At 72.4% G+C, this 57,068-nt stretch carries 49 protein-coding genes (2 of these 49 cut by a window edge); 14 read left to right on the top strand and 35 right to left on the bottom strand.

What is annotated here, in order from left to right; translation table 11 throughout:
* The 6 genes from cobF to LO762_RS05310 all read right to left on the bottom strand — a co-directional run.
* Positions 1-551 carry the 5' portion of a precorrin-6A synthase (deacetylating) gene (cobF, locus tag LO762_RS05335; RefSeq protein WP_230613050.1) on the bottom strand. 214 nt of this gene lie to the left of the window's left edge, so the window shows 551 of its 765 coding nt (coding positions 1-551); the start codon lies at positions 549-551; the stop codon falls past the left edge of the window.
* 57 nt (positions 552-608) lie between these two features.
* Entirely contained in the window at positions 609-1,790 is a 1,182-nt protein-coding gene (locus LO762_RS05330) for a homogentisate 1,2-dioxygenase (RefSeq protein WP_230613048.1), read from the bottom strand.
* Positions 1,790-2,995: a 4-hydroxyphenylpyruvate dioxygenase gene (hppD, locus tag LO762_RS05325; protein WP_230613046.1), complete on the bottom strand. Its 1,206-nt coding sequence runs from the start codon at positions 2,993-2,995 to the stop codon at positions 1,790-1,792. The genes LO762_RS05330 and hppD overlap by 1 nt, the downstream gene beginning before the upstream one ends.
* A 140-nt stretch (positions 2,996-3,135) precedes the next feature.
* The gene (locus tag LO762_RS05320) at positions 3,136-5,574 is read right to left on the bottom strand and encodes an ATP-dependent Clp protease ATP-binding subunit (RefSeq protein WP_230613575.1); all 2,439 of its coding nucleotides are present in this window, start codon (positions 5,572-5,574) and stop codon (positions 3,136-3,138) included.
* A gap of 101 nt (positions 5,575-5,675) precedes the next feature.
* Complete coding sequence (locus LO762_RS05315) at positions 5,676-5,876, bottom strand: hypothetical protein (RefSeq protein WP_230613044.1); 201 nt, start codon at positions 5,874-5,876, stop codon at positions 5,676-5,678.
* A 68-nt stretch (positions 5,877-5,944) separates the two neighbouring features.
* Positions 5,945-6,850, bottom strand: coding sequence for a Dyp-type peroxidase (locus LO762_RS05310; RefSeq protein WP_230613042.1), 906 nt, complete (start codon positions 6,848-6,850; stop codon positions 5,945-5,947).
* Positions 6,851-7,005: 155 nt separating this feature from the next.
* Between LO762_RS05310 and LO762_RS05305 the strand changes: the two genes are divergently transcribed.
* Complete coding sequence (locus tag LO762_RS05305) at positions 7,006-7,677, top strand: zinc-binding dehydrogenase (protein WP_230613040.1); 672 nt, start codon at positions 7,006-7,008, stop codon at positions 7,675-7,677.
* A 96-nt stretch (positions 7,678-7,773) separates the two neighbouring features.
* The gene (locus LO762_RS05300) at positions 7,774-8,760 is read left to right on the top strand and encodes a cation diffusion facilitator family transporter (protein WP_230613038.1); all 987 of its coding nucleotides are present in this window, start codon (positions 7,774-7,776) and stop codon (positions 8,758-8,760) included.
* Between the two features lie 62 nt (positions 8,761-8,822).
* On the opposite strand, the gene LO762_RS05295 is transcribed toward LO762_RS05300, so the two are convergent.
* From LO762_RS05295 to LO762_RS05285, 3 genes are all read right to left on the bottom strand, one after another.
* A complete protein-coding gene (locus LO762_RS05295) occupies positions 8,823-10,265 on the bottom strand; it encodes an aldehyde dehydrogenase (RefSeq protein WP_230613036.1) in 1,443 nt (480 codons plus the stop codon).
* Positions 10,266-10,346: 81 nt separating this feature from the next.
* Positions 10,347-10,790, bottom strand: coding sequence for a deaminase (locus LO762_RS05290; RefSeq protein WP_230613034.1), 444 nt, complete (start codon positions 10,788-10,790; stop codon positions 10,347-10,349).
* Positions 10,783-11,472, bottom strand: coding sequence for a RibD family protein (locus LO762_RS05285; RefSeq protein WP_230613032.1), 690 nt, complete (start codon positions 11,470-11,472; stop codon positions 10,783-10,785). The genes LO762_RS05290 and LO762_RS05285 overlap by 8 nt, the downstream gene beginning before the upstream one ends.
* A gap of 368 nt (positions 11,473-11,840) precedes the next feature.
* Between LO762_RS05285 and LO762_RS05280 the strand changes: the two genes are divergently transcribed.
* Positions 11,841-12,035, top strand: coding sequence for a CRISPR system precrRNA processing endoribonuclease RAMP protein Cas6 (locus LO762_RS05280; protein ID WP_230613031.1), 195 nt, complete (start codon positions 11,841-11,843; stop codon positions 12,033-12,035).
* Between the two features lie 62 nt (positions 12,036-12,097).
* Here LO762_RS05280 and cmr1 read toward each other — a convergent pair whose 3' ends face one another.
* The 10 genes from cmr1 to LO762_RS05230 form a co-directional block, all read right to left on the bottom strand.
* Positions 12,098-13,339, bottom strand: a complete 1,242-nt coding sequence (gene cmr1 / locus LO762_RS05275) for a type III-B CRISPR module RAMP protein Cmr1 (protein WP_230613029.1) — start codon at positions 13,337-13,339, stop codon at positions 12,098-12,100.
* 4 nt (positions 13,340-13,343) lie between these two features.
* On the bottom strand, positions 13,344-14,798 hold the full coding sequence (locus LO762_RS05270) for a hypothetical protein (RefSeq protein ID WP_230613027.1): 1,455 nt from the start codon (positions 14,796-14,798) through the stop codon (positions 13,344-13,346).
* The gene (locus LO762_RS05265; protein ID WP_230613025.1) at positions 14,798-15,712 is read right to left on the bottom strand and encodes a hypothetical protein; all 915 of its coding nucleotides are present in this window, start codon (positions 15,710-15,712) and stop codon (positions 14,798-14,800) included. Before LO762_RS05265 ends, LO762_RS05270 begins: the two co-directional genes overlap by 1 nt.
* On the bottom strand, positions 15,709-16,635 hold the full coding sequence (gene cmr6, locus LO762_RS05260; protein WP_230613023.1) for a type III-B CRISPR module RAMP protein Cmr6: 927 nt from the start codon (positions 16,633-16,635) through the stop codon (positions 15,709-15,711). The genes LO762_RS05265 and cmr6 overlap by 4 nt, the downstream gene beginning before the upstream one ends.
* Entirely contained in the window at positions 16,632-17,072 is a 441-nt protein-coding gene (cmr5, locus tag LO762_RS05255) for a type III-B CRISPR module-associated protein Cmr5 (protein WP_230613021.1), read from the bottom strand. Before cmr5 ends, cmr6 begins: the two co-directional genes overlap by 4 nt.
* Entirely contained in the window at positions 17,069-17,953 is an 885-nt protein-coding gene (gene cmr4, locus LO762_RS05250; RefSeq protein ID WP_230613019.1) for a type III-B CRISPR module RAMP protein Cmr4, read from the bottom strand. The genes cmr5 and cmr4 overlap by 4 nt, the downstream gene beginning before the upstream one ends.
* A gap of 37 nt (positions 17,954-17,990) precedes the next feature.
* Positions 17,991-19,082, bottom strand: coding sequence for a type III-B CRISPR module-associated Cmr3 family protein (locus tag LO762_RS05245; protein ID WP_230613017.1), 1,092 nt, complete (start codon positions 19,080-19,082; stop codon positions 17,991-17,993).
* Positions 19,079-20,839, bottom strand: a complete 1,761-nt coding sequence (locus tag LO762_RS05240) for a type III-B CRISPR-associated protein Cas10/Cmr2 (RefSeq protein WP_230613015.1) — start codon at positions 20,837-20,839, stop codon at positions 19,079-19,081. Before LO762_RS05240 ends, LO762_RS05245 begins: the two co-directional genes overlap by 4 nt.
* A gap of 224 nt (positions 20,840-21,063) precedes the next feature.
* Positions 21,064-21,726 carry a triacylglycerol lipase gene (locus LO762_RS05235; RefSeq protein WP_230613013.1) on the bottom strand — a complete coding sequence of 221 codons (663 nt, stop codon included), beginning with the start codon at positions 21,724-21,726 and terminating at the stop codon, positions 21,064-21,066.
* A gap of 150 nt (positions 21,727-21,876) precedes the next feature.
* Positions 21,877-24,426 carry a LuxR family transcriptional regulator gene (locus tag LO762_RS05230; RefSeq protein ID WP_230613011.1) on the bottom strand — a complete coding sequence of 850 codons (2,550 nt, stop codon included), beginning with the start codon at positions 24,424-24,426 and terminating at the stop codon, positions 21,877-21,879.
* 300 nt (positions 24,427-24,726) lie between these two features.
* Between LO762_RS05230 and LO762_RS05225 the strand changes: the two genes are divergently transcribed.
* From LO762_RS05225 to LO762_RS05215, 3 genes are all read left to right on the top strand, one after another.
* Positions 24,727-25,917: an exonuclease SbcCD subunit D gene (locus LO762_RS05225; RefSeq protein ID WP_230613009.1), complete on the top strand. Its 1,191-nt coding sequence runs from the start codon at positions 24,727-24,729 to the stop codon at positions 25,915-25,917.
* Entirely contained in the window at positions 25,914-28,934 is a 3,021-nt protein-coding gene (locus LO762_RS05220; protein WP_230613007.1) for an AAA family ATPase, read from the top strand. The genes LO762_RS05225 and LO762_RS05220 overlap by 4 nt, the downstream gene beginning before the upstream one ends.
* Positions 28,935-29,017: 83 nt before the next feature.
* A complete protein-coding gene (locus LO762_RS05215) occupies positions 29,018-29,512 on the top strand; it encodes a nitroreductase family deazaflavin-dependent oxidoreductase (protein WP_230613005.1) in 495 nt (164 codons plus the stop codon).
* Positions 29,513-29,844: 332 nt separating this feature from the next.
* On the opposite strand, the gene LO762_RS05210 is transcribed toward LO762_RS05215, so the two are convergent.
* The 7 genes from LO762_RS05210 to LO762_RS05180 all read right to left on the bottom strand — a co-directional run bounded on the left by LO762_RS05210 (position 29,845) and on the right by LO762_RS05180 (position 37,637).
* Positions 29,845-31,071 carry a cytochrome P450 gene (locus LO762_RS05210; RefSeq protein ID WP_230613003.1) on the bottom strand — a complete coding sequence of 409 codons (1,227 nt, stop codon included), beginning with the start codon at positions 31,069-31,071 and terminating at the stop codon, positions 29,845-29,847.
* 364 nt (positions 31,072-31,435) lie between these two features.
* Positions 31,436-33,805 (bottom strand): endopeptidase La, encoded by a 2,370-nt coding sequence (gene lon / locus LO762_RS05205; RefSeq protein ID WP_230612999.1) that lies wholly within the window; start codon positions 33,803-33,805, stop codon positions 31,436-31,438.
* Between the two features lie 217 nt (positions 33,806-34,022).
* On the bottom strand, positions 34,023-34,346 hold the full coding sequence (locus tag LO762_RS05200) for a DUF3817 domain-containing protein (protein ID WP_230612998.1): 324 nt from the start codon (positions 34,344-34,346) through the stop codon (positions 34,023-34,025).
* A 12-nt stretch (positions 34,347-34,358) separates the two neighbouring features.
* Complete coding sequence (locus LO762_RS05195) at positions 34,359-34,721, bottom strand: hypothetical protein (RefSeq protein ID WP_230612997.1); 363 nt, start codon at positions 34,719-34,721, stop codon at positions 34,359-34,361.
* Positions 34,722-34,751: 30 nt separating this feature from the next.
* Entirely contained in the window at positions 34,752-35,840 is a 1,089-nt protein-coding gene (locus tag LO762_RS05190) for a glycosyltransferase (RefSeq protein WP_230612996.1), read from the bottom strand.
* Complete coding sequence (locus LO762_RS05185; RefSeq protein ID WP_230612993.1) at positions 35,837-36,577, bottom strand: DUF2334 domain-containing protein; 741 nt, start codon at positions 36,575-36,577, stop codon at positions 35,837-35,839. Before LO762_RS05185 ends, LO762_RS05190 begins: the two co-directional genes overlap by 4 nt.
* Positions 36,564-37,637 (bottom strand): glycosyltransferase family 1 protein, encoded by a 1,074-nt coding sequence (locus LO762_RS05180; protein ID WP_230612991.1) that lies wholly within the window; start codon positions 37,635-37,637, stop codon positions 36,564-36,566. Before LO762_RS05180 ends, LO762_RS05185 begins: the two co-directional genes overlap by 14 nt.
* 222 nt (positions 37,638-37,859) lie before the next feature.
* On the opposite strand from LO762_RS05180, the gene LO762_RS05175 reads away from it, so the two are divergent.
* Positions 37,860-39,113 (top strand): MFS transporter, encoded by a 1,254-nt coding sequence (locus LO762_RS05175; protein WP_230612989.1) that lies wholly within the window; start codon positions 37,860-37,862, stop codon positions 39,111-39,113.
* A 53-nt stretch (positions 39,114-39,166) separates the two neighbouring features.
* Here the strand turns inward: LO762_RS05175 and ddaH are convergent, their stop codons facing one another.
* The 6 genes from ddaH to LO762_RS05145 form a co-directional block, all read right to left on the bottom strand.
* On the bottom strand, positions 39,167-39,958 hold the full coding sequence (ddaH, locus tag LO762_RS05170) for a dimethylargininase (protein ID WP_230612987.1): 792 nt from the start codon (positions 39,956-39,958) through the stop codon (positions 39,167-39,169).
* Positions 39,959-40,056: 98 nt separating this feature from the next.
* A complete protein-coding gene (locus tag LO762_RS05165; protein WP_230612985.1) occupies positions 40,057-40,953 on the bottom strand; it encodes an oxidoreductase in 897 nt (298 codons plus the stop codon).
* Between the two features lie 90 nt (positions 40,954-41,043).
* A complete protein-coding gene (locus tag LO762_RS05160; protein ID WP_230612983.1) occupies positions 41,044-41,529 on the bottom strand; it encodes a glutathione peroxidase in 486 nt (161 codons plus the stop codon).
* A 49-nt stretch (positions 41,530-41,578) separates the two neighbouring features.
* A complete protein-coding gene (locus LO762_RS05155) occupies positions 41,579-41,740 on the bottom strand; it encodes a hypothetical protein (RefSeq protein WP_230612981.1) in 162 nt (53 codons plus the stop codon).
* Between the two features lie 185 nt (positions 41,741-41,925).
* Positions 41,926-42,084: a hypothetical protein gene (locus tag LO762_RS05150; protein WP_230612979.1), complete on the bottom strand. Its 159-nt coding sequence runs from the start codon at positions 42,082-42,084 to the stop codon at positions 41,926-41,928.
* Between the two features lie 84 nt (positions 42,085-42,168).
* Positions 42,169-43,158, bottom strand: coding sequence for an LCP family protein (locus LO762_RS05145; RefSeq protein WP_230612977.1), 990 nt, complete (start codon positions 43,156-43,158; stop codon positions 42,169-42,171).
* A 165-nt stretch (positions 43,159-43,323) separates the two neighbouring features.
* Between LO762_RS05145 and LO762_RS05140 the strand changes: the two genes are divergently transcribed.
* From LO762_RS05140 to LO762_RS05130, 3 genes are all read left to right on the top strand, one after another.
* Positions 43,324-45,258: an ABC transporter ATP-binding protein gene (locus LO762_RS05140; protein ID WP_230612975.1), complete on the top strand. Its 1,935-nt coding sequence runs from the start codon at positions 43,324-43,326 to the stop codon at positions 45,256-45,258.
* 36 nt (positions 45,259-45,294) lie between these two features.
* Positions 45,295-48,777, top strand: a complete 3,483-nt coding sequence (locus LO762_RS05135; RefSeq protein WP_230612974.1) for an AAA family ATPase — start codon at positions 45,295-45,297, stop codon at positions 48,775-48,777.
* A 253-nt stretch (positions 48,778-49,030) separates the two neighbouring features.
* Positions 49,031-51,322, top strand: coding sequence for a chitinase C-terminal domain-containing protein (locus tag LO762_RS05130; RefSeq protein ID WP_374201533.1), 2,292 nt, complete (start codon positions 49,031-49,033; stop codon positions 51,320-51,322).
* 74 nt (positions 51,323-51,396) lie between these two features.
* On the opposite strand, the gene LO762_RS05120 is transcribed toward LO762_RS05130, so the two are convergent.
* Complete coding sequence (locus LO762_RS05120; protein WP_230612972.1) at positions 51,397-52,419, bottom strand: sporulation protein; 1,023 nt, start codon at positions 52,417-52,419, stop codon at positions 51,397-51,399.
* Positions 52,420-52,555: 136 nt separating this feature from the next.
* On the opposite strand from LO762_RS05120, the gene LO762_RS05115 reads away from it, so the two are divergent.
* From LO762_RS05115 to LO762_RS05105, 3 genes are read left to right on the top strand one after another with little or no spacing between them, the layout of a single operon-like run.
* Entirely contained in the window at positions 52,556-52,918 is a 363-nt protein-coding gene (locus LO762_RS05115) for a BlaI/MecI/CopY family transcriptional regulator (protein WP_308103363.1), read from the top strand.
* Positions 52,915-53,790, top strand: coding sequence for a M56 family metallopeptidase (locus LO762_RS05110; RefSeq protein ID WP_230612970.1), 876 nt, complete (start codon positions 52,915-52,917; stop codon positions 53,788-53,790). The genes LO762_RS05115 and LO762_RS05110 overlap by 4 nt, the downstream gene beginning before the upstream one ends.
* Positions 53,787-54,686: an ion transporter gene (locus LO762_RS05105; protein ID WP_230612968.1), complete on the top strand. Its 900-nt coding sequence runs from the start codon at positions 53,787-53,789 to the stop codon at positions 54,684-54,686. The genes LO762_RS05110 and LO762_RS05105 overlap by 4 nt, the downstream gene beginning before the upstream one ends.
* Before the next feature lie 31 nt (positions 54,687-54,717).
* Here the strand turns inward: LO762_RS05105 and LO762_RS05100 are convergent, their stop codons facing one another.
* Complete coding sequence (locus LO762_RS05100) at positions 54,718-55,128, bottom strand: hypothetical protein (protein WP_230612967.1); 411 nt, start codon at positions 55,126-55,128, stop codon at positions 54,718-54,720.
* Between the two features lie 265 nt (positions 55,129-55,393).
* On the opposite strand from LO762_RS05100, the gene LO762_RS05095 reads away from it, so the two are divergent.
* Entirely contained in the window at positions 55,394-56,200 is an 807-nt protein-coding gene (locus LO762_RS05095; protein ID WP_230612965.1) for a class I SAM-dependent methyltransferase, read from the top strand.
* Here LO762_RS05095 and LO762_RS05090 read toward each other — a convergent pair.
* Positions 56,126-57,068, bottom strand: partial view of a LysR family transcriptional regulator gene (locus LO762_RS05090; RefSeq protein WP_230612962.1) — the 3' portion only. Its footprint extends 29 nt past the window's final position; 943 of the gene's 972 nt are visible here — the last part of the coding sequence; its start codon lies off the right edge, out of view; it ends in the stop codon at positions 56,126-56,128. The two genes, LO762_RS05095 and LO762_RS05090, sit on opposite strands and share 75 nt — an antisense overlap.

Genomic DNA, 57,068 nt, shown 5'->3' with positions numbered 1-57,068 from the left:
ACGACGACGTCGTCCACGCCGTCGGGCCATTCTTCGGCGAGGCGGCGGCCGGTCGTCACCTGGAAGGGGCGGCCCACGCGGTTGAGGACGGTCCGGTGCCGGGCGGCCAGGGCCGACACGCTGCTTACGCCGGGGATGACCTCGATCGTGAAGGACGATCCGGGACGGGCCAGCACGTCCTCAAGGATCGGGAGGGTGCTGTCGTACAGGCTCGGGTCGCCCCAGACGAGGAACGCGCCGGTCTCGTCCGGGCCGAGTTGGTCGATCAGCTCGGCGCAGACGTCGGCGCGCCGCCTGCGCCAGTCGTGGACGGCCTCGGCGTAGGCGCCGGCCTGGCGGTCCCGTTCGGGGTCGCGCCCGCGCAGCACCCTGAACGCGCGGTCTCCCCGGTGCCTGCGCAGGATCTCCTCCCGCAGCTCGACCAGCTCGCCCTTCACCTCGCCCTTGTCCAGGACAAAGAACACGTCAGCCCTGCGCAGCGCCTTGACCGCCTGAACGGTGACCTGATCCGGGTCCCCCGCCCCGATCCCGATGACCATGATCGTCCTCATGCGCCCTAGTCTCCCGCGTCTCCCTACCCGGCGCCCAGCCGCCCCCGCCTCGACCGGTCAGGGGGTGCGGGCCCAGGTGTAGGCGTAGCGGCCGTCGTCGCAGGCGCGGGCCGCCTCGCCCAGCGAGAGGGGGCGGAAGGTGTCCACCATGACGGCGAGCTCGTCGAAGGCTTCGGCGCCGATAGCGCGCTCGTAAGCGCCCGGCTGGGGGCCGTGCGGATGGCCGCCGGGATGCAGGGAGATCGAGCCGGGGCCTATGCCGGAGCCCTTGCGCGCCTCGTAGTCGCCGCCGCAGTAGAACATCACCTCGTCGGAGTCCACGTTCGAGTGGTAGTACGGCACCGGGATGGCGAGAGGGTGGTAGTCCACCTTGCGCGGCACGAAGTTGCAGACGACGAACCCGGCGCCCTCGAAGACCTGGTGCACGGGCGGCGGCTGGTGGACGCGGCCGGTGATCGGCTCGAAGTCGCGGATGTTGAACGCGTACGGGTACAGGCAGCCGTCCCAGCCGACCACGTCGAACGGGTGGTGCGGCAGCGTGTGCACGGTCCCGGCGACGCCGTCCGGCCCCCGGTGCTTCAGGTACACGTCGACGTCAGCGCCCTCGACGACCCGGGGCGACCCGGGCCCGCGCAGGTCCCGCTCGCAGTAGGGCGCGTGTTCAAGGAACTGCCCGTTCTTCGACAGGTACCTCCGCGCGGGCCCGATGTGTGAGTTCGCCTCGATCACGTAGAGCCGCGCCCCGCCTTCCGGGACGATCCGGTGCGTCGTGGCACGGGGCACGATCGCGTAGTCGCCCTCCCCCACCGGGAGGTCACCGAACACCGTCTCCAGGACGGCCGACCCGGACTCGACGTAAAGGCACTCGTCGCCTATCGCGTTCCGGTAGTACGGGCTGGCGGTGTCCGCCACGACGTACAGAAGCCGGACGTCGCCATTGCCCAACAGAAGGCGACGCCCCGTCACGGCGTCCACTCCACGCGCGTCGGGCGGGAACAGCCGGTGCGTCTCCAGGTGACGCGGCAGCAGCGGATGATTGGGCACGAGCGACTGCTCCGGCGGATCCCAGGTGCGCGCCGCGCTGATCGCCGAAGGCACGCGCACGTGGTAGAGCAGCGAGGAGTCCGACGAGAACCCCTCCTCGCCCATCAACTCCTCGTAGTACAGGCTCCCGTCGGTGGCCCGGTGCTGGGTGTGGCGCTTGGGCGGGACGCGTCCGGCCGCGCGGTAGTACGGCATCAGAAGTTCCCGCGCCTGGCCTGCTCGCGCTCGATGGCCTCGAACAGCGCCCTGAAGTTGCCCTTGCCGAAGCCAAGGGAGCCGTGCCGCTCGATGAACTCGAAGAACACCGTAGGGCGGTCGCCGGTGGGTTTGGTGAAGATCTGGAGGAGGTAGCCGTCCTCGTCGCGGTCCACGAGGATGCCGCGCTTCTGCAGCTCCGCTATCGGGACGCGTACCTCCCCGATGCGGGCGCGCAGTTCGGGGTCCTCGTAGTAGGAGTCCGGCGTGGAGAGGAACTCGACGCCTTCGGCCACGAGCACGTCGACCGTCCTGAGGATGTCGCCTGTGGCCAGCGCCAGGTGCTGGGCTCCGGGCCCGCCGTAGAACTCCAGGAACTCGTCGATCTGCGAGCGTTTCCTGGCGATCGCGGGCTCGTTCAGGGGGAACTTCACCCGGTGGTTGCCGTTGGCGACGACCTTCGACATGAGCGCCGAGTAGTCGGTGGCGATGTCGTCGCCGATGAACTCGGCCATGTTGGTGAATCCCATGACACGCCGGTAGAACTCCACCCACCGGTCCATCTCGCCCAGCTCGACGTTGCCGACGATGTGGTCGAGCGCCTGGAACACCCGCCGGGGCGCCCCCTCGCGCCTGCGGAACGACGACGTCCGCGCGACGTATCCGGGCAGGTAGGGCCCGTGGTAGCGGCTGCGGTCCACGAGCGTGTGCCGGGTGTCGCCGTACGTCGCGATCGCGGCGAGCCGGACGGTCCCGTGCCCGTCGGCGACGTCGTGCGGCTCGGCCAGGATCACCGCCCCGGCCCGCCGCGCGTGCGCGACGCACCTGTCGACGTCCGGCACCTCAAGCGCGATGTCGATCAGGCCGTCGCCGTGCTTCGCGTGGTGCCGGGCGATCTCGCTGTCGGCGCGCACCCCGCCTTTGACGACGAACCTGACGGCCCCGCTGCGCAGCACGTAAGCGACGTGATCACGGTTGCCCGTCTCCGGTCCCGCGTAGGCGACGAGTTCCATGCCGAACGCGGACTGGAAGAAGTGCGCGGTCTGGGTGGCGTTGCCGACCGCCCAGACGGCGGCGTCCCAGCCGGTCACCGGGAACGGGTCGTTGGCGGCGTCGTACTCCACGAGGCCGACGAGCCGCTTGAGGGTGGCGAGGTCGAGGTCGGCGAGTACCTCCTGGCTGGTCAGGGTGTCGCCCAGGGACATGCTGCTCCCCTTCCCTCCGAGAGAACGTGCTCTGTCCCACAGTCAAGGACACCGGAAGACTCCTGCACAACCTGTGTGGTCGCCGCGTGGCATCCTGTCCAGATCGCCGACCTCGTACCGGCTTCAGCTCGTCAGATCGTCTAGCTGGTGGCGGCCTCCAGCATCAGCTTGCCGTCCGCGCCCTCCACCCGCGCGGTGCCGCCCTCGGACAGCTCGCCGTTGAGGACCATCATCGACAGCGGGTTCTCCACCTCCCGCTGGATGGTCCGGCGCAGCGGCCGGGCGCCGAACTCGGGCTTGTAGCCGCTCTCCACGAGGATGTCCTTGGCCTCGTCGCTGACGTCCAGGGAGACGTCCTGCCCGGCCAGGCGCTGCCGCGTCCCGGTGAGCATGAGGTCGACGATCTGGCGGAGCTGCGGCTTGTCGAGCCGGTCGAAGACGATCACCTCGTCGATCCGGTTGAGCAGCTCGGGCCGCAGCGTGTGCTGGACGAGGTCCATGACGCGCGCTTCGAGGTCCTGTTCGTCGTCGGTCGCGGCGAGGATCATCTGGGCGCCTATGTTGCTCGTCATGATCACGATGGTGTTGGAGAAGTCGATGGTGCGGCCCTGCGCGTCCGTCAGCCGCCCGTCGTCCAGCACCTGGAGCAGGATGTTCATGACGTCCGGGTGCGCCTTCTCGACCTCGTCGAACAGCACGACGCTGTGCGGGCGGCGCCGCACGGCCTCGGTGAGCTGCCCCGCCTCGTCGTAGCCGACGTAACCGGGAGGCGAGCCCACGAGCCGGGAGACGGTGTGCTTCTCCTGGAACTCGCTCATGTCGATGCGGATCATGTGGTCGTCGCCGCCGAACAGCGTCCCGGCCAGCGCGCGCGCTAGTTCGGTCTTGCCTACGCCGGTCGGCCCGAGGAACAGGAAGCTGCCGATCGGCCGGTTCGGGTCCGACAGCCCGGCCCGGCCCCGCTGGACGGCCTCCGCGACCGCCTGAACCGCCCTGTCCTGCCCGATGACGCGCTCGTGCAGGTGGTCGGCGAGCTTGATGAGCCGGGACCGCTCCTCCTCGGTGAGCGTCTGCACGGGGATGCCGGTGCGCCGCGAGACGACCTCGGCGATGTCGGTCGCGGTGACCTCCGGGACGGCGTCCTCGCCGTGCCTGGCCCGCTCCAGTTCCGGCCGCAGCCTGTCGATCTCGGTGGTGAGCTCCTTGGCCCTGTCGTAGTCCTCGACCTTCACGGCCTGGTCCTTGTCCCGGTGCAGGGCCGCGAGACGCTCCTCCAGCTCACGGGAGCCGTGGTCGGGCGCCTGCGCGCGGAGCCGGACGCGGGCGCCGGTCTGGTCCATGAGGTCGATGGCCTTGTCAGGCAGGAACCTGTCACTGATGTACCTGTCGGACATCGTGGCGGCCGCGTCGAGTGCCTCGTCGGTGAACTTCACCTGGTGGTGCGCCTCGTAGGCGTCGCGCAGCCCCGCGAGGATCTCGACGGTCTGCTCGACGGTCGGCTCGGCGACGAGGATCGGCTGGAGCCGCCGTTCCAGGGCCGCGTCCTTCTCGATGTTCTTGCGGTACTCGTCGATGGTGGTGGCGGCGATGACGTGCAGCTCACCGCGCGCGAGGGCGGGTTTGAGGATGTTCGCGGCGTCCATCCCGCCTTCGGCGGAACCGGCCCCGATGAGGGTGTGCGCCTCGTCGATGAAGATCACCAGTTCGTCCGAATGATCCCGGATCTCGTCCAGGACCTTCTTGATCCGCTCCTCGAACTCCCCCCGGTACTTCGACCCCGCGACCATGCCGGTGAGGTCGAGCGCCATGACGCGCTTGTCCTTGAGCGTCATGGGCACGCTGCCGTTGACGATCCGCTGCGCGATGCCCTCCACGATCGCGGTCTTGCCGACGCCCGGCTCACCGATGAGGCAGGGGTTGTTCTTCGTGCGCCGCGAAAGCACCTCGACGGCCTGCTCGATCTCGTCCTCGCGGCCGACGACGGGGTCGATGCCGCCCTGCCTGGCCAGCTCGGTCAGGTCGCGGCCGTACTCGTCAAGGGTCGGCGTGTCGCTCTGCCTGGCCGCGCCCGTGCCGCCCTGCGCCTCGCCCTTGGCCCTGCCGAGCATCGCCTCCTGGAAGTCGTCGGCCGTGACGCCCTGCGCGGCCAGGATCCGGGAGGCGGCCGACTCGGGGTTGGCGAACAGCGCGAGCAGCAGGTGCTCCGGGCCGATGTAGGACGAGCCGACGGCGCCCGCGATCCGCTGCGCGTCGAGGATCGAGCGTTTGGCGGCGGGCGTCAGCGTGGTCGGGGCGGCGCCCGGCGTGCCGCTCCCGGTGGCCTCCGCGACCCGCTTGACGATCCCGTCGGGGTCCGCGCCCGCCGCGCGCAGCAGCGACCTGCCCGGATCGGCGCCCGCGCCCGCCGCGAGCAGGTCGAGCACGTCCAGGTCGGGGGCGCCGCGTTCGGCCGCGCGCTGCACGGCGGCCGCCATCATCTCCCTGGCCGGGCCGCTCAGCAGCTTGCCGACGTCGACCCGCTGCACGCCCGGCCGGGACGGCGGCCAGGCGTCGCCGCCGAACACCCGCCCGGCGAGCATGTCGAAGCCGCGGAAGGGGTCGTCAAAAAAAGATCCGTACGGCGTGGACACCCTTTACCCCCGAGTTTGTACCGATAGACGATGTTGGGCAGCGCTGCGCGTCATCGGCGCGGGAGCTGGGTCTCGTGGATCTTGAGCACCTCGTGCGCGTACTCGTCCAGCTTGCGCGCGGACGTCAGCAGCTCCGCCTCGTCGTGCCCGTGGTCGGCCCGGTTGGTCTTCTCCTGGTCCCGGTGCCGCCGGATGTGCAGCTCCTCCTCGGCGTGCTCGATGAGCTTCTGCAGTGCGGTTTCGATGTTCATGTCCGGAATCTGCCCACGGGGCGATGTCCGTCCGCTCCCGGGGACGTCAAGACTCGCCCATCCGCGTTTCACGGCGCGGCGGGCAGATCATCCAGGAAGTCCTGCGGCGGCACGTAGAAAAGGCAGCCGGTGAGCGCCGTGGAGAAGTCGAGAATGCGGTCGTGGTTGCCGGGCGGCTCCCCGACGAACATCCGGCGCAGCATCCGTTCCGGCACCTCGGGATCGGCCGCGTAGCCGAGGTAGTAGGTGCCGAACTCGCCCCTGCCGACGGAGCCGAAAGGCATGTTGAACCGGACGATGTCGTGTTCCGTGCCGTCCACGACGATCGTGTTCACCGCGACGTGCGAGTTCCGCGCCTTGTCCGCCAACTCGATGTCGTCGAGTTTGGTGCGGCCGATCGCCGTCTCCTGCGCCTCGACGGGCAGGCTCTCCCACGCCTGGAGGTTGTGCAGGTACTTCTGGACGACGGCGTAGCTCGCCCCGTCGTCGTCCAGGGCGGAGGACACGGCGTCGTCGCCCTCGGGGTTGGCGGTGCCGTCCACAAATCCGAGCAGGTCGCGCTGCTCGAACGAGCGGAATCCGTCGACCTCGTCCACCACCCGGGAATGCGGGCCGAGCCGTTTCACGATCTGCCGGGCCAGTTCAAAACACAGGTCGGCGCGGGCGCCACGAATGTGGAAGAGCAGATCGCCGGGCGTGGCGGGCGCGTGGTGCACCGCGCCGCGCAGTTCCCGGAACGGATGCAGCTTCGCCGGAACGGGCGCCCGGAAAAGGCGCGGCCACACTTCCGCGCCGATGCCCGCGACACACGTCAACCGGCCGCCGGGCGCGCGGAATCCGACGGACTTGCGCAGGTCCCCGAATCCGCCGAGCAGATCCCGGACCGCCGCCTCACCGCCCGGATCGACCGTGACGACGAGAAAACGCGCGGCGCTCGTCAGCCCGCTCAGGACCTCCTGCGGTGTACCCCTCATGCCCCCAGACCTGCCCGGACACCGCCGCCCTCCGGACGTTCCGCAGGGCAAAAACCCCGTCAACTACCCACGGCGGGGCTCCCCTGAACTGGCCCGGAACCACCCATTGACGGATGATATATCTCACATAATACTTCAAGATCACGACGGTCGCGGTGGAGTCCGTCGTCAAGATCGACGACGACCTTCCGCTGGACCGGGCGTGCCTCGTCGGCTGCGCCGTCAGCACCGGGTGGGGCTCGGCCGTCAACTCCGCCGCCGTCCAGCCCGGCGACACGGTGATCGTCATGGGGCTCGGCGGCATCGGCGTCAGCGCCGTCCAGGGCGCCGCGCACGCGGGCGCCGCCGACATCATCGCGGTGGACCCGGTGCCGTTCAAGCGCGAGATGGCCCCCGTGTTCGGCGCGACGCGCACCGCCGCGTCCATCGAGGAGGCCGCCGAACTCGCGCGCGAGACGACCAACGGGCAGGGCGCCGACTCCGCCATCGTCACCGTCGGCGTGCTCAGGCCCGAGCACCCCGGCCAGGCGCTCGCCGCCGTCCGCAAGGCCGGGACCGTCGTCGTCACCGCGATCGCCCCGCACGACGCGCCGGGCGCGCCCGTCCTCCTACCCGACCTGACGCTCTCGCAGAAGCGCCTGCAGGGCTCGCTGTTCGGCGCGACGAACGGCAACTGGGACGTCCGGCGGCTCCTCAACCTGTACCGGACGGGTCAGCTCAAGCTGGACGAGATGGTCACCCGCACCTACAAGCTCGACGAGATCACCCTCGGATACGAGGATCTCAACGCGGGCCGCAACATCCGGGGCGTCGTCCTGCACGACTAGCCCAATGAGGGGTGCCCGACCCGCTCCGGGCACCCCTCCCTACGGGGCCTCTGGGTAAGGGGCATAGTTGGGGGGTTCCGGAGGGCGGGAGGCACGATGACGGGGGCCGACAGAAGGCTGGGGCGGCTGCTTTGGCTGTCGGTGGCGGCCGCCATCGCCACGATCGCGCTGAAGACGACGGCCTGGTGGCTGACAGGTTCGGTCGGCCTGCTGTCGGACGCCGCCGAGTCCGTGGTGAACCTTGTGGCGGCGCTCATCGCCGTGGGGGCGCTGCGCTGGTCGTCCATGCCCGCCGACGACGAGCACGCCTACGGGCACACCAAAGCCGAGTACTTCTCTGCGGGCGCCGAAGGCATCATGATCTTCATCGCGGCGGTGACGATCACCGTCGCGGCCGTCCAGCGGCTGCTGTCGCCGCAGCCGGTCGAGGACGTCGGGGTCGGCCTCGCGGTGTCGGCGCTCGCCTCGGTGATCAACCTGTCCGTCGCCGTGGTGCTCATCAGGGCCGGGCGGGCGCACCGCTCGATCATCCTGGAGGCCGACGGCAAACACCTGCTCACGGACGTGTGGACGTCGGCGGGCGTCATCCTCGGCGTCGCCGCCGTCGCGTTCACCGGGTGGCACGTGCTCGACCCGCTCATCGCGCTCGCCGTCGCGGCGAACATCGCGTTCACCGGCTCGCGGCTGGTGAAGCGCTCCGGCGGCGGGCTCATGGACCGCGCCCTCCCGCCCGGGGAACAGGGGCTCATCAACGACGCGTTGCGCCCCTTCCAGGCCGACGGGATCGTCTTCCACGCGCTGCGGACCCGGCAGGCGGGGAGCCGCTCGTTCGTCTCGCTGCACGTCCTCGTGCCCGGCTCGTGGACGGTCTGGCACGGCCACCGCACCGCCACCGACGTCGAGTCCGCCATCCGCGCCGCGCTCCCCCACGCCTCCGTCTTCACCCACCTGGAGGCCATCGAGGACCCGCTCTCCTACCAGGACACCGGCCTCGACCCCGAGCCCACCGACGCGCCCGAAGCACCCCTGCACACCGCCCCGCCGACCGACACGGACACAGACACACCGGGCGGGCCTCCTTAGGGACGGCGAAGCCCCCGGGCGCGAGGGGGTGCCGCGCCCGGGGGCCGGGGAGGGGGAGTGGTTCAGGGTTGGGGGGCAGGGCGGGGGATCGCCTTGTGCTCCAGGTAGGCGTCCAGCCCTTCCGGGCCGAGTTCACGGCCCAGGCCGCTGGACTTGTAGCCGCCGAACGGGGTCGCCGGGTCGATGCTGTAGAGGTTGACGCCGCAGCTCCCGGTGCGGATGCGGCGGGCGACGGCGACGCCGCGCTCCTCGTCGGCGGTCCAGACCGAGCCGCCCAGGCCGTACTCGCTGTCGTTGGCGATACGGATGGCGTCCTCCTCGTCGTCGTAGGCGATGAGGGAAAGGACGGGCCCGAAGATCTCCTCGCGGGCTATCCGCATGTCGTTGGTGACGTCGCCGAACACCGTCGGGGCGACGTACCAGCCACGGTCGTACGGCCGGTTGAGCCCCCCGACGAGGATCTTCGCGCCCTCGTCCTGGCCGATCCGGATGTAGCTCTCCACGCGCTCCTGCTGACGGCGGGCCACCAGGGGGCCGATCTCGGTGCCGTAATCCGTCGGGTCGCCTACCGCCATGCCCGCGACCATCGTGGCGAGCGCGTCAGCCACCTCGGCGTAGCGGGAGCGCGGGGCGAGGATCCGGGTCTGCGCGGCGCACGCCTGGCCGTTGTTCATCAGCGAGGCGAGCTTGAAGCCCTCGACGGTGGTGGCGAGGTCGGCGTCGTCCAGGATGACGGCCGCGGACTTGCCGCCCAGCTCCAGGGTGACCCGCTTGAGCTGCTGCCCGCACACGGCCGCGATCTGGCGTCCGGCGGCGGTGGACCCTGTGAAGGCGACCTTGTCCACGTCCGGGTGGGCCACCAGGTGCGCGCCCGCCTCACGGCCGCCCGGGACGATGTTCACGACGCCGTCCGGGATGCCCGCCTCCTTGACCCACTCGGCGAGCAGGTAGGCGTCCAGGGGCGTCTCCGGCGACGGCTTCGCCACGATCGTGCAGCCCGCGATGAGCGCCGGGGCGAGCTTGAGCATCAGCGTGAACTGGGGGACGTTCCACGGCACGATGGCGCCGACGACGCCGACCGGCTCGCGCACGACCGTCACCGGGCCCTGGAGGCCCGGCCGCTCCTCCTCCCACGGGTAGGTGGCGGCCAGATCTACGTAGTACTGCAGCACCATCTGCGGGATCGCTGCCTGCGCGAACACCGAGAACAGCGCGGGCGACCCCATCTCGGCCGTCACCAGGTCCGCCATCGGCTGCACGTTGGCCGCGTACAGCGCGGACAGGCGGCCGACGGCCTCGGCCCGCTCGGCGGGCGTCAGGCGCGGCCACGGCCCGTCGTCGAACGCCGCGCGGGCCGCCGCGACCGCCCTGTCGATGTCCGCCTCGGTGCCGTCCGGGACCCGTCCGATGACCTCCTCGGTGTGCGGGGAGACGACCTCGATCACCCCGGTCCCCGCCGGCGCGACCCAGTCGCCGCCGATGAAGAAGGACTTGTGCTCGTGCATGACACCTCCGCCAACCGAGTGCTTGCTTGGGCGCAGCATACGACGGCGAGACTCCAGTCTCAATGACGGGTTCCGTCCCGGTTACAGCAGATGCGCGTTCGGCAGCTTCGCGCGCGCCGCGAACGCCGGGATCTCCACCACCTCGACCCCCAGGTCCGCCAGCACCTCCACCCCGTCGCCCTCCACAAAGAGCACCGGCTCGCGCCACGCGAACACCACACGCCGCACCCCGGCGGCCACGATCAGCCGCGCGCACGGCTGAGGCCGCGAAAGCCGCCGCGCGCACGGCTCCAGCGAGCTGTAGACGGTGGCCCCCGCGAGGTCCACCCCTGGCAGCTTCGCCAACGCCGCCTCTTCGGCGTGCACCTTGTCGTCCGTCTCGCGCGAGTACCCCCGCGCCAGCTCCTTACCGTCCGCGCCTACCACGACGGCCCCGACGGAGAAGGCCGTCCGCGAAGGCGGACACTCCCGCGCCAGCTCACAGGCGAGCCCCAGCCACCGCCGATCGTCCACCCGCTCACCCATCCGACTCCCCGATCAGATACCGAAGAAAGGCGATCTCCCCGATCGCCCGCACTTCCGCCAACCGCATCGGCCTTCCAGGCCCCTGCGGAAAAACCCCTTCATAGGTGAACCTAGGCGCCCGCCCGTCCCCAATAAAGAACGGCGCCACCGCAAGATGCACCTCATCAACAACATCCGCCGTCAGAAACGCCGTGTGCACCCCCCCTCCCCCTTCGACCATCACCCGCCGCACCCCCCGCCGATAAAGATCCTCCAACAACACCCGAGGCCCCACCCACTCCCCAAGATCCACGATCTCCGCCACCCCGCCCAACCTCTCCCGCAACCGCCCCGCGACCCCCGCCACCGTATAAACGATCTTGGGCTCCTCCCCCGTCGTAAAAAACCGAGCCCCAGCCTCCAACCCCTCCCCACTAGACGTGAGCGTCACCTTGACCAGATCCTCCGGCACCCCCTTCCGACGCCTTTCCGCCCTCCTCATCTCCGACCGCACAAGCAACGACGGATTGTCCCGCCGCACCGTCTCCGCCCCCACCAGAATCGCGTCCACCCCAGCCCTCACCTCATCCACCCGCTCAAAATCCTCCGCATTGGACAACCGCAACCTCCCCCCCGACGCATCATCAATAAACCCGTCCACCGACACCGCCACACTCACCACCACATACGGCCTCTCCCCCATCCCCAAACCCTAACCCCAAAACCCCACCGCCCCGCAGCGGGACCCGGGGGCCTCGTGGGTCCACGGCCTCAGCGCAGCCTGGCCGGTCCGCGCGCCGCCGTCGTCGTCCGTCAGGCGTTGTCGAAGGTCACACGAGGCGTTCTGGGCAAAGTATTTCGCCAGCCCCGACAGGCCGACCGAGCCGGTCCAGTTCCCGGCGTGACTCTCCAGACCCTGAGAACTCGCAGGTTCTTGAAAGCTTCAGAGGGTGCGCACGCGGCTGCGGTCTCTACCGTTTCTGTGCCCTGCGGGCTGGTGTGTTATTGGAAGGCTTGGCCTTCTATCGCTGGCCTGACCTGTGGGAACGGTGTCCGTTTGCATGCGATCTTGTGGCGGGTTACGGGCATCCGGCGACGGGGTTCGTGGGGTCGGCGGTGCTGGGTTCCCGGCCGGGCACGCCGCCGCGCGTGCGGGCCGCGCTGGCGGCGCTGGCGCGGTTCGCCGTGTGCAGCGGCACCGGTGCCCGCACCACTCACGGATTCGGCGCCACCGACCTCGGCCCGGACGGACCCGTGGCGAGCTGACCGGCCTCCGCGCCGGTTCCGGTGGGTGGGAGAGCCTCTCCTGGCCGGTGGCGGGGCGGTGTTCAGGGGGCGGGCCGCAGCCGGCGCATCCACGCTCGGGCGAGTTCGGCGACGTCCTCGTCCGCGACGTTCAGTGTTCTTCTCGGGCCTTTTCCGCGAAGGACGACCTCGGGCGCGTCCTGGCCGGAGGGGAGGAAGCTGCCGGTGAAGGCGAAGGACAGGATCCGCCAGTCCGTGCCGTGCCCTACGGCGCGGATCCACAGGGGTGAGGCGCGGCGGGAGGGTTTGCCGTCCACCTCCACGCCCACGCTGATTCCGTCCTTGTAGACGACGGGGAGGCCGAGGGCCCCGAGGGTGAAGTGGTCGTCGGCGCCATGGACGACGTCCTCCCATTCGGGGGTCTTGATGTCGGGCCGGTAACGCGCGCCGGGGTAGTCGCGCGAGGCACGGAACCGGCGGAACTGTTCTCCGGCGTGCCCCAGAGTCTTCTCCCAGGAGGGGAAGGCACGAGTGCTGAGGACGGCGAGCGTGTGCTGCCGGCTGAGGACGGGAAAGGAGGGCGGCTCCTGCCAGTCGGCGATGGAGAACCCCGGTCTTCCGAGTTCCTCGCGGATGTAGGCGGTGAGCAGTCCGGCGGCCTTGAGGATGTGGACGGGGAGCCGCAGGCCGGTGATCTCGCCGTGCGCCATGGCGGGCGGGGCCAGCAGGTCCCGGGCAGTCCAGGGTTCGGGGAGGGGGCCGTCGACACGGGTGATGCGGACGCCGCCGAAGCCGCGGCGGGTGCGGGCGCCGAGCCCGCCGTAGGCGCACAGTAGCCAGAGGGCGGCCAGGACGGGTGAGTTGAGGCGGTCGTCGGGGCCGAAGGCGATCTTCAGTTCCCAGGGCTGGCCGGGGGCGACGTAGGGCCGGTTGACGCGGAGGTTTCCGAGGTCGGCCAGGCCCTGGCCGAGGAGGTAGTGGATCCAGTATCCGGGTTCCTTGACGCGCTTCTCCAGGACGAGTCCGGGGGGCGGGGTGAAGGTGTGGCGACCGGAGGGGAGGGTGAGGGGAGGCTGCCGGGAGACGCGGAAACGGACGGGCGAGGCGTTGCCGGTGTGGCCGAGGGCGCGGCCTTCGAGTTCACTGAGCAGGGCGAGGTCGGGCCCGGTGATGACACCGGCCAGGGCGCGGAACCAGAAACGGAGGGCACCGCGCAGGGAGGGGACGCGGATGCCCGTCTTGTCAGAGTCGGGTTCCCTGCCGTTGACGGCCCCAGCGTTGAACAGGGGGGTGGTGACGGTGAGCGTGAGGGTGGTCCAGGTCATGGGTTCATCCCGTGCGCCGGTGGATGTGGGCGAGTGGTGCGGTGATGGGGCGGTCGTCCCAGAGGATCTGGGAGAACACGCCGGCGGCCAGGCAGACGCTGGCGGCAAGGAACAGCAGGTGCCAGGAGTGGCCGGCGGAGGCGGAGTCCAGCACGTGGTGGACACGGGTCTTGGCGTCCGGGGACTCCATGTAGGCCGGGACGACGAGCGCCAGCCCGATGAGGGCGACCAGGAGGGCGTGCAGGGAGCCGACGGCGGTGACGGTCAGCGCGCGGGCCACGGCGGCCAGGGGCGCGGCGCCGTGGTTGCGTGCCTCGACGAGCAGGTACCCGACGGACGCGGCGACGAGCACGCAGGGCGCTGTGACGCCGCGCAATGGCGTGTCCCACCAAGTGGGGTGCAGGCTGGACAGCAACAGCAGGCCCAGTGAGGCCGCGGCGGGCAGGCGCAGCAGCCACGGCGTGGCGAACGATGGGCCCCGCGCGAGGGTGCCTAGGCACAAGAGACCGTAGAAGGCAAGGGCCGTCCATCCGGCGGGGACAAAATGCCCGGTGACAGCGAGGGCGATCGACGCGGTCGCGGTAAGCGCGCAGATGACGGCCGGCAGAAGGCCCAGGATGCGGCTGCCGGGTGAGGCCAGCCAGGTAAGGGCCGTGGCCTGCCGGATCCGGAAGCGGGGCAGCAGATGGAGTTCGGTGACCTCGGCGTAGATCGCCAGGTCGTCGGCGTTGGGGGCGGCGGGGCTGGCGAGCGAGGTTCCCGAGAGCGTCAGTGCGGTGGTGGGGCGGCCGTTACGGAAGGCCAGCAGCCCGAGTTCCCGTTCCAGGTCGGCGGGGTCGGCGCGGGCCAGCACGGGATGGGACTCGTAGGCGTTGAGGAAGGAGAGCCAGGCGCGGCGGGCGTCCCGGCAGCGGCTGGTGTACTCGTGCCAGGAGTTCTCGCCGAAGACCGCGTCGTAGACGCCGTGCTCGCCCAGGTCGTCCTCCGGTTTCCACGGGCCGTCGTCGGCGCGGTGGCGGAACGGTTCGCTCAGGGTGAGGAACCGCAGACGGGCGGCCGGCGGGCGCAGGGTGGCGAGGTCGGGCGACGGGGTGTCGGCGACGCACCGCCAGGCGGCTTCGGCGAGGTGGCACAGGGCGGCGAAAGCCTCCATGAGGTCCGGGCGGGCGGACCGAAACCGCGCCCAGGCCAGGTCGGGGCTGTACAGGACGGCGCGCAGCAGCGGCCTGTTCCCGGCCAGGAGGTCGCGCAGCCCGTCCAGTGCCTGGTCGATCTCCGGGGTGGAAGGGCGGGGGACGTCGCGCGGCCGCCCGAGGGGTTCGAGGGCGCGGTTGAGCCCGTCTCCGGCATCGCGCAGCGCTTCGCGGTCGTGCTCCCGCCACCGGGGGTCGCGCAGGCGTTCGGAGGTGCGCAGGACGCCGTCACGCAGCCGCTGCCCGAACCGCCCGGCCGGGTCCATCAGTCGCTCTCGTTGGGGTGGCCGAACAGGGCGCGCAGGCCGACGCCGAAGGCGGTCAGCTCCCAGCGGGTGGCCCCGGCCTGCTCGTAGGCGTAGCCGTCGAGTTGGTTCCCGGCGGGTCTGTCGGTGCTGACGCCGCCGGCGAATGCCTTGAGTTCGCGGTCGACCGTGCCGGGGTGCAGGCGGCGCAGGGGCAGGGCGATGCGGGCGTCGGAGGTGTCGTGCAGCACCCAGGCGCGGACGGGCGCCTCAGTGCGGGAACGGACGCCCTCGGCCAGCCCGATCAGGTAGGGGACGGCGGCCTTGAATCCGCCCGACAGGTGGAAGGCGAAATCTTCTTCCCCGCCGGGGCGGGCGTGCTTCAGCAGGCCGGCGCCGATCCGGCCGAGGTGGCCCATGGCGGAGGCGAAGCCCGCACTGTTGCCCGCGTCCATGCCGGGGACTCGGCAGATCACGGCCCGGCCGCGCAGGTCGGTGAAGTCGTCGTCGGTCAGGCCGGAGGCGGCCAGGTAGGTGACGCGGGCCAGGTCGCCGCCGGTGAGCGCGAGCGCGTTCCACAGGGCCGCCTCCAACCCGGCAGCGGTGTCGGAGGTGAGCAGGAGAGCGATGTCGCCGTCGGGCAGGCGCCGCAGGTGGACGGCCTTGTCCAGGGTGCTCAGCTCGGCGCTGACCGAGGCGGGCCAGAAGCCGACCCGCAGGCGTGCGGCCAGGTCCGTGACGTCTGCGGCCAGGGCGGGATCGGTGCCGTCCAGGCAGGAGGCGACTCGGCGGGCGGCCGCCTCGGCGGTGACGTCGGCGAACAGGTCACGGTAGGCGCCGGACACCAGGTCGGCCGTGGCCTCGTCGACCACGCCGTAGGGGTCGTTCAGGAACGCGGTGATGCTGCGGCCGACCGAGATGAGGTGGATCGTCATACCTGCTCCTCGGTTACGGTGAGGTAGCCGTATCCCGCGCCGGTCTTGCCCCCGACTCCCAGGTCCGCCAGGGCGGCGGCGCACCAGGAGGCGACGTCGTCCATCTGCTCGGCGGGGCCGGCCAGGTCGAAGGCGAACGCGCCCTTCGCCAGCGTCAGGAACTCCGACGGCACCGGGTTGTGATGTTCGGCAGGCGGGACGTGGCCGCCCGACCCGTAGTAGGGCTGGACGTGGGGGGTGACCACGTCGCGCACGACCTTGACCTTCCCGCCCGTCGGCAGCGCGTCCAGGAACAGCACCGACCCGCGCCGGGCCTCGCCCCGGACGGCCTTGGCGCCGACGCGCGGGGTGCCGAACACGGTGTCGCGGAGCTTCGCGTCGATCTCGCCGTCCTTCACCCGGGACGCGACCCACGCCGCGGTGAGGCCCTTGACGGACGATCCCGGGATGACCGGCCACCCGTAGGTACCGTGCAGGGACAGCCCGATCTCGTGCGGGTTGGCGTCGTTGCCCAGGCCCACCGCCAGCCGCCATTCCGGGGCGGCGCGCAGCCGGACGACGGTCAGGCCCTGCCCGCGCAGCGACGCCAGCGCGCGGCGGCGGCGCGCGGCGACCTGGTCGAGCAGGTCGGTGCACTGGCCCAGATGGCTGTGCACCGCCCAGGCCAGCAGGGACGCGCCGCCCTTCTTGTCGAGTTCGATCTCGTCGTGTCCCGAGGTGAACACGACGCGCCGCATCAGGATCTGGGCGTTGGCGTCGTCGTCCAGCCGGGCGCCGACCCTGCCCTTGGCGAGGTTCCCGTCGCTGGTGATCACCCGGCCCAGCGGCCCGGCCGCGGACACCGGGCCGTGCTGGCCGCCCGCACGCGGAGCGGCTGGTCCCTTGGCTCCGGGCTTCGGAGGGCGCGGGCGCGGAGTGCTCATGAGGCGTCATCCTCCGACGTGGCGGCGTCGTCAGGACCCTTCGGCGGGGCGGCGTCGTCGGTCTGGTGGACGGCGTCAGCGAGGCGGCTCAGCCACCGCAGCAACGCGGCGACCTCGGCCGAGGCGCGAGCGTAGGTGTGCAGGTCCATCTCGCCCAGGTGGCGCAGTATGTCCCTTTCGCTGCGGACCGTCGCGGGTTTGAGGCCGCGGTTCTCCAGGTGGTCGCGAATCCCGGTGGCGACCTTCCGGTAGGCGTCGGGAAGGTCACCACGACCTTTGCCCTTGGCGGCCACGTAGGCGTAGGTGGCGGCCAGACCCGCGTCACGGGACATGACCGACAGGGTGCGGTAGCGCGTCCGCAGCTTGCCGTCCACCGTGTCGGGCAGCAGCTCGGCGGCCGCCTTGGCCATCGTCTGGTCGATCCTGCGGACGCTCATCGGGTCGCCGCCTCGACGAGCCGGGGCCAGACCAGGCCCTTGCCGAGGGTCTCGTCCCCGCCGATCCGCAGCAGTTCGCCGCCCAGCAGGGACCGCAGCGCCTTCAGCGCGTCCGCGCCGCCGCCGCGCAGCGTCAGCGGCGCGGCCAGGAGCGTCTCGGTCGGCAGGTACTCGCTGTAGAACGGGCCGTTCTGGACGGTCTTGCCCTCGTTCAGCTGGACGCGGGCGGTCAGCTCGGTGCACTCGCGCAGCAGCAGCGGCATCGCGTCGGACCCGACCAGCAGCAGGTCCTCCCCGAACTTGGCCCTGAACGGCTCGAATCCCGCGGCGCTCAGGGCGCCCCCGGCGATCAGCGCCGCCCAGGCCGCGAGGTTGGCGTCCTTGGCCTCCACGGGCAGGACGCACGGGCCGAGCGTCTGGCCCCGCCCGTCGACCCAGCCGTCCGAGGCGGCCGAGCCCATGTCGGCGGCGACCGACGGCACGGCGTGCGGCTCATGGCCCAGGGTGCGGTACTTGCGGGCCAGCCTGCCGAGCGCGATCTCGGAGGTGACCCACGCGAACGTCCGCCGCAGCGTCGGCACCGGCATCGCCACCAACTGGGCGTCGCCGACGGCCAGCAGCCCCGCCGCGTCCTCCGCCTCGCCCCGCTGGGCGTCCACCGCCTTGCCGAACACCTCGCGGACCAGCGGGTCACTCCAGTCGGCCGACTCCTGGGCGGCCTGGCGCAGCGCGCCCTTCAGGCTCTGCCCCCAGATCACCGGGTAGGTGGTCGCGGCCTCCCGCTGGATCGGCAGGTCGATCGAGTCGGCGCTGTCCGACGCGCCGGGGTGCAGCGGTGACTCCGCGTACAGGTAGAGCAGGAACTCGGCCGGGGGGCTCATGGAGGGTTCCGTCCTTTCGACAGAGCGGGGAGGAGGCTTACCAGCGGCCGGTGAGGACAACGCCGAATCCGGCGGTGTCCATCCGGGGCGCCCGGGCCGGGGCCAGCGCGCGGCCGTGCTGCGCGGCCGCCCACCGCCCGGCCGAATCCTGGTCGGGGAACCGCAGCAGATACACCGCTCCGGCGGGCACCGCCCACCGCAGCGACACCGTGTCCAGAAGGCGGGTGCGGCCGTGGCGCGCCTGGCGGGGGGAGGCGCTGGCGACCGGCAGCGCCGCGGGGACCGCCGCCCCCTCCAGCGCCACACCGTCCGGCAGCGGCGGCCGCCACCCGTCCGGCCACAGCGCGGGCGTCGCCAGGTACAGCAGCACCTTGCCGTCCGGGAACGTCGTCGGGCCCTGCGGCCAGGCGACACCGGACTGGCCGGTGACGTCCTCGACGTCGGCGACCCTGGCCCGCCCGCCCAACGGTGCCGGGCCCTGCGCGGTCCACGGCTCCGGGACCTCGCAGCAGGCCAGGAACGCCCACCCCTCCCGGGGCCGCAGATGGACCGCCCGGTACAGGTAGCCCTCGCGAGCGGAGCGGGACGCGGTGCGCGCCAGCCCGACCCGCGGCTCGTCGACCAGCGGCTGGAACGGCTGCGGCCCGTCCGGCGCCTTGTAGCGGGTCAGCTCCGACGACTTCCGCCCGATCCCGAACCCGTGCGCCGGAAAACCGCCCGCCAGATGGACGGCGAGGGACGAGGAGTCGATCCATCCGTCCAGCGGCTCGGCGTCCTCGACGCCCTGCGGCGGGGCCAGCAGGCCGCCCACGCCGTCGCCCAGATCGGTGTGGACGCCGCCGAGCCCGGGATCGGGACGCAGCAGGAAACAGCGCGAACGCGTCGGCGACCGGACGACGTCGGCGGGCATCGGGAAGTACGGTCGCCACCCGCCGGGCAGCCGCAGGGCCAGAACCGGGCCCCGCACCGTGTCCGGATCCCGGCCGTAGGCGGTGCGGACCGCGCCCGCGACCGTGCTCGGCCACGGCCGTACCGACTCCGACGACGCGTCGGTGCCCGCGTCGAACGCACGGCCGTCCCGCACCAGGACGGTGTCGCGCGGCGTGAACGCCAGCCAGTTCTCGTTCACCGCGCCTCCTGCCTCAGGAAGACCCCGATCCGCGCCACCGGCACCGGCCGTGCCGTCTCGGGCCCCGGAACCGAACGCTCCCGCGCCCCCAGATCGACCAGCGCCCGCGTCGCGTCCGCCACGAACCCGGCCCTGCCGTCGGCGGGGCCGGAGGTGTGCCGGGCCAGCAGCCGGGCCAGCTCCGCCGTGTAGAGGCGCTCGGGCAGCGACGCCAGCTCCTCCTCGTCGCGTTCAAGGTCGGCGACCAGCCGCGGCGAGACCACGTGTTCTCCGCTCCGGCCCAGCAGGTCGAACGCCCGCACGGACAGCTCGTCCGGCCGCGCCGACGGCCACGGCTGGATCGACTCCGCCCGCGTCCCCGAACGCCGGACCACCCCCACCGCCAGCGCGTGCTTGCCCTCGACGTTGCGCTTCGCGTCCTTCAACATCTCCTGAACCCGCGTGACCGCCTCCCGCAGCGAGAAGTGCTGGTGGAAGAACAGCACGGCGGTGCTCGCCTTCGGCAGATCCGCGGGAACCAGCCCGTAGGCCGCCGCCGCCACGTCCAGCGCGTTCGCCGCGGGCGCGAACGCCAGGAGGTCGTCGCCCCCGGCGTAGACCGGGACGCCGAGTAGGCGCGGCTCCGACAGCCGCGTCAGCTGCTCCTCGCCCAGCACCAACAGCCGCCGCGACACCGCCTGGTGGGACGCCGCGGACACCTCGATCCGGGAACCGTCGCGGGCCGTGCCCGTACCCGACAGGTAGCGGCCCATCCAGTCCAGGTCCTGGGCGATGACCGCCAGGTAAACGGCGGGAGAGGCGACACCGAACTCATCCATCCGCCTGACGACGGCCGCGGCCGCCTTCCGGCCTTGGCTCGCGATCCCGGCCGCGTCCCGCACGTCCTCCGGCCGGGCGGACTCCGCCAGCACCGACCGCTCGGTCCACCGGTCCGGATACACCCAGCCGCCGGCCGACTCCCGCAGCCACCGGCCCAGCTCGCCGCCCGCGTGCGACAGCCCCCGCACCGCTTCCTCCCGCCCTGAGGAAAGCCGCCCCACCACCGCTCGCAGCGCGCCCACCGCGCCCGCCAGCTCCCGGTCGTCCAGGCGCCGGATCACCGCGTCCCGGAACCGGGCGGACGCGATCGAGGACGTCGATGGAAACCGCGTACCCTGCCCGTCCTCGGATCGCGACCACTCCCGCTTGACCCAGTTCGCCCGGCTCAACAGCTCCTGGCGGTGGTGGCGCCGCGCGCCCGGCGGCGGCCGCTCCGCCGCCGCCCATCGGGGGCTCAGCGAGCACAGCGGCCGCGCCAGCTCATCGGCCGGAGCAAAGTCCCGCACCATCCGCCGCCCGGCCAGAGCCCGCTGCGCCAGCTCCCAGCGCGTGGCGTAGTCCCCCGCCGCCGCGGGCACGGCCACCCACGTCACGTCCGGCACGCCCGGAGTCCCCGCCGCGGCGGCGTCCTTGAAGACCCCCTGCACCGTTTGCTCCCACGCCGTCCGCACGGCCCCGGCCGCCGCCTCGCCCAGCGCGTCGCCTCTCCCCGCCGGAACCAGCGCCACCACCCGGTTCGGTGCGCCCCGCGACTCCCCGCTCTCCGGGAACACCAGCGACACCCCGTCCACCTCGCCCAGCGACTCCGCGGCAGCCCTGGCCAGACGCGCCATGATGGCGCTCGCCGCCGCCAGGTCCGCCGTCGTCCGCGACTCGGAGATGAACCGCTGCACCCCTCCGAGCGCCAACACGACGAGATCCCCGTCCCCCGCACCCATAACCCCGTCACCTTCCGTGCCGAGCCACAACCGCGAGCAACGAATATAGCTCGGCATAACCCAACACGCCCGGAACTTCCACCACAACACACGCGCCATTGGGCACTTCGGTCCTCACCCACCCGCAAGAGAAGGGCCGTTGCGAGAACCGGGGAGAGCGTTTGGGGAATAGAGAGGCCCGGTCGCCGCCGTGGGCGGGGGCCGGGCCGTCAGGGAGGTGGGGGTCAGGTTGCCAGGAAGGTTCGGATCTGGGTGAGGACCGAGGTGTCGATGAGGAAGCCCAGGTGGGTCTGGCAGAGGACGTTGGTGTTGGTGGCGCCGGTCAGGCGGGTGCTGGTGTAGGGGATGATGACGCCGTCGCAGGCCGAGTACCAGGTGGCGTACTTGGTGGCGCCGGGCGTCTCGTCACCGGACGTCAGCGTGTTGATGAAGGACGAGCCGGGATACATCTGCTGGCAGGTGACGAAGATCAGGCAGGCTGCGGCGAAGGTGGTGCCGTGGTTGGCGCCGGCGATCGACGCGAGGTGCCTGACCTTGGGGTGGCCGTTCAGCTGCTTCAGGTACCAGAGGCTGACGAGGCCGCCCATGGAGTGGTTGACGATGTCCACCTGGGCGGAGCCGGTCTGCGCGCGCACGTTGTCGACGAACGTCGCGAGGCCCTGCGCGTTCGCCACGTTGTTTCCGTAGGAGTTGTACTCGTAGGTGAACAGCTCGGAGTTGGCGTAGCCGCCCGATTGGAAGACGGACTTGGCCGTCGTCCAGTTGAAGGCGCCGCCGGCGTAGCCGTGCACGAAGACGACGGGGGTGCGGGCCGCGTGGGCGGGCGCCGAGAGGCCCGTGACGGCTAGCGCGAGCGCGGCGATGAGCACACCGATCTTGCGGAGCATGTTCTCTCCTCGGGGGGTGGGAGGTGCGCCCAAAGTGTGCCGAGGGTCACACCGGTAGCGCATCGGTAACATCACCGGTCCTCAGCCACCCCCACATCGGAACGCTCCAACGTGCGCCCCGACGCCGCGCAACGCGCATCCGGAGGCGGATCAGAAGAATTTGGTGAGTTCGACGCGGGAGCGCACACCGAGCCGGGTGAAAACGTTGCGCAGGTGGTGTTCGACGGTGCGGGGGCTGAGCACGAGCCGGGCGGCGATCTCCCGGTTGGTGGCGCCCTCGGCGGCGAGCCGCGCGATCTGCTCCTGCTGGGCCGTCAGCTCGGCGGCCGGCTCGCCGCCGAGCGCGCTCTCGCCCGCCGCGCGCAGCTCGGCGCGGGCCCTGCCGGCCCACGCCTCGGCCTCGTAGTGCCGGAAGAGGTGCAGCGCGTACCGGAGGTGGGGACGGGCGTCGCTGGGCCTCCTGGAGCGTCTCAGCCACGAGCCGAACAGCAGCTCGGTGCGGGCGAGTTCGAACGGGGAGCCGCCGAGCCGGTGCAGCGCGAGCGCCGCGCTGAAGTGCTCCTCGGCGGCGCCGCCCGCGGCGAGGAGGGCGTGGCAGCGCCGGGACAGCGCGAGCCGGGCGGGGTTGGCGGTGGCCTGCGCCCACATGTCGAAGACGGCGAGGGACCGGGCCGCCGCCTCCCGTCCACCCGAGTGCACTTCGGCCTCGACGTACAGGGGCGTGGACATCACCCGCACCACAGGGTGCACCGTCATGATGCGCAGCCGGGCGGCCGCTTCGGCGGGCCGGTCGGAGAGGAGGTCGAGGGCCGCCTCCGCCCAGCTGATGAACGCCTCCGGACGGCTGAGCCCTCGGGCCGCCGCGGTGGTGGCCGCTATCCCGGCCTGCCTTCGACTCTCGTTGCGGTCGCCCCTGAGCGCGGCGACGAGCGCGAGCAGCGCCCTGTGGTCGACGGCCACGTTGCCCTGCCCGACGGCCTCGGCGAGCGCGAGCCCTTCCCGGGACGCCTCCGCCGCCTCACAGAACCGTCCCCGCCACAGCTCGGCCTGCGCGAGGAGGTGCAGGGCGCAGGGGCGGAGCGAGATGTTGCCGCCGTGCGCGGCCCGGACGGCGCCCGTCGCCAGCTCGTGCGCGGCCAGGTCGTCGCCCAGGAGTGACGCCGCGGTGCTCGCCCACAGGTGGTCCATGCAGCTTTCGGGCAGCCCGAGCAGCCTGCGCAGCGGGACGCCGAAGTCCTCACCGACGAAGGCCGCGGCCGTGCCCTGGAAGTGCAGGGTGAGCAGTTCAGAGCCGGGCGTGCGCTTGGCCCGTTCGGCGAGGTCCAGATAGGAGGCGATGTCCCCTGCCAGGTAGGCGGCCTCACCCGCGCGCGCCAGGGCGTCCAGCCTCTCCGGCTCCGGAAGGAGGTCGGCCGCCGCCGCGTACAGGGTGCGCGCCTTCTCCGGCATGCCGTCGAACAGCTCTATCTCGCCGAGCAGCAGCTCGGCCTCGCCGGGCGGGACGGCGGGGTCGGCCAGCGCCCGCCGCACCAGGACCCGCGCCCGCGCCGACGCCCCGCCGCGCCAGTGCGCGGACGCCGCGCCGAGCAGGTCGGCCGGGTCGCCGGACAGGTCGGCGGCGCGCGCCCAGATCGCCGCCGCCTCGACGGGGTCGGCGCCCGCCGCGACGGCGCGCAGCTCCTCCACGTCGCCGGGCCGCGGCGCGATCGACGTCCGGTGCATGATGCGCCGGGCGCGCTGGCCCGGCCGGTCCATGACGCGGGCGAGCAGCCGGTGCGCGGTGTTCAGGTCGGCCAGCGGCGCGTCGGCCTGCAGGACGCCCCGGACGAGCTGCCCCGGCACGCTCACGTGGTCGCCCTCGACCGTCAGGAGGCCGACGTCACGCGCGGGCTCCAAGGCGGCGAGGTCCACCCCGGCGGCGGCAGCGGCACGCCCCAGGGTGACGATGTCCAGGCTCTCCTCGACGACGGCGAAGAGGAGCAGCAGCCGGGACGCCTCAGGCAGCCGCATAAAACGACGCCGATAGACGGCCCGGAGCTCACTGCCCGGGGGAAGGGTGACGGGCGGCGGGTCTATCCCGGAGAGTTGTCCCGGTGTCAGGGCCCGGCCGAGCTCGCGGAGCGCGCGCGGGTTGCCGCCGGCGAGCTCCACAAGAACGGATTCCAGCTCGGTGGGGATGCCCTCCACCCCCTCGCGCAGCACCAGCCGCGCGGCGGTGTCGTCCAGCGGCGGCAACGCGAGGTCGGGGATGGCGGCGAGCCTGTCACGTCCCGCGCCGCGCAGCCTTCCGTCACTCGCGCCGAACAGCATGAGGATCGGGTAGGACTCCGCCCTACGCGCGGTGAAAGCCAACGCGTTCAGGGACGGCGCGTCCATCCAGTGCGCGTCGTCCGCGACGCACAGCAGCGGCCGGTCGGCGGCCAGTTCGGCGAGCCTGCGGTGCACGTCCTGCGGGGCGTCCGAGCCGCCGGGCAGGAACCGGCCCAGTGCCGCGCCCGCCAGCTCCGCCTCGACCCGGACGCCGGGCACGCTCAGCACCCGGAAGTCGGGCGAGGCACGGCGCGCGGCCCACCTGAGCAGGGTGCTGCGGCCCAGGCCCGGACCGCTCCTGACGGCGAGGGCACCGCCCCGTCCCGCGCGCGCCGACACCACGAGGCGGTCGAGCAGATCGAGTTCCCGGTCACGGCCGTGGACGCCCATCGCGAACCTCCCAGGATGCCGCCGTTACTACAGCACGCGGGGGAAAACCCGTCCAGACCCGGCCGCGGGCGGTGGGCGCGCGCACCCCGCCCGGACCGGCACGTTGTGCGGGCGCACAACGCGGACGTCCGCGACGCGGTGCCGCCGCACAATCCGTGTCGGCGGCGGGGCCGACGCCCGCCATCCGTGCGCGCGACGGCGCGACACGCCGAGAACCATGCCGGTCCCGGCGCCGCGTGCGGCGCGTTCCGGCTTGTGCGGCCAGAGTGTCAGTGGCGTTGTCTAGGGTCTTGGGATGACATGAGATTCCTGCACACCTCCGACTGGCACCTGGGCCGTGCCTTTCACCGGGAGAGCCTCCTCAGCGCCCAGGCGGCGTTCGCCGACCATCTGGTGGCCACGGTCGCCGCGCGGCGCGTCGAGTGCGTGCTGGTGAGCGGCGACGTGTACGACAGGGCGATCCCGCCGCTGGACGCGGTCGAGCTGTACGACGAGACGCTCGCGCGGCTCAGGGCGGCGGGCACCCGTGTGGTGCTCATCTCGGGCAACCACGACTCGGCGATCCGGCTCGGTGTCGGCTCGCGGCTGTTCGAGGAGGCGGGGGTGCACGTGCGCACCGACCCGGCCGGGGTGGGGCGTCCCGTGCACGTCGGGGAGGTGGCCGTCTATCCGGTGCCGTACCTGGAGCCGGAGCTGGTGCGCGCGTCCTGGGAGCTGCCGGAGCGGTCGCACCCGGCGGCGCTCACCGAGGCGCTGCGCCGGATCCACGCGGACGGCCACCGGGGGCCGCGCGTCGTGCTGGCGCACGCGTTCGTCTCGGCGGGTGAGACGCCCGTCGTCAGCGAGAGCGAACGTGACATCTCGGTCGGTGGGGCGAGCATCGTGCCCGCGGGCGTCTTCGACGGGATCGACTACGTCGCGCTCGGCCACCTGCATGGAAGACGCGCCCTGCGCGAGCACGTCCGCTACTCGGGCTCGCCGCTCGCCTACTCCTTCTCCGAGATGTCCCACGTGAAGGGCTCGTGGCTGGTGGACGTCGACGCGTCCGGCCTGCGCGGCGCCGAGTTCGTCGAGGCGCCCGTCCCCCGCCGCCTCGCCCACCTGACGGGCACCCTGGACGAACTCCTCACGCGCCCCGAGCACACGAAGCACGAGGACCACTGGGTCAAGGCGACCCTCACCGACGCCCGGCGCGTCCCGGCCGCGATGGAGCGGCTGCGCGAGCGGTTCCCGCACGCGCTCGTCCTGGAGTTCGCCGCCGAGGCGTTCACCTCCGACGGCCCGGCGCGCGCCGCCCTCCTGGCCACCCGCACCGAACCGGAGCTGGCCGACGCCTTCCTCGAAGAGGTCATGGGCGAACCACCCACCGAAGAGGAAAGCACCCTGCTCCGCTCGGCGTTCGAACACTGCCGCCTGGAGGAGGGCCCGAGAGTCCCCGCGCAGCGGTCCGCCGCGCGGACGGGCACACCCAAGGAGGCCGCGGAAACGTGAAGCTGCTCAGGCTGCGGGTGACGGCGTTCGGGCCGTTCGCCGGAACGGAGGAGGTCGATTTCGCCGGGCTGGGCGAGGCCGGACTGTTCCTCATCCAGGGCCCGACGGGCGCGGGCAAGACGAGTGTGCTCGACGCGGTCTGCTTCGCGCTGTTCGGCACGGTGCCGGGCGCGCGTAAGCGGATCCGGAACCTTCGTTCGGACCACGCCGCCCAGCACGTCGCGCCCGAGGTCGTCCTTGAGTTCGAGGCGGGCGCGCGCAGGTGGCGCGTCACCAGGTCGCCGGAGTGGCAGCGGCCCAAGCAGCGCGGCAGCGGCACCACCCGGCAGCACGCCGCTGTGGCGCTCCAGGAGTGGCGGGACGGCGGGTGGGCGGCCCGCTCCACCCGCATCGACGAGACGGCCGAGGAGATCGAGCGGCTGCTCGGCATGAACGCCGCGCAGTTCGCCCAGGTCGCGCTGCTGCCGCAGGGCGAGTTCGCGGCGTTCCTGCGCTCGGGGGCGGAGGAGCGCAGGGCCGTCCTGGAGAAGCTGTTCGCCACCGAGCTGTACGCGGCCGTCGAGAAGTACCTCGCTGACGAGCGCGCAAGGACGCGCCGCGAAGCGGAGACGTTGGAGCAGCGGTTCCACGAGGGCGCGGGGCTCGTCGCGGAGGTGGCCGAACGGGAGGTCCCCGAGGAGGCGGACGCCGCCGCGCTGCTCGACTGGGCCGACGCGCTCGCCGCCGAGCACACCGAGGGGCTCACCGGCGCTGCGGCCCGGCTCGCGGCGGCCAGGGAGACGGTGACGACGGCGCAGCGTGCCCACACCGCAGCCAGGGAACTCGCCCTGCGGCAGCGCGAGTTCGTGCAGGAGACGGCGCGCAAGGCGGAGCTGGACGCGCGGGCGCAGGACGTCCAGCGCGAGCGCGCCCGCCTGGAGACGGCGGAGCGTGCCGAGAAGGTGCGCCCTTACGGCAGCGCCGTGGCGGCGCGCGGGAGGCAGGTCGAGGGGGCCGAGGCGCGGGTCGCCGAGGCGCGGCGGGCGGTCGCCGTGCTGGTCCCGCCCGCACCGCTGCCGTGCGTCTGCGCCGCCGAGGGGTGCCGCTGCGCCGACCTGTCCGCCGACGCGCCCGTCGCCGCCGTCGCCGGGGCGCTGCGCGTCTGGCAGGGCGAGCTGGCCCGCCTCGACGTCCTGAGCCCGCGCCAGACCCGCCTCGAAGAGGTGACACGCGAGACGAGGGTGCTGCGCGAGCGCGAGAACCAGCACCGGGCCGCCGAGGAGAAGGCGGGGCTGCGCCTTGCCGAGCTGCCAGAGGCGATCGAAGCCGACCGGGCGGCTCTGGAGGACGCGAAGCTGAACGCCTCCCTCCTGGAGTCCGCGAGCAGGGCCGTGGCCGACGCGCACCAGGCCGTCGAGGACGCACGCCGCCGCGACCAGCTCCAAGGCCAGCTCGCCAAGGCCGGGGACGCAAGCCGCGCGGCGGTGGACGCCGCGCAGGAGGCGACGGACGTACTCCAGCGGGTCCGGCGGGCCCGCCTTGACGGCATGGCGGCGCTGCTCGCGGCGGATCTGCGGGACGGCGAGGCGTGCCGCGTGTGCGGCAGCACCTCCCACCCCGCCCCCGCAGACGGTGCCGCGGACGTGCCTTCCGACGCCGACGAGGCACGGGCCGCCGCCGTCCAGGAGAAGGCGCAGCGCGCGCGGGAGGAGGCCGCCATGACGGTCGAGAGCCTGCGCGCGCAGTACGACGGCCTCCTTGAACGGGTGGAGGCACCCGTCTCAGAGCTCGCGGACTCCCTCGCGGCGGCCCGCGCCGATCTCGACGCCAAGCGGCGGCGCGCGGGCCGCGTCGAGGAGCTGCAGGCCCGGCTGACGGCCGTGGAGCAGGAGCTGGAACAGGCGCGCGCCGCCCAGGGCGAGGCGGCGCGGCAGGTAGCCGACGCCGCCGCCGCGCTGCGCGGCCTCGCCGATGAGGAAGTGCGGCTGCGCGCCGAGCTGGACGCGGCGCGCGGCACGGACGCCACGCTGGAGGCGCGCGTCACCCGGCTCACCCGGGAGGCCGAGCTCCTTGCGGAGGCGGGGAAGGCGGACACCCGCGCCGCCGCCGCGCGCGAGCAGCTCGCGCAGGCCGCCGAGGAGTTCGCGCACGCCTGGGCCGAGCAGGGCTTCGCCACCGCCGAGGAGACCCGAGCGGCGCTGCTCACCGAGCCGGAGCGGGCGCGCCGCACCGCCGAGATCCGCGCCTTCGACGACGCGCTCGCCGCCGTCACGGACCGGCTCGCCGCGCCCGAGCTGGTCGCCGCCGCCGCGCAGGAGCCGCCGGACGTCGCGGGCCTGGAGGCCGCCGCACGCGAGGCCGAGGAGGCGCACGCCGCACTCGTCTCCGCGCACGACAGGGCGGCCCGCCTCAGCACCCGGCTGACGGAGCTGGCGGCGGAGCTGCGGGCCAGGAACGCCGCATGGGAGCCCGCCAGAGCGGCTTACGAGACGACGGCCCGGCTGGCGTCCGTCGTCAACGGGCAGCCGCCGAACCCGGCCCAGATGCGGCTCTCCGCCTACGTGCTGTCGGCCCGGCTCGACCAGGTCGTCGGCGCGGCCAACGCCCGGCTCACCACGATGTCGCAGAGCCGCTACCTGCTGCGCCGCACCGACGAGCGCAGCGCCGCCGACAGCAAGCGCAACTCCGGCGGGCTCGGCCTGCGCGTCACCGACTCCTGGACGGGCCAGGACCGCGACCCCGCGACGCTGTCGGGCGGCGAGTCCTTCATCACCAGCCTCGCCCTCGCCCTGGGCCTGGCCGACGTGGTCACGGCCGAAGCCGGTGGCGCCGAGATCAACACGCTTTTCGTCGACGAGGGCTTCGGCACGCTGGACGAGGACACCCTGGACGAGGTCATGACCGTCCTGGACTCGCTCCGCGACGGCAACCGCACCGTGGGCGTGGTCAGCCACGTGGCCGAACTCCGCACCCGCATCCCCACCCAACTCCGCCTCACCAAGACCCGCTCCGGCTCCCGCCTCACCACCACCCTCTGACCGCCCCCGAGCCGCCGGGATGCTGACAGGAGGCGAACCAAGCGCTAGCTTGTTTGGTGTCGTCTTGTCGTAGGGAGTCGCCGATGTCCTCGCCCACGCCGGTCCAGCGTGTGTTCCGCCCCCTGTTCCAGCGGATCTCCGGGGCCGGGTGGTTCGCGAAGGTCGGGCCCAAGGTGGTGCCGAGGCTGGACCGCGCGCTGCACCGGGCGACGGGCGGGCGGGTCATGCTCTCGCAGGCGCTCGTGCCGACGCTCTACCTGACGACGACGGGTGCCAAGTCGGGGCAGCCAAGGGTGACGCCGCTTCTCTGTATGCCGGAGGACGGCGGATGGATCGTCGTCGGCAGCAACTTCGGCCAGGAGAAGCACCCGGCCTGGACGGCCAACCTCCTGAAGACGCCGAACGCGACGGTCGAGTTCCGCAAGCACGTCCACAAGGTCACCGGCACCCTCCTGGAGGGCACGGAGCGCACCGAGACGTGGAACCGCCTGAACGCCGTCTGGCCCGTGTTCAACCGCTACCAGTCCCGCGTAGACCGCGACCTACGCGTCTTCCGCCTCACCCCGATCCAGCCCTAGGCAGGCGCCGCCAGACCCGACACGCGCCTCACTCGTCACCCCGATCCAGCGTCAGGCAGGCGCCGCCAAGCCCGACACATGCCTCACCCGTCACCCCGATCCAGCGTGAGGAGGGCGCCGCCAGGCCCGACACATGCCTCACCCGTCACCCCGGCCCGGCGTCAGGCGGGCGCCGCCAAGCCCGACACATGCCTCACCCGTCACCCCGATCCAGCGTCAGGCGGGCGCCGCCAAGCCCGACACGCGCCTCACTCGTCACCTCGGTGCGGCGTTGGGCGGGGCCGCGAGGCGGGGCGGGGGCCGGTCGTTCCGCCTCGCGGAGTGTGGGCGGGTCAGGTGTAGGTGACGGGGAGGTGTTTGATGCCGTGGATCCAGGAGGAGCGGAGGCGGCGGGCCGGGCCGGTCGGGCGGATGTTGGGCATGGCCTCGGCGATCGACTGGAACATGAGGTCGATCTCCAGGCGGGCCAGGTTGGCGCCGACGCAGTAGTGGATGCCGGTTCCGCCGAAGCCCAGGTGGGGGTTGGGGGCGCGGCCTATGTCGAACGTGAACGGGTCGGTGAAGACGGACTCGTCGTAGTTGGCGGAGGAGTAGTAGAGGGCGAGCCGGTCGCCCGCCTTCACCTCGGTGCCGCCGAGGACGGTGTCGCGGGTGGCGGTGCGCTGGAACGCGATGACGGGCGTGGCCCAGCGGACGATCTCGTCAGCCGTCGTCGCGGGCCGCTCGGCCCGGTACCGCGCCCACTGGTCGGGCGCGTCGAAGAACGCCATCATGCCGTGTGTTATCGCGTTGCGGGTCGTCTCGTTCCCGGCGACGGCGAGGATGATGAAGAAGAACCCGAACTCCTCGGGGCTGAGCGAGCCGCCCTCCCCGGCCTGGACGAGCTTCGTCACCAGGTCGTCGCGCGGCCGCTCCTTGCGGGCCTCGGCCAGCCCCATCGAGTACTCCAGGATGCTCGCGGCGGCCGTCGTCATGTCGGCGGCGAACTCGGGGTCGTCGTAGCCGAGCATCTGGTTCGACCACTGGAACAGCTTCGCCCTGTCCTCCTGCGGCACGCCGAGCAGTTCGGCGATCGCCTGGAGCGGCAGTTCGACGGCGACGTCGGTGACGAAGTCGCCGGTGCCCTCGGTGCGGGCGCGCGCGACGATCCGCTCGGCCCGGTCGCGCAGCGCGTCGCGGAGCCCGCCGATGACGCGGGGCGTGAACCCGCGCGAGACGATCGTGCGCAGCCGGGCGTGCGCGGGCGGGTCGAGGTTGACGAGCAGAGTGTCCTTGAGCGCCTCGATCTCACCGTGCCCGATCTTCTCGTTGTAGCGGATGACGGCGGTGTTGGTGTTGCTGGAGAACGTCTCGTGGTCGCGGGACGCGGTCATGACGTCGGCGTGCCGGGTGACCGTCCAGCAGCCGTCGTCGTCGAACCCGCTGGCGCCGCGCGGCTGCGGGTTCCAGCGCAGCCCGCCGGTGCGGCGCAGCGCCGCGAACTCGGCGGCCGGGATACGCCGCTCGACAAGATCCGGGTCGGTGAAGTCGAAGTCCTGGGACGGGACGGCGGGACGCATCGACGGCCTCCTCGGGGGTGGGTGCTACGCCCCAGTACATCCACCCGCCCGGCCCCCCTCAAGAGCAAATGAGACGTGAGTCTAGTCACCAGTCTCGCCCACCGGCGAGACACCCGTCTCGACCTGCGTCCCATCACGAGCCGACCGCCTGGCCGGATCCGGCCAGACAGCCGTGAGGGCCGGGACCCCCGCGAACAAGATCCGGCCACGCCAACAAAAAGGGCCGGACCCCCACAAAGGGGATCCGGCCAGACAGCCATAGGGCCGGGACCCCCTGCGAACGAGTTCCGGCCGGGGAGCAGAGAGGGCAGCCGTAGGGGCCGGAACCCGGCGAACGGGATCCGGCCCCCCGGATGGGGCAGGGTCAGGCGGCGACGGCGCCCGCTGTGGCGGGCTCCAGTGCGATGGCCAGGACCTCGCGCACGTCGGCGACCGCGTGCACGGTGAGCTGGGCGAGCACCTCGGCCGGGACGTCGTCCAGGTCCGGCTCGTTGCGCTTGGGCACGAGGACGGTGGTGATCCCGGCCCGGTGCGCGGCCAGCAGCTTCTGCTTGACTCCGCCGATCGGCAGGACCCGCCCGGTCAGCGAGACCTCGCCCGTCATCGCCACGTCCGCGCGGACCGGGCGGCCCGACAGCAGCGACGCGAGCGCCGTGGTCATCGTGACGCCCGCCGACGGCCCGTCCTTGGGGACGGCGCCGGCCGGGACGTGGACGTGCACGCCCCTGTCCTTCAGGTCGCCGACGGGGAGCTCCAGCTCCGCGCCGCGCGAGCGCAGGTAGGACAGCGCGATCCGGGCCGACTCCTTCATGACGTCGCCGAGCTGGCCGGTGAGCGTCACGCCGGTGTCGCCCGTCTCGGCGTCGGCGAGGGACGCCTCGACGTACAGGACGTCGCCGCCCGCGCCCGTCACGGCGAGGCCGGTGGCGACGCCGGGGACGGCGGTGCGCCGGTCGGACTCCTTGAGCGACACCTCCGGGGTGAACCGGGGGCGGCCCAGGTAGTCGGTGAGGTCGCCGATGACGAGCGGGAGTTCCGCCTCGCCGAGCGCGACCTTGGCCGTCACCTTGCGCAGGACCCGGGCGATCGCCCTCTCCAGCGACCGGACGCCCGCCTCGCGGGTGTACTCGCCCGCGATGAGCCGGAGCGCCTCGTCGGGGAAGACGATGTCGCCGCTTTCCAGGCCCGCCTTGTCGAGCTGGCGGGGAAGCAGGTGGTCGCGCGCGATGGTGACCTTCTCGTCCTCGGTGTAGCCGTCGAGGGTGACGAGCTCCATCCGGTCCAGCAGGGGGCCGGGGATGGTGTCGAGGGAGTTGGCCGTGGCGAGGAACAGCACGTCGGACAGGTCGAGTTCGACTTCGAGGTAGTGGTCCCGGAACGTGTGGTTCTGGGCCGGGTCCAGCACCTCAAGGAGGGCCGCCGTGGGGTCGCCCCGGTAGTCGGCGCCGACCTTGTCGATCTCGTCGAGCAGGACGACGGGGTTCATCGCCCCCGCCTCCTTGATCGCCCTGACGATCCGGCCGGGCAGCGCGCCGACGTAGGTGCGCCGGTGGCCGCGGATCTCCGCCTCGTCCCGGACGCCGCCCAGGGCGACCCGCACGAACTGGCGTCCCATGGCCCGCGCGACGGACTCGCCCAGCGACGTCTTGCCGACCCCGGGCGGCCCGGCGAGCGCCAGCACGGCCCCGGAGCGGCGTCCCCCGACGACGCCCAGGCCACGGTCGGCCCGCCGCTTGCGCACGGCCAGGTACTCGATGATCCGTTCCTTGACGTCGTCCAGGCCCGCGTGGTCGGCGTCCAGGACGGCCCGCGCGCCCTGGATGTCGTAGGAGTCCTCGGAACGCTCGTTCCACGGGATCTCCAGCACGGTGTCGAGCCAGGTGCGGATCCACCCGCCCTCGGGGGACGCCTCGCTGGCCCGCTCCAGCTTGTCGACCTCCTTGAGCGCGGCCTTGGCCACCTTCTCCGGCAGGTCGGCCGCCTCGATGCGGGCGCGGTAGTCCTCCTCCTCGCCCTCCTCGGCGTCGCCGTTGAGTTCGGCGAGCTCCTTGCGGACGGCGCGCAGCTGCTGCTTGAGCAGGAACTCGCGCTGCTGCTTGTCGATGCCTTCCTGGACGTCCTTGCGGATCGTCTCGGCGACGTCGAGTTCGGCGAGCTGGTCGCGGGCCCAGCCCGTCACCAGGGTGAGCCGCTCCACCACGTCGGCGGTCTCCAGCAGGGTGACCTTCTGCTCGACGGTCAGGTAGGGCGCGTAGCCCGCCTGGTCGGCCAGGAGCGACGGGTCGTCGATCTGCTGGACGATGTCCACGAGCTGCCAGGCGCCCCGGTGCTGCAGGATCGCCTGCACCAGGCTCTTGTACTCCTTGGCCAGCGCCGCGGCCTCGGGCCCGGCCTCCGGCACGTCGATCGTGTCGCCTTCGACCCACAGGGCGGCGCCGGGGCCGGTCGTCCCGGTGCCGATCCGCACCCGCGAGACGGCCCTGACGACGGCGCCGGGCTCACCGCCCGGCAACCTGCCCTCACGCTCGATCACCCCGAGCACGCCGACAGCCGCGTAGTTCCCCTCAACCCTGGGCACCAGCAGCACCCGCGGCTTTGTGCCCGTGGCCACGGCGCGCGCCGCCTCGACGGCCCCCCTGACCTCGCGGTCGTTCAGCTCCAGCGGCACGACCATGCCGGGCAACACGACCGTGTCGTCGAGCGGCAGCACCGGCACCGTCAGTCTCTCGCTCATCCCACTCCCCAGTCATGGTTCTTGAGTCTTACCCACTCAAGAATCTAGAGCCCCTTTTCATTCCCCAGACCTTGTTCGCTCACAGCGAACGCGGAACAACCCCACAAAAACGGGCGGATGCCTGCCAACCCCGCAGGCCGCCGAACCATTCCCGGACACGACAAAGGCCCCCTTCCACCACGGGAAGGGGGCCTTCGGACGGTTCGGGCGGCGCGGGCTACGCCTGGGCGACCTGCTGGGAGGCGAGGACCTCGCGGGCGTCGGCGACGATCCGGCGCTCGATGAAGAACGCGAGGAAGGGGATGAGACCGGCGGAGACCATGACGCCGATCTTCTTCAGCGGCCAGCCCGCCTTGCTGTACAGGTCGAAGGAGATCGCCAGATAGACCATGTACAGGAAGCCGTGGATGGGCGAGATCACGGCGGACGCCTCCGGGATGTCCCAGATGTAGCGCAGGGGCATGCCGACGAAGCACACCAGGAGCAGCATGATGCCGACGACGGTCGCGAGCACGCGGTACCGGGTGATGGCCGCTTCCACAGGGGTTCCCTTCTAGCGCCGGTTCTGCGCGGCGAGCCGGGCCAGACGGCGGTTGTAGGCCGCCAGCTCGGGGTTCTCCGCTTCGGCTTCCTTGATCAGCTCTGCCTCGGTGAGGACACGGACGGGTTCGGCGGGGACGGCGTCCGGATCCGCCGGAGGCTCCTTGGAAGCCTTGAGCTCGTCCCTGATCATCTTGACCCACATGATCAGCACGAACCCGGCGAACACCGGCCACTCGAAGGTGTAGCCCCAGCTTCGCGCGTTGCCCGCCTGGGCGCGCTCGAACTGCCACCAGCCGAACGCGAGGAAGGCCACGAAGAGCACGATCGCGATGAGGTGGATGCCCAGCCACCCGGGGGTGAAGAACCGTCTCACGACCCTGACACTACCGCCGCTTTCCGGTGATCAGTCCCCGCCCCCGCCGTGGACGGCCAGAAGGCCGCGCACCGTCGCCGACCAGGGGAAGCGCTCGGCCCGTGCGCGCGCGGCGGCCCGGCCCTCGGCGGCCGGACGGGCGAGGATCCGTTCCACCGCGTCGGCGAAGCCCGCGCCGGTGGGCGGGGCCGCCTCGCCCGCGCCGGGGGCGAGCAGTTCGGGGGCGGCGCCCGCGTCGGCGCAGACGACGGGCGTCCCGCAGGCGAGGGCCTCCAGCACGGCGAGCCCGAACGCCTCGACGGGGCAGGGCGCGAGCACCACGTCGGCGGCGGCGAGCAGCGCGGCGACCTCGGACCGCCCGCCCAGGTGCCCGTGGAAGGCCACCGGCAGGCCCGCCGACGCCCGGCGCAGCGCGGGCCCGAGTACCCCGTCACCCACGATGTCGAGCCTTACGTCGTACCCGCGCGCGAGCAGGAGCCGGACGGCGGCTACCGCCACACCCGGCTTCTTCTCCTTCGACAGCCGCCCGAGGAGGACGAGCCGCACCGGCCCGCTCACGGCCCGCGCGGGCGACGGTCGGAACGTCAGCAGATCGACGCCGAGGGGCACCAGCGCGACCGACGGCGCGCCGATCCGGCGGAACTCGGCGGCGGCGAACTCCGAGGCCGCCACGACGGTGTCGAACGCCCCGGCGAGCCGCCGGTTCCACAGGTCGGCGCCCCGGACCAGCCCGATCCGGCCGGGGACGCGCGGCGCGAGGATCGCGTCGAGCCGCTCGTGTGAGAGCAGCACCGACCTGGCGCCCCGACGCCGGGCCCACCGCGCCGCGACGGTCAGGGTCGCCTTGTCGGAGACCTCCACGGAGTCCGGCCTGATCTCCTCAAGGACGCGCAGCACCGGCCGGGGGTCCAGGACGAGCCGGTAGCCGGGCGCCACGGACGGCCCCGGCACGGTCATCACGGTGCCGTGCTCCGTCTCACGCCGTGCCCTGCCCTTGCCGGGGAGCACGAGGAACCTTTCGTGGCCCGCCTTGGCGTACCCCCGGCCGAGCTCGTCCACGGCGGTGCGCAACCCGCCGGAGACCGGGCTGTACAGGTTGGCGAGCTGGACGATCCTCATGCCACGAGCGCGCGGTAGGTGACGGGCCTCGCCCCGGCCCGCAGCGCGACGTCAACGGCGTGCAGGGCGGCGTCCCGTAGGCCGGGCCGCTCCAGGTCGGCCGGGTGCAGCGCTATCCGGAACGACCTGCGCGCCCCGCCCAGCGCGCGCGCTGCCCGCGTCATGACACGCGCCCCCAACCGTTCTCCCGCACCGCCGGGACGGTGGGAGAGCGCGGGCATGCGGAGGGTCCGGCCCCGGTGCAGGTCGTGCACGCCCGTCTGGCTCGTCCAGTAGGTGAACCCCAGCCGGGACAGCGCGAGCCGGGTGCCGGGCGAGGCGAGCCAGCCGGGCGGGGTGAATCCGTCCACGCTGAGGCCCGCTTCTCCCATGATCTCCAGGCCCGCGACAAGCCTTGTGTGCGCCTCCACCGCGTTCAACGCGCTGAACTCCCCCGCCCCGCGCGCCAGCACGGCGTTCGCCCACTGCCGCCAGGGTGCGCCGCCGGGCTGCCGGGTGTGGGTGAGGCCGTGCAACGACACCTCGTGGACGCCCGCCGCGTCCAGCGCCCGCAGCCACCGCCCGAACTCGGGGTCGTCGGCCAGCCCCGGCCCGCCCGCGAACTCGCCGGGGATCACCAGGAGGCTCGCGGGGACTCCCCTGGCGTCGAGGTCGGCCAGCCAGGACGCGGCGGCGTCGGCGGTGGCGGGTGCCACGTCGTGCACGGAGACGACGAGCCGGGGCTCACGCGACGGCACGGCCCGCCCCCGTCCCGTAGATCACCTCGGTGTAGTGGTCGAGGAGCCTGTCGCCGACGGCCTCCCAGGTGTTGGCGCGCACCGACTGCCGGGCCGCCGCGCCCATCCGGGCGCGGGTGTCGGGGTCGGCGGCGAGGGTGGCGACGGCGGCGCGCAGCGCGGACCCGTCCGACGGCCGGAACAGCAGCCCGTTGACGCCGGGCCGCACCAGGTCGAGGGGGCCTCCGGCGGCCGGGGCGACGGCGGGCAGCCCCGACGCGAGCGCCTCCTGGAGGGCCTGGCAGAACGTCTCGTTCGCCCCGGTGTGCACAAAAACGTCGAGGCTGGCGAGCAGCCGGGCCAGGTCGGTTCCGCTCTGGAACCCTGTGAAGGCGGCCTTGGGCAGCAGCTTGCGCAGCCCGTCTTCGGACGGCCCGTCCCCGATGACGACGAGCCGCACCCCCGGCAGCCCGTCGAGGGACGCAAGCAGCTCGACCTGCTTCTCAGGCGCGAGCCTTCCCATGTACCCGACGAGCACCTCACCGTCCGGCGCGAGGCGGGCCCTGGTCTCGTCGCAGCGCCGCTCCGGGGTGAACGTCACCTGGTCCACTCCCCTGCCCCACAGGCCGAGCCTGGGGAAGTCGCGCTCTTCCAGCTCGCGCAGTGTGGGCCGTGAGGGCGCGAGCGTGCGGTCGGCCTTGGCGTGCACGTGCCTGAGCCACGACCACAGCATCGCGTCCGTGCCACGGAAGCCGTACCTGCGGAAGAAGCCCGCGATGTCCGTCTGGAACACCGCGACCGAGGGCAGGCCGAGCCGCCGCGCCGCGGTCGCGCCCGCCGCGCCCAGCACGATGGGCGAGGCGAGGTGGACGACGTCGGGCTGGAACGCCCGTAGCGCGTGCTCGACCCTGCGGCCAGGCACCCCCACCACGAACGACCGGTAGACGGGCAGGGACAGGCCGGGCACGAGCTCGACGGGCGCGCCCGCGTAGCTGTCGGGCCCCGGTGCGGGGGCGACGATCAGCGCCTCGTGCCCGCGCGCGGCGAGGTGTTCCAGGACCCGGCACACCGAGTTGGTCACGCCGTTGACCCTCGGCAGAAACGATTCCGCCACTATTGCGACCTTCACGGACGTGACGGTGACGAACCGGGACGACCACGAGGGCGCGCGCCGGAACCCGCCAAGAAAACAGCAGGCGAACTCTCGCGTCCGGCGACCGGTCGTCACTATGCTGACCGGCACTCAACGGGGCGTTCATCACATCCACCACAGACCACTCGATACTCAGGACAGGGCGCGCCGATGACCAGCACGAGTTCAGGACAGGTGTGGACGGCCCAGCTCACCGCCTATCGCGCCGCGGTCCAGCGCCGCGTCCTGCTGGTCCTCACGGCCGTCCAGGTGGTGGCCGGGATCGGGGTGGGCGCGGGCGTCGCGGCGAGCACGCTGGTCGCCAGGCACCTGTCGGGCAGTGACACCGTCGGCGGGCTGGCCCAGACCAGCGTGGTCCTGGGCGCGGCGCTCGTGGCGGTCCCCACGGCCCGGCTGGCGGCCGAGCGGGGCCGCCGCCCCTCCCTGACCTTCGCGTACGGCTGCGGCACGCTGGGCGCGCTCGTGGCGGTCGTGGCGGTCGCCGTGGAGTCCTGGCCGCTGCTGCTCGCGGGCCTGCTGCTGTTCGGCGGGGCGAGCGCGGCGGGCCTCGCCGCCCGCTACAGCGCCACCGACCTCTCCCGCCCCGGGCACTCCGCCCGCGACCTCAGCATCGTCGTCTGGGCGGCCACGGGCGGCTCCGTCGCGGGCCCGCTCATGGCCGGGCAGATCGACGACGCGGGCGGGCACCTCGGCGTCTACGCGCTCACCGCCGCGGTGTTCGCGATGGCCACGCTCGGGGTGTTCGCCGGGCTGCGGCCCGACCCGCTGCGCGTCGCGCACCAGGGCAGCCCCCGGATGGCGATCGCGCCCGAGCGCTCGATGCGGGCCGCGCTCGGTGTCCTGCGCCGCTCCCCCAGCGCGCGTCTCGCGGTCGCGACGGTCGTGGTCAGCCACACGGCGATGGTCGCGCTCATGTCGATGACGCCGGTGCACCTCGACCACGGCGGCGCGGGCCTCGCCGACGTAGGGATCGTGATCAGCCTGCACATCGCGGGCATGTACGCGTTCTCGCCGCTCGTCGGCTGGTGCGCCGACCAGTTCGGGCACGTCCCGGTGATGTTCGGCGGCCAGGTGCTGCTGGTGCTCGCGGCGCTCGTCGCCGGGCTGTCGTCGGCGGACTCGCTGATTCAGGTGGCGGTCGCGCTGTTCCTGCTGGGCGTCGGCTGGTCGTGCGGGCTGGTCGCGGGCTCCGCGCTGCTGACCGACTCCGTCCCGGTGGACCTGCGGCCGTCCGTCCAGGGCCTGTCGGACGCGCTGATGAACGGCGGCGCGGCGATCGGCGGCCTCGCGGCGGGCGCCCTCCTCGCGTTCGCCTCCTACCCGGCCCTGTCGGCGGTCCTCCTGCTGCTCACCCTTCCGATGGCCACAGCGCTGCTCCTGGCACGCCGCATCGCCCCCGCCTGACCCGGTGACGGCGAAGGCCCCGCCGTAAGGCGGGGCCCGCCAAGGGGAAGCCGTCAGGCGCGCAGTTCCAGGGTGCAGCACTTGGGGCCGCCGCCCGCCTTGTGCAGCTCGGTCAGCTCGACCGGGACGACCTTGTAGCCCCTGCCTTCGAGCGCCTTCGCGAGCGTCGTGGCGGCCGCCGTCAGGACGACCGTGTCGCCCGCGCACACGGAGTTGAGACCGAAGGCGAGGGCGTCGTCCTCGGTGGCCTCCACCGCCTTCGGGAACATCTCGCGCAGGACGCCCAGGCTTTCGGGGGCGAAAGCGGCAGGGTAGTAGCAGACGTTGTCGCCGCCGAGCGGGAACAGCGCGGTGTCCAGGTGGTAGAAGCGCGGGTCCACCAGCCGCAGCGTGACCACCGGACGGCCAAGGAACGCCTCGGCCTCTCGATGCGCGGCCTCGGACGTGCGGAAGCCGGTGCCCGCGAGGATCACCTCGTCCAGGGTGAGGAAGTCGCCCTCCCCTTCGTTGGTCTCCTTGGCGGTCAGCACCTCGGGGTAGCCGTTGGCCCGGAACCACTCCTCGTACAGGGGTCCTTCGGCGGCGCGCTCCGGGTGCAGGAAGCGCGCGCCGTACACCCTGCCGTCCACGACCGTCGCCCCGTTGGCCGCGAACACCATGTCGGGCAGGCCGGGGGCGGGGTCGATGAGCCGGACCTCGTGGCCGAGCCCGAGGTAGGCGTCACGCAGCGCCTCCCACTGGCGGACGGCCTTGGCGGTGTCCGCGCCGAGCCCGGGATCCATCCAGGGGTTGATGGTGTAGGTGACGTCGAAGAAAGAGGGCTTGCACATGAGGTAAGTAGCCATGGCGCAACTGTAGGAACCCCGGCGACGGGAACCAATGCGTCGAAATTGCGTCCTGACCCCAGATCCTTGCGTCGTTCCGGCCCGGAACGAAGAATCGTTCAGGGGTAGCGCACTCCGGTGAGCTCTTCCGACGCCTCCCACAGCAGCCCGCCCTGCTCGGCGTCGCCGCCGCGGGCGTGCACCGGCGCCCGGACCGGCGCGCCCCACCCGACCAGGCGCGGCCCGTAGGCGTCGCCGCCGCGCGCCGCCGGATCGACGGCGGCCCGCAGCGTGGGCAGCGCGCCCGCCCTGCCGGACTGGGCGAGGATCCGGCCCGCCGTGTAGGTGAGCGCCTCGATCCTGCTGCCGCTGGACTTCGCCGAGTTGGCCGTCAGCTCGGTGTTGGCGTAGCCGGGGTGGGCGGCAAGGCTGAGGACGTCGGGCACCCTGCGGTTCAGCTCGCTGACGAACAGGAGGTTCGCCAGCTTGGCGCGGCCGTAGGCTCCCCACTTGCTGTAGTGGCGCTCGCCCTGGAGGTCGGTGAAGTCGAGGCGGCGGACGAGGTTGGACGCGAAGCTCGACACCGTCACGACACGGGCGTCGGGCCGCTCCAGGAGGGCGGGGAGCAGCAGGCCGGTGAGAGCGAAGTGGCCCAGGTGGTTGGTGCCGAACTGTGCCTCGAAGCCGTCCGCTGTGGTGGCGCGCGGGATCGCCATCACGCCGGCGTTGTTCACCAGCAGGTCGAGCGGCTCCTTGGCCTGCTCGGCGGCGAAGGCGCGCACCGAGGACAGGTCGGCGAGGTCGAGCACGCCGAGCGAGACGCGGGCGCCGGGGACCTGCCGCACGATCTCCGCGACGGCGGCCTCACCGCGCGCGGGGTTGCGGCACGCCAGGACGGTGTCCGCGCCGTGCCGCGCCAGCTCCAGCGCCGTCCACCGGCCCAGGCCGCTGTTGGCGCCGGTGACGATCGCGCGCCTGCCGCCCAGGTCGGGGATGTCCGCAGCCGTCCAGCCCATCGTTCCTGCCCCTTTCGCCGTGGCAAGTGAACTTAGACCCGCCGTCCAGCAGACGGCAAGGGCGGCGGGCCGGACGGGCGGCGGCGGGCGTCAGGACGGGAGCGCCGCCTCGATCGCGGCGACGAGCGCGTCGTCGTCCGGCTCGACCTGGGGCGAGAAGCGGGTGACGGCGCCGTCCGGCGCGATGAGGAACTTCTCGAAGTTCCAGCGGATGTCGCCGGTGTGCCCCGTGGCGTCGGCGACGTCCACGAGGGCGGTGTACAGGGGGTGGCGTCCCGGCCCGTTCACCTCGACCTTCTCGGTGAGCGGGAACGTGACGCCGTAGGACGTCGAGCAGAAGGTGGCGATCTCCTCGGCGGTCCCGGGCTCCTGGCCCAGGAACTGGTTGCAGGGCACGCCGAGAACGGTGAACCCGCGCTCGGCGTACTTCTTCTGGAGTTCCTCCAGCCCCGCGTACTGGGGGGTGAGACCGCACTTGGAGGCGACGTTGACCACGAGTACGGCCTTGCCTTGGTACCGGCCGAGCTCGGCCGGCCCACCCTGGAGGGATCCGATCTCCACATCGAGAGCACTCATGCGGTGATCCTACGGACCCCCGGTAAGACGGAGACGTCCGGGTGAGGTGTCAGGTACCCAGCCTGTTGACGAACGTGGCGAGCTGGGTTCCCGCGTCACCGATCGCGGAGAACGCGTTGTTCACCACCTCGGCCGCCGCAGCGGGCTGGCTCAGCAAGTAGAACGCGACGAAGGCGATAGCCAACAGACGGACGTTCCTATTGTTCAACATGCGTGCCGTCCCTTAAGTACGCTGTGACACACTGACCCGATTCAGTTGTGCCCACCGATGGATGTCCGCAAAGAGACTTTCGTGTGGCTTCATCGCCACCCGTTTCCGGGCCCATCGTAAGACGTGGAAGGCACGACTGGGGCCCCGGGTTCCGAAGATCCCGAGGCCCCGTCGAATGCGTCGTGTCAGGGGATGGCGCTCGTCATGAACGTCGAGAGTGAGTCGGCGGCGCCACCGAGTCCGTTGAGGGTCCCCTGGACGACCCCGGCGGCGCCGTCGGGACGGTTGACGATGTACCAGACGACGAACGCGATACTGCCCCATTTGAGATACTTCTTGATCATGACAACCACACCTTCGGTCCACACACGGTCACCCGGAGTGATTCCCCGTGTGTAGCCGGTTACCCACGCCCAGATGTTAAAAAATCACTTGAGGCCGTCCGGGACGGGCGAATCGGTGCGAAGTGCCTCGAAGAGGGCCTTGGACTTGGTCTCGTCCCATACGACGTAGCTGCCCACGGCGCCCGAACCGAACCTGCCGAACGGCACGCTCAGCGTCCTGCCGTCACCGCCGGAAAGGCCGCGCATCGCGAGCATCATCCGGGTGAGGTCCAGCAGCGAGGAGCCCTCGTCCACGGTGAAGTTGCCGGTGGAGTTCCAGGCCAGCGGGATGCTGCGGAACGGGTTGAGCAGGGTGCCGGGCGACGTCGCCTTGTCGATCAGGGCGGCGAAGAACTCGCGCTGGTTCTTGATCCGGTCCAGGTCGCCGTTGGCGAACTGGCGGGTCCGCACGTACCCGAGCGCCTGGGCGCCGTCCAGGGTCTGGCAGCCCTTCTTGAGGTTCAGGCCCGCCTTGGGGTCCCTGAGCCGCTTCTTCACGCAGATGTCGACGCCGCCGACCGCGTCCACCACGCCGACGAACCCGCCGAAGCCGATCTCCGCGAAGTGGTCGATGTGGACGCCCGTCGCCTCCTCGACCGTCCGGGCCAGCAGGGCCGGGCCGCCGAAGGCGTAGGCGGCGTTGATCTTGTTCATGCCCTTGCCGGGGATGTTGACGTAGGAGTCGCGCGGGACGCTCACCAGCGTCGTGCCGTTGTCGCCGACGTGCAGCAGCATGATGGAGTCGGTGCGCTTGCCCTCGGCCTTGCCGGTCCTGAGCTTCTTGCGGTCCTCGGCCGTGAGGCCCTCACGGCTGTCGGACCCGACGATCAGCCAGTTGGTGCCCGGCGTGTCCTCGACGCGCCCGGCGTAGTCGGGCAGCGCCTCCTCACGCTGGAGCCTGCCGTCCAGGCTGAAGTAGCCGACGCCCAGGAGCAGCGCGAGGACCACCAGGACCGCGAGCGCGATGTGCCGCTTCCGGCGGCGGCGCGGCGGTCCCGGCGGCGGCTCGCTCGTGGACGGGGGAGCGTAAACCACTTCGGTCTCCTCATATCGGCGATGCAGGTCCAAAGGTACGAGAAGGGCGAACGACGCGCATCGACCTGGCGCATCGGTTACATGACCCTCCCCCGTAGGACCAGCCCCCCGGAAATGTCATACCGCCGAGTGACACTGGGATCACAAAACGGCGTCAGGAGTACCATGCGGATTCTTTCTCGTTTCCACCGGAAGAAAACGAGGGCCGCCAGGCCCGCCCCCGACAACCTGCCCGAACTGCCCGAACTGTCCGAGCACCGCTGGACGGCGCACACCGCCGAACTCGCCGAGACCGGCCTGCTGCGGGTGGCGCGCCGGCTGCCCGCGCTCATCGGCCAGGCCCTCGCGCTCGCCTGGCGGGCCAGCCCGCGCGACACCGCCGCCACCATCGGCCTCAACGTCCTCGCCGGGCTGTTCACCGCCTTCGGCCTGCTGGCCACCACGGGCGTTCTCACCGCCCTGTTCTCCGCGGCGCCCACACCCGAGCGGGTGCGCGAGGCGCTGCCCTCACTCGTCCTCGTGGCCGCCGCCTTCGCCCTCCAGGGCGCGCTCCAGGCGGGCGCCGGATGGGCACAGGCCAGGCTCGAACCACAGATCGACCTCATCGTCGAGATGCGGCTCTACCGGCTGAGCACCGCCGTCGACCTCGCCGCCCTGGACGACCCCGACTTCCTCGACGACCTCAAACGCGCCGAGACCCGCGGCATGATCGCCGCGCCGTCCATGGTCCGGCACACCATCGACCTGATCACCGGGCTGGTCGGCCTGGCCGCCGCGGCGGGCGCGCTCGGCGTGCTGCACCCGGCGCTGCTGCCGCTGCTCCTGCTCACCGCGCTGCCGCTGGCCTGGGCCTCGGTGCGGGCCGCCCGGATGCGCTACATCACCATCCTGACGCTGGTGGCCAGCCGCCGCAGGCGCGGCATCCTCTCCGATCTCATGACCAACCGGACGCAGGCCGCCGAGGTCCGCTCCTTCACCGTCCGGGACGTGCTGCTGCGCCAGTACGACGACCTCGCCACACACGAGCGCGAGGTCGAACTCGACCTCGCCCGCCGCCAGTCCGCCACCCGGGTGGTGGGCGACGCGCTCCAGGGCCTCGCGGGGACGCTGGTCTACGTGGCGCTCGGGTTCCTGCTGTGGCGGGGCGCGGTGCCGCTGCCCGTCGCCGGCGCCGCCGTCCTGGCGATCAGGACGGGCCGCACCTCCCTGGCCAACCTCGTCTACGCCGTCAACCGGTGCTACGAGGAGGGCCTGTACTTCGCGGACTATCTGCGGTTCTGCACCCGCGCGGCGGAACGGGTGCCCGTCCGCGCGGCCCAGCCGCTCCCGGCGCCCTCCCGGTTCGGCCTCATCCGCGCGGAGGAGGTCACCTTCACCTATCCGGGGGCCGACGAGCCGTCCCTGCGCGGCGTCACCGTCGAGCTGCGGCGCGGCGAGATCGTCGCGCTGGTCGGCGAGAACGGCTCCGGCAAGACGACGCTCGCCAAGATCCTCGCCGGGCTGTACGCCCCGGAGTCCGGCCGGGTCCTGTGGGACGAGGTGCCGCTCGCCAGGGTCGATTCCGAGCTGCTGCGCGAGCGCATCGCCGTCGTCGCCCAGGACCACACGCACTGGCCCATGACGGCGCGGCAGAACGTCACCATGGGCAGGCCCGACGTCGCCGAGGCGGTGGACGCGGCCGTCGTCGCCTCCGGGGCCGACGAGGTGATCTCCGCCCTCGCCCGCGGCTACGACACGCTGCTCGACCGGCGCTTCGACGGCGGCGCCGAGCTGTCCGGCGGCCAGTGGCAGCGGCTCGCCGCCGCGCGCGGCTTCTACCGGGACGAGCCGCTGCTCATCTGCGACGAGCCTTCGGCGGCGCTGGACGCCCGCGCCGAGCACGCGCTGTTCGAGCGGATCAGGGAGCACGCGCGCGGCCGGACGGTGCTGCTGATCACCCACCGGCTCGCCAGCGTCCGCATGGCCGACCGCGTCTACGTGCTGGAGAAAGGCCGGATCGTGGAGCAGGGCGACCACCTGAGCCTGCTGGCCGAAGGGGGTCTCTACGCCGATCTCTACGGCCTCCAGGCCAGCGCTTATCACGCGTCCGCACCTCCCTGAAGCGGGCGTAGGGTTGGCAGAGTGACAATCCCCCGGTTGCCCGAACATCTCGAACTGCTGGTCACGGATGAGCCCGTCTTCGACGTCTACGCCCACGGCCCCTGGCGGGTGCCGGACGGCCTGATCGAGGAGCTCACCGCACGGGCCCAGGCGTTCGCGGCCGACGATCGGGGCAAGGAACTCGCCCAGTCCCTCACCAGCTTCTACGCCGAGGACACCTCGGTCCTCGGGGCCGAGCTGTTCTCCCTCATCACCTTCCTCATGGGTGCCTCCGCCGTCCGGGCCGGCACCCGCGGGGACATGGACTACGAGCTGCTGCTGTCGTTCCTGGCCAACCCCGAGCCCGCCGTCCGCGACACCGTCTCCTGGTTCAGCCAGTCCGGCCGGTGGCGGCCCCCGTCGCTGTGGCTGAGCGACCCCGCCGCCGCCGACGCCGACAAGCGCGCGCTGATGTTCACCCTCGCCCGCGAGGCGCTCGACGTCTTCGAGGGCCTGGCGCCGCTGGACGCCCGCCGCCGCGCCCTGATCGCGCTGCACGAGCGGCGCGACGCCGAGCAGGACGCGGCTGTCCCGATCGGGGATCTCGCCGGGATCTGGGCCGCCCGCGCCCTCCCGGAGGAGCTGGCGGTGCTGCCGGAGCTCTCCGGGACCGTCGGCTACCTCCGGTGGGCGGCCGAAGGGTTCGTGGCCGCGCACGAGCGGCTGGCCGCCGTCGTCGGCACCGACCCCGTGGAGACGGCGCTGGCCCGGCTGCTGCTCCAGGCCGGGCAGTCCGCGCCGCCCGCCGACCTGGCGATGGCGCTCGGCAGCGGCAGGTACGAGAACGTCACCGACCGGATGGCCGCGCTCCAGCCGGAGTGGTCGCTGGAGAGCTGGCAGCAGGGCCTGCGCGGCTGGCTGTCCCGGCTGCTGGTCGCCGGGGAGGCCGACGCCTGCCGGGCCTGGCTCGACATGGCCGTCCGGATCACGGGCTGCGTCCAGGGGCTGCCCGAGGCGGCCGCGCACCCGGCCATGCACACGCCGGTCCGCTGGTTCCAGGCCGATCTGCGCCGCCTGTTCGGCCGCCGCACCGTGGTGCCGAACGCGCTCGTGGAGCGGTTCCGGCGGGACGCGCCCGTCGTCACCGGCGCCGAGGAGAACCCGCCCGAGCCCTACGACGTCCCGGCCAAGGCCCTGGTCGGCCAGCCGGAACTGGTCAAGGCGATCGGCGCCGCGCTGGACGGCGAGGGGCCGGTCCGGCTGCTCGTCGCCGGGCCGGAGGGCACCGGCAAGGGCACCGGCGCCGAGGTGCTGGAGAAGGCGCTCGTCGAGTCCGGCCGCATCCGCGAGGCGCTGTGGGTGTCGGACCAGGTGTTCCCCTCGCTCACCCTCTCCGACGGCGTCCTGTGGATCCAGGCGCGCGTCAAGGAGTGCCTGGAGGGGCGGCAGCTCCTGGTCTTCGAGAACCTGGACAAGCTGCTCACCTACGAGCGGTGCGGGCCGTCCGTCCTGGAGGAGCTGCGGCGGCTCATGGGCCGCAACCCCACACTGCACGTGCTTGCCTTCGCCCGCCCCGGCGGCGAGGAGCGGCTGTTCGCGGGCAACCCGGGCCTGGTCCGGCTGCTGCGCCTGGCGCGCACCCGCGACTTCGGCGAAGCCGAGTACACCGAGCTTTTTGTGCGCGCGGTGCGGGCGCGGGAGATGAACGTCGCCAGGTCGGTCGCGGCCACGGCGGGCGTGCTGCTGTCCCGCACGCCGCCGCTGCTCAACCTGCGCAACGCGCGGCTCGTGGAGTTCCTCGCCGACCAGGCGGTCGCCGCGGCGGCGGCCCGGCGCGCGGGCCGGGTCACCGCCAAGGACCTGCCGCAACGGCTGGTGCCCGGCGGCGACGCCACCGCCGACCCGCTCGCCGAACTCGCCGCCTGCGTCGGCATCGAGCCGGTCAAGCGGGAGATCGCCGCGCTCGTCGCCGAGGCCAAGGCGGCGAAGATGCGGCGTGCGGCGGGCATGGCGGTGCCGTCCCGGCCCCGGCACCTGGTCTTCACCGGCAACCACGGCACCGGCAAGAGCCGTGTCGCCCGCATCCTCGGCCGGATCTACGCCGAACTGGGTGTGCTGTCCACCGGGCACCTGGTCGAGGTGGACCGGGCCGATCTTGTCGGCGAGTACACCAGCGAGAGCGGGCCGAAGGTGCGCCGGGCCGTCGAGCGGGCGCTGGGCGGGGTGCTGATGATCGCCGACGCGCACAGCCTGGGCACCTCGGAGTCCCCGCGCGACCGGGAGGCCCTCGACGTCCTGCTCGCCTCGATCCAGGCGCACTCCGACGAGCTCGTTGTGGTGCTCTCCGGCCCGGACGCCGCGATCAACGGCCTGCTCAAGGGCGACGCCGACCTCTCCCGCTCGTTCACGAAGGTCGTCCGGTTCCCCGACCTCACCGAGGAGGAGCTGGTCGAGGTGTTCCGGGTCAAGGCCGCCGAGAGCGGGTTCGCGCTCGCCGACGGCGTGCTGGACCGGGTGCGCGCCCTGGTCAAGGCGGGCCGACGCGGCACCAACGCGCGCCTCATGACGGGCCTGCTCGACCGGGCCATCGCGCTCCAGTCCCGGCGGGTGCTCCAGGACGGCGTCGTGGACGACACCGAGTCGCTGGACGAGATCCTGCCCGAGGACCTCCCGCACACCCTGGCCGCCACCGGGCGGATCGACCTGCCGGGCGACCCGCTCGCCGAGATCGACGCGCTCATCGGCCTTGAGGCGGTCAAGCAGGAGGTGCACCTGCTCGTCGCCGAGGCCAAGGCGGAGAAGCTGCGGCGCGAGGCGGGCATCCCGATCTCCTCGCCCACCCGGCACATGGTCTTCACCGGCAACCCCGGCACCGCCAAGACCACGATCGCGCGGCTCGTCGCCGCCGTCTACGCCAAGCTGGGGCTGCTGTCGTCGGGGCACCTGGTCGAGGTGTCGCGGGCCGACCTCGTCGGCGAGTACATCGGGCAGACGGCGCCACGGGTGCGGGCCGCCGTCGAACGGGCGCTCGGCGGTGTGCTGTTCATCGACGAGGCGTACTCGCTGACGCCCGCCGACTCCTACCAGGACTACGGGCACGAGGCCGTCGCCGAACTGCTCAAGCTGATGGAGGAGCACCGCTCCGACCTCGTGGTGATCGTCGCCGGGTACGAGGGCGAGATGCTGCGGTTCCTGGACTTCAATCCGGGCCTCGCCTCCCGCTTCCCGACGGTCCTCGCGTTCCCGGACTACACGGACGATGACCTCGTGGCCATCTTCACCTTCATGGCCGGGGAGGCGGGCCTGACGCTGGACGAGCGCATCCCCGGACGGCTCGGCGAGATCCTGCGGGCGACGCCGCGGGGCCCGTCGTTCGGCAACGCGAGGCTGATGCGCAACCTCCTGGACCGGGCCCGCTCGCTCCAGGCCCGGCGCATCACCACCGAGGAGATCCCGGCGGACGTCCGCACCCTGCTGTTGGACGACCTCCCGGACAACCCGGTCAAACCGCTGGACATCCCCATGGGCCAGTACCTCTGACCGTCGTGTGAGCGCCCGCGAGCGCCCGCCCGAACCCCGGGCGGGCGCCGAGCCATGCCCGTTGAAGCCGAGTCAGGCCCGTGAAAAGGCGTTCTCCTGCCGCGTCACCTTATGCGCGCCCTAAACAACAATAAAAAGGAAACTTAATTAAAAGAAACCGTTGACCCCTCCGAGGCGCCTTGCTTAGCGTGAGGCCGACCCTGCGGGGGCCGGGGCCACGTCCAGTCAGCACCGCAGTTTTGGAGGTGGGCCGATGGCCTTCCGCTTGCGTTCCGCGCTCGTCGCGGCGGGTGCCGCACTCGCTCTCGCCGCCGCCGCGCTCGGCCTTCCGAGCACCGGCGCCGGCGCCGACGACTCCTCATGTCGCCCCGACGGCCTTTACACCACGCCGGGCGTCACCGTCCCCTACTGCACCGTCTACGACACCGACGGCCGTGAGAAGATGGGCGCCGACCACAAGCGGCGCGTCATCGGGTACTTCACCAGTTGGCGCACCGGCAAGAACGGCACGCCGTCCTACCTGGTGGACGACATCCCGTGGGACAAGGTGACCCACCTGAACTACGCCTTCGCCCATGTCGGCGCCGACAACCGGATCTCGGTCGGCGCGGACACCCCGGACAACCCGAGCACCGGGATGACGTGGGACGGCGTCACGATGGACCCCGCCCTGCCCTACAAGGGCCACTTCAACCAGCTCACCAAGTTCAAGCGCCAGTACCCGGACGTCAAGACGCTGATCTCGGTCGGCGGCTGGGCCGAGACCGGAGGCCACTTCGACGAGGACGGCGACCGTGTCGCGTCCGGCGGCTTCTACCGGATGACCACGAACGCCGACAACAGCGTCAACACCGCGGGCATCACCGCGTTCGCGGACTCGTCCGTCGCCTTCCTGCGCGCCTACGGGTTCAACGGCCTGGACATCGACTACGAGTACCCGTCCTCGATGGCCGACTCGGGCAACCCGCTCGACTGGAGCTTCGCCAACCCGCGCCGCGCCGCGCTCAACCGGAGCTACGCCGTCCTCATGAAGACGCTCCGGGAGAAGCTCGACCGGGCCGGCGAGCAGGACGGGAAGCACTACCTGCTGACGGCAGCCGCGCCCTCGTCCGGCTACCTCCTGCGCGGCATGGAGACCTACCAGACCGCCCAGTACCTCGACTACGTCAACATCATGTCCTACGACCTGCACGGCGCCTGGAACAGGTACGTCGGCCCGAACGCGGCGCTGTTCGACGACGGCGCCGACGCCGAGCTCGCCGCGTCCAACGTGTACGGGACGTCCCAGTACGGCGGCATCGGCTACCTGAACACCGACTGGGCCTACCACTACTTCCGGGGCTCGATGCCCGCGGGCCGGATCAACATCGGCCTGCCGTACTACACGCGCGGGTTCAAGAACGTCACGGGCGGCACGAACGGCCTGTGGGGCACCGCGCCGAGCAGCAGTTGTCCGGCGGGGTCCGGCCTCACCGCGTGCGGGGACGGCGCCGTCGGGATCGACAACCTCTGGCACGACCTCGACGACAACGGCAACGAGAGCCCCGCCGGGTCGAACCCGATGTGGCACGCCAAGAACCTGGAGAACGGCATCCTCGGCGACTACCTGGACGACTACGGCCTGGGTGACGCCACCCTGCAGGGCGACTACACGCGGCACTACAGCACGACGCTGGTGGCGCCCTGGCTCTGGAACCCCACCAAGAAGGTGTTCCTGTCCACCGAGGACGAGCAGTCCGTCGCGGCCAAGGCCGACTATGTCATCGACCGGGGCATCGGCGGCACGATGATGTGGGAGCTGGCGGGCGACTACGCGTGGAACGCCGCCAAGGGGCAGTACGAGATGGGATCGACGCTCTCGTCCCTGATGTACGACAAGTTCAAGAACGCCCCGCCGTACGGCAACACCAAGAGCACGATCGACCTGCCCGAGGAGAAGCTCGACATCTCGGTCAGCTTCGGTGAGTTCCCCATCGGCGACAACAACTACCCGATCAACCCCAAGGTAAAAATCACCAACAACACCGACACCACACTGCCGGGCGGCACCGAGTTCCAGGCCGACTTCGCCACCTCGACCTCCGCGCTCGTCAACAACTGGTCGGGCTGGACGACCTCGATCGTGCGCAGCGACCACACCGGCAACAACGTCGGCGGGCTCGACGGCGACTTCCACCGGGTCTCGCTGAAGCTGCCGGGCCACACCTCGATCCCGCCCGGCGGATCGGCAGACGTCGCGCTCGTCTACTACCTGCCCGTCTCCACACCGTCGAACTGGACCGTGAGCGTCGGCGGCAAACTGTACGCGCTCGCCGGCGACCTCAGCCGGGACGGCGCGGTCGTCACCCCGACGCCGACCCCGACCGGCACCCCGACGGACCCGCCGGGCGACTGCGAGCCCACCTGGAGCGCCACCACCACCTACACCGGCGGTGACCGCGTCTCCCGCAACGGCAGGAACTACACGGCCCAGTGGTGGACCCTCGGCGAGGAGCCGGGGACCACCGGCCAGTGGGGCGTCTGGCGCGACAACGGCCCCTGCTAGCAGCCGCTCGACAACGGCCTCCGTCCCCCCGGAAGAACGGGACGGAGGCCGTTCCGTTCACGTCCCGTCGCGGGTCAGTCCTCGGAGTCCTCGTCGTCGCCGAAGACCTCGTCGAACACCTCGCCCGCGACGTACCCGGCGACCATGCCGCCCGCGACGCCCGCCGCGACACCGCCCCAGCCGGGCCCGCCGCCGCCGTGGTGCCCGTGGTCGCCGTGCCCGTGCTGGCCGTGGCCGTGCGGGTCGTGGTGGCCGTAGTGCGGCTGGTGCGGGGGCGCGAAGTGCCCGCCCTGCGCCCCGTAGCCGCCGTGGGAGCCGTGGGAGCCGTGGGAGCCGACCGCGTCCAGCCAGGACGCGATCTGCGCCGTCCAGTCGGTGTGCGCGGCGTCGGCGTGCGCGACGGTGAAGCGGCCGAACGCGTCGTGGCCCTCGCTGAACAGCCCGCCGCGCTTGTCGGCCTCCAGGACCACGGTCAGGTTCCACGGGTCCGCGACGAACGTCAGCTCGACCTCGTTGATCGTGCCCTGGTACTGCGGCGGCGGGTAGAACTCGATCTCCTGGTAGAACGGCAGCCGCTGGTCCACACCGTGCAGCCTGCCGTGCTCGACGTCGGCGCCCTTGAAGCGGAAGCCGAGCGCGCCGAACGCGTCGAGCACCGCCTCCTGGGACGGCAGCGGCGTCACCGCGAACGCGTCGAGGTCGCCCTTGTCGACGCCCGCCGCGACGGCGAGCTCGGTGCGCACGCCCATGGACATGCCGTGCAGCGGCGTCCCGTAGACGGCGGTCACCGGGGTCTCCCACGGGACGGCGAGCTCGAACGGCACGGCGGTGGACTGCCCTGCCTTGAGCCTGAAGCCGCCGGAGACGTCCACCTTGAAGAACTCGACGTCGCCGACGGCCTCGCCGTCGCCGTGTTCGACCTCCATCCGGGTGACGAGGCCGAGGCTGATCCGCTGGAACTCGACGTCGTAGTCCGCGGCCTGCACGCGCACCTCCCCGCGCAGGGCACCGCCGGGTACGCACGACGGCGTGTGCAGAACGGTGTCGACGGTCGGCCCGCCGATCCCGAGTGAGCCCAGCACTCTCTTGAAGATCACGAAGAATCCCTCCCCCGCACCGGTGAACGGCACGGCCGGCGATCATTTTCCCCGCTACTATTACATCCGTAGTTTGTTACCGACAACTACATCTGTAGTTTGTGCTGGTGATCCTTCGACGACCAGGGAGTTGACCGTGCCGCGGAGACGTCAGCTGGGGCAGCTCGAAGCCGAGATCCTCGCCGCGCTCTCCGACTCGCCCGAACTCGCGCTCTCCACCGCCGAACTCCAGGCCCGCATCCCCGGCGACCCCGCCTACACCACCATCAACACCGTGCTGTTCCGCCTGCACGACAAGGGCCTCGTCACCCGCGAACGCGACGGCAGGTCGTTCCGCTACCGGATCGCCGTGGACGAGGCGCGCCTGGTCGCCGACCGGATGCACGACCACCTGCGCTACGCCAGCGACTCCTTCAACGTGCTCAGCCAGTTCGTCAAGACCCTCACCGCCGACGAGGAGGCCGCGCTGCGGCAGATACTCGGGAAGGACGGGCCGTGACGACCTGGACGTTCCTCCCCGCCGCGCTCACCCTCGCGTTCTCCGTCATCCTGGGCCTCGCGCCGCTCCCCCTGCACCCCATGTGGTCGGCCCGGGTCCTCGGCACCGTCGCCGCCAGCACCCTCCTGGCCACCGCCGGGACCCTCTTCTTCGTCGCGGTGAACTTCGGCGCGAGCCTCTTCCCGAAGATCGCGAACCAGCTCCCCGAGTGGGCGCTGATCGGCGACGACACGCCGATCCCGGCGGCGCTCGGCGTCCCGGCCGTGGTGCTGTTCACGGCGCTTCTCGCGACCGCCCTGACCGTCACGCTGCGGGCCGCCGCCGAGGTGCGGCGGGCCGAGGAGACCTCGCGCGCCGTGCTGGAGACCGACGTGCCCATCGCCGTCGCCGTGCCGGGCCGCAACGGCGGCGTGCTCGCCTCGCGCGGCCTGCTCACCGCGCTCGACCCGAGCGAGCTGCGGGTCGTCTTCGAGCACGAGGGGTCGCACCTGCGGCACGGCCACCACCGGTACCTCGCCACCGCCGCGCTCGCCGCCGCCTGCGTGCCCGTGCTGCGGCCGCTGCGCGCCCGGCTGCGGTTCGCGATCGAGCGCTGGGCCGACGAGGACGCCGCTGACGCCGTCGGGGACCGCGAGCACGTCGCCCGGACCATCGCGCGGGTCGCGCTGCTCCAGCAGCCCGCCGCGCCAGGACCGTTCCCGGCCTTCGCCGACTCCGGCGTCGTCGGGAGAGTGCGGGCGCTGCTCGTGCGCGCCCCCGACCGCAACCGGGTGACCGGCCCGATGATCCTGCTCGGTACCGGCATGACCACCGTCGGGCTCGCGCTCGCCGCGCTCCAGCTCGACCAGGCGTTCCGGCTGACGTTCCTGTGACGCGCGACCGGATCCGGGCGCTGGTCGACGCCCGCGCCTTCCAGCGGTTCATCGCCGCCGTCATCGTCGTCAACGCGGTGACGCTCGGCTGCGAGACGTCACCGCGCCTCCTCGACAGGTACGGGGACCTCCTGCACCTCGTCGACCGGGTCGCGCTCGCCGTCTTTGTGGTCGAGCTGGGGCTGCGGCTGTACGCGCACCGGCTGCGGTTCTTCCGCGACCCGTGGAACTGCTTCGACCTCGCGATCGTCGGCGTCGCGCTGGTGCCCGCGTCGGGCTCGCTGGCCATCCTGCGGTCGCTGCGGGTGCTGCGCGCGCTGCGGCTCATCTCCGTCGTGCCGAGCATGCGGCGGGTGGTGACGGCGCTGCTCACGGCGATTCCGGGCCTGATGTCGATCACGGCGTTGCTCGGGCTGATCCTCTACGTCGCCGCCGTCATGGCGACGCGGCTGTTCGCCTCCACCGACGACGAGCAGTTCGGCGACCTCGGCGCCTCCGCCTTCACCCTGTTCCAGATCATGACGGGCGACGGCTGGTCCGACGTCGCCCGGCCCCTCATGGACGCCCACCCGTGGGCCTGGGCGTTCTTCCTGGTCTACATCCTGATCTCGACCTTTGTGATCCTGAACCTGTTCATCGCCATCACCGTGAGCGCGATGGAACCCGAGGTGCTCGGCGACATCCAGGAGGGTCTCGACCAACTGGACCGTCGTGAACAGTCCGCTGACGCGCTCGTGATCGAGGAACTCAGGTCGCTCCGGGGCGAACTGGCCGCCCTACGCAAGACCGTCACCGACCTCGCCTCGCCCGCCCAGGGGAACGGCGCCCTGATCCCGGCCCCGCGCCCGGCGGCCCCGGAGGGCGGCCCCACCGACGACTCGCCCGCCCCCCGCTGAGCGGAGGACGGGCGGCGAAGCGCGACGGCCGTCAGGAGACGACGACGGGCGGGTCGTAAGGCCAGGTCCAAGGCGACGGACCGTAGCCGGGCAGGCCCAGCTCGGCGGGGTTCAGGGCGGTGCCGACGGAACCGTGTTCGATGGGCCCGGAGGTCGGCCGCTTCGCGGCCCCGACTTCGTCGGGAGCGGCCGCCTCCGGGCCGGTGCGCTTGGCGGGCATGCCGGGTTTTTTCGGCTTGATCCCGCGCGGCTTCTTCGGCTTGCCCTGCGGCTTGCGGCCGCAGGAGTCGAAGACGGTGCAGAAGAAGTCCCCGAGCACCGAGGTGACCTCGGCCAGCAGCCCCTCGGGCTTGGCGGGCGGCGCGGGCGCCGCGTGGGCGGGCGCGGCGCCGACGAGCAGGACGAGCAGCGCGGCCGCGGCGGCCGTCCTCGCTGTGTGCATCGGGTGTCCCCTTCGCGTGACGACGGATGGGTCGGGCGCTAGGCAGAATCGCGGGCGGCGCGGCACGGCGGTGCCGTCATGGCCGAGCCCGTACCGCGCCTTGACCCCCCGCTGACCGCACATCCGCGGTTCCGCCCGGTCCGCCCGGTATCACCCGTGTTCGATGGGCCCGGAGAACGGCCGCTTCGCGACCCCGACTTCGTCGGGAGCGGCCGCCCCCGGGCCGTGTCTTGTTCTGTCGGTGGGGCGTGCCAGGATGCGGGACATGAACGCTTCCGAGGCCAAGGCGGCGGTGGCCGCGCTGTTCGACAAGACCGCCGAGTCGTACGAGGAGCTCGGCGTCGAGTACTTCGCGCCGATGGGGCGGGCGCTGGTCGAGCGCGCCGGGGTGGCGCCGGGCGAGCGGGTGCTCGACGTCGGCTGCGGGCGCGGCCACGTGCTGTTCCCGGCGGCCGCGGCGGCGGGCCCGCGCGGCACCGTCGTCGGCACCGACCTCGCGCCCGGCATGGTGGCCCGCACCGCCGAGGCCGCCGCCGACCTGCCCTGGGTGTCGGTCGCGCTGGGCGACGCCGCCGAACCGGACTTCCCGGACGGCACGTTCGACGTCGTCCTCGCCGGGCTCGTCCTGTTCTTCCTGCCCGTGCCGGAGGAGGCGCTGGCCGCCTACACGCGGGTGCTGCGCCCCGGCGGACGGCTCGCGTTCAGCACGTTCGCGCGGCACGATCCCGTCTTCGGCGGCACCGTGAAGGCGCTCGCGGCGCTCTGCCCACCCGGCCAGGGCGAGCGCCCAGCCGACAGGTTCGAGAAGCCGGAGGAGATCCGCGCGCTTCTCACCCTGTGGGAAGCGGTGGAGATCACCGAGGTGCCCGTCGAGACGCGGTTCAGCGACCTCGACCACGTGTGGCGGTGGCTGTGGACGCACGGGATGCGCGGGCTGCTGGAGTCGATCCCCACCGAGCGGCTGGACGAGGCGCGGGAGGCCGCCTACGCGGCGCTGTCACCCGCCGTCGAGGGGGAGGAGGTCGTCCTGCGGACCCGGCTGCGCGTCACCACCGCCGTGCGGCCCGGCTGATCCGGCGCGCGCCGCCTGCCGCACCAGCGCCCGGTGCAGCTCGGCGACGGCGCCGGGGACGCGCGGGGAACGCCGCGTCTGGAGGTAGAGGGCCACGTCGGCCGCCGGATCGGCGAGCGGCCGCACGGTGATCACGCCCGCCCGCTCCAACGGGTCGCCGACCACGCTGAAGTCCGGCAGCAGCGTGGCGCCGAGCCCCTCGGCGACGAGCAGCTTGCCCATCTCGGCGCCGTCGGCCGAGTAGGAGTACGGGGGTGTGCGCCCGCCGAACAGCCGGTGCACGTACCGGTGCATGAGGTATCCGGCGCGCATGACGATGAGGGGCTCGGCGAGCAGGTCGCCGGGGCCCACCTCGGCGAGCGCGGCGAGCGGCCCGCCGGGGCGCACACAGGCCACCACCCGGCCGCGCAGCAGCCGGGTGCTGTCGAGGTCGGGCGGGAGGTCGTCGCCGGTGAGCGCGTTGACGAGGCCGAGATCGAGGGAGCCTTCGAGGAGCTGGCGGTGGATGTCGGCCTGCTGCGCCTGGAGCACCTCCACCCGCGCGTCGGGACGGCCGCGCCGGAACGCCTGGATCGCGGGGGCCAGCAGCGGCACGGTCGCGGAGTTGACGGTGCCGAGCCGGACGGTCCTGGCGCCCTCGCGGCGCTCGCCCGCCGCCCTGCCGAGCCGGTCCACCGCCTCCAGCACGTCCATGATGTACGGGAGCAGCTCGCGGCCGTCGGCGCTGATGCCCGCGCCCGAGCGCCTGCGGTCGAGCAGCGTCACCGCCAGCTCGCGCTCCAGGTTGCGGATGGTCTCGCTCAGCGCGGGCTGCGACACGTGCAGCTCGCGGGCCGCGCGGCGCAGCGAACCCGCGCGCGTCACCGCC

The organism is Actinocorallia sp. API 0066, from assembly GCF_020991275.1.
Classification (GTDB): domain Bacteria; phylum Actinomycetota; class Actinomycetes; order Streptosporangiales; family Streptosporangiaceae; genus Actinocorallia.
Note: the sequence above shows the minus strand (reverse complement) of the source record. Positions and strands in the feature narration are given on the sequence as shown.

Bases quoted from the DNA above. Each gene is read 5' to 3' on its own strand.
- cmr4 (WP_230613019.1), bottom strand. From the start codon at position 17,953: ATGAGCCCCCCGGCCGAGTTCCTGCTCTACCTGTACGCGGAGTCACCG.
- LO762_RS05235 (WP_230613013.1), bottom strand. From the start codon at position 21,726: ATGCTCCGCAAGATCGGTGTGCTCATCGCCGCGCTCGCGCTAGCCGTC.
- LO762_RS05310 (WP_230613042.1), bottom strand. From the start codon at position 6,850: ATGAGGGGTACACCGCAGGAGGTCCTGAGCGGGCTGACGAGCGCCGCG.
- LO762_RS05100 (WP_230612967.1), bottom strand. From the start codon at position 55,128: ATGCACACAGCGAGGACGGCCGCCGCGGCCGCGCTGCTCGTCCTGCTC.
- LO762_RS05190 (WP_230612996.1), bottom strand. From the start codon at position 35,840: ATGAGGATCGTCCAGCTCGCCAACCTGTACAGCCCGGTCTCCGGCGGG.
- LO762_RS05130 (WP_374201533.1), top strand. From the start codon at position 49,031: ATGGCCTTCCGCTTGCGTTCCGCGCTCGTCGCGGCGGGTGCCGCACTC.
- cmr6 (WP_230613023.1), bottom strand. From the start codon at position 16,635: ATGAGCACTCCGCGCCCGCGCCCTCCGAAGCCCGGAGCCAAGGGACCA.
- ddaH (WP_230612987.1), bottom strand. From the start codon at position 39,958: ATGGCTACTTACCTCATGTGCAAGCCCTCTTTCTTCGACGTCACCTAC.
- LO762_RS05150 (WP_230612979.1), bottom strand. From the start codon at position 42,084: ATGATCAAGAAGTATCTCAAATGGGGCAGTATCGCGTTCGTCGTCTGG.
- LO762_RS05230 (WP_230613011.1), bottom strand. From the start codon at position 24,426: ATGGGCGTCCACGGCCGTGACCGGGAACTCGATCTGCTCGACCGCCTC.
- LO762_RS05285 (WP_230613032.1), bottom strand. From the start codon at position 11,472: ATGGGGGAGAGGCCGTATGTGGTGGTGAGTGTGGCGGTGTCGGTGGAC.
- LO762_RS05160 (WP_230612983.1), bottom strand. From the start codon at position 41,529: ATGAGTGCTCTCGATGTGGAGATCGGATCCCTCCAGGGTGGGCCGGCC.
- hppD (WP_230613046.1), bottom strand. From the start codon at position 2,995: ATGTCCCTGGGCGACACCCTGACCAGCCAGGAGGTACTCGCCGACCTC.
- LO762_RS05300 (WP_230613038.1), top strand. From the start codon at position 7,774: ATGACGGGGGCCGACAGAAGGCTGGGGCGGCTGCTTTGGCTGTCGGTG.
- LO762_RS05315 (WP_230613044.1), bottom strand. From the start codon at position 5,876: ATGAACATCGAAACCGCACTGCAGAAGCTCATCGAGCACGCCGAGGAG.
- LO762_RS05270 (WP_230613027.1), bottom strand. From the start codon at position 14,798: ATGGACCCGGCCGGGCGGTTCGGGCAGCGGCTGCGTGACGGCGTCCTG.
- LO762_RS05140 (WP_230612975.1), top strand. From the start codon at position 43,324: ATGCGGATTCTTTCTCGTTTCCACCGGAAGAAAACGAGGGCCGCCAGG.
- LO762_RS05290 (WP_230613034.1), bottom strand. From the start codon at position 10,790: ATGGGTGAGCGGGTGGACGATCGGCGGTGGCTGGGGCTCGCCTGTGAG.
- cmr5 (WP_230613021.1), bottom strand. From the start codon at position 17,072: ATGAGCGTCCGCAGGATCGACCAGACGATGGCCAAGGCGGCCGCCGAG.
- LO762_RS05155 (WP_230612981.1), bottom strand. From the start codon at position 41,740: ATGTTGAACAATAGGAACGTCCGTCTGTTGGCTATCGCCTTCGTCGCG.
- LO762_RS05320 (WP_230613575.1), bottom strand. From the start codon at position 5,574: ATGCTCGCCGGGCGGGTGTTCGGCGGCGACGCCTGGCCGCCGTCCCGG.
- LO762_RS05295 (WP_230613036.1), bottom strand. From the start codon at position 10,265: ATGCACGAGCACAAGTCCTTCTTCATCGGCGGCGACTGGGTCGCGCCG.
- LO762_RS05265 (WP_230613025.1), bottom strand. From the start codon at position 15,712: ATGACGATCCACCTCATCTCGGTCGGCCGCAGCATCACCGCGTTCCTG.
- LO762_RS05210 (WP_230613003.1), bottom strand. From the start codon at position 31,071: ATGCGTCCCGCCGTCCCGTCCCAGGACTTCGACTTCACCGACCCGGAT.
- LO762_RS05095 (WP_230612965.1), top strand. From the start codon at position 55,394: ATGAACGCTTCCGAGGCCAAGGCGGCGGTGGCCGCGCTGTTCGACAAG.
- LO762_RS05215 (WP_230613005.1), top strand. From the start codon at position 29,018: ATGTCCTCGCCCACGCCGGTCCAGCGTGTGTTCCGCCCCCTGTTCCAG.
- lon (WP_230612999.1), bottom strand. From the start codon at position 33,805: ATGAGCGAGAGACTGACGGTGCCGGTGCTGCCGCTCGACGACACGGTC.
- LO762_RS05240 (WP_230613015.1), bottom strand. From the start codon at position 20,839: ATGGGTGCGGGGGACGGGGATCTCGTCGTGTTGGCGCTCGGAGGGGTG.
- LO762_RS05225 (WP_230613009.1), top strand. From the start codon at position 24,727: ATGAGATTCCTGCACACCTCCGACTGGCACCTGGGCCGTGCCTTTCAC.
- LO762_RS05330 (WP_230613048.1), bottom strand. From the start codon at position 1,790: ATGCCGTACTACCGCGCGGCCGGACGCGTCCCGCCCAAGCGCCACACC.
- LO762_RS05175 (WP_230612989.1), top strand. From the start codon at position 37,860: ATGACCAGCACGAGTTCAGGACAGGTGTGGACGGCCCAGCTCACCGCC.
- cmr1 (WP_230613029.1), bottom strand. From the start codon at position 13,339: ATGACCTGGACCACCCTCACGCTCACCGTCACCACCCCCCTGTTCAAC.
- LO762_RS05165 (WP_230612985.1), bottom strand. From the start codon at position 40,953: ATGGGCTGGACGGCTGCGGACATCCCCGACCTGGGCGGCAGGCGCGCG.